At 65.3% G+C, this 57,671-nt stretch carries 47 protein-coding genes, 2 tRNA genes and 2 pseudogenes (2 of these 51 cut by a window edge); 26 read left to right on the plus strand and 25 right to left on the minus strand.

Annotated features, from left to right (window positions below; all coding sequences use genetic code 11):
• Positions 1–276: the end of a glycosyltransferase family 2 protein gene (locus tag ACNQPB_RS04125; RefSeq protein ID WP_498749347.1), read on the plus strand. 600 nt of this gene lie to the left of the window's left edge; the window shows 276 of its 876 coding nt (coding positions 601–876); its start codon lies off the left edge, out of view; it ends in the stop codon at positions 274–276.
• A 27-nt stretch (positions 277–303) separates the two neighbouring features.
• Here ACNQPB_RS04125 and ACNQPB_RS04130 read toward each other — a convergent pair whose 3' ends face one another.
• The 12 genes from ACNQPB_RS04130 to dnaA all read right to left on the minus strand — a co-directional run bounded on the left by ACNQPB_RS04130 (position 304) and on the right by dnaA (position 13,540).
• Positions 304–1,215 (minus strand): DMT family transporter, encoded by a 912-nt coding sequence (locus ACNQPB_RS04130; RefSeq protein ID WP_498749349.1) that lies wholly within the window; start codon positions 1,213–1,215, stop codon positions 304–306.
• Positions 1,216–1,328: 113 nt separating this feature from the next.
• Positions 1,329–1,404 (minus strand) — tRNA-Ala (locus ACNQPB_RS04135).
• Positions 1,405–1,473: 69 nt separating this feature from the next.
• Positions 1,474–1,590 (minus strand): DLW-39 family protein, encoded by a 117-nt coding sequence (locus tag ACNQPB_RS04140; protein WP_498749351.1) that lies wholly within the window; start codon positions 1,588–1,590, stop codon positions 1,474–1,476.
• Between the two features lie 53 nt (positions 1,591–1,643).
• Positions 1,644–1,717, minus strand: a tRNA-Ile gene (locus ACNQPB_RS04145).
• 112 nt (positions 1,718–1,829) lie between these two features.
• On the minus strand, positions 1,830–2,486 hold the full coding sequence (locus tag ACNQPB_RS04150; RefSeq protein WP_498749353.1) for a DUF3566 domain-containing protein: 657 nt from the start codon (positions 2,484–2,486) through the stop codon (positions 1,830–1,832).
• Positions 2,479–5,163, minus strand: coding sequence for a DNA gyrase subunit A (gene gyrA, locus ACNQPB_RS04155; protein ID WP_498749355.1), 2,685 nt, complete (start codon positions 5,161–5,163; stop codon positions 2,479–2,481). Before gyrA ends, ACNQPB_RS04150 begins: the two co-directional genes overlap by 8 nt.
• A gap of 62 nt (positions 5,164–5,225) precedes the next feature.
• Positions 5,226–7,301, minus strand: coding sequence for a DNA topoisomerase (ATP-hydrolyzing) subunit B (gene gyrB / locus ACNQPB_RS04160; RefSeq protein ID WP_498749357.1), 2,076 nt, complete (start codon positions 7,299–7,301; stop codon positions 5,226–5,228).
• A gap of 401 nt (positions 7,302–7,702) precedes the next feature.
• Positions 7,703–8,251, minus strand: coding sequence for a DciA family protein (locus ACNQPB_RS04165; RefSeq protein WP_498749359.1), 549 nt, complete (start codon positions 8,249–8,251; stop codon positions 7,703–7,705).
• Positions 8,238–9,431, minus strand: a complete 1,194-nt coding sequence (gene recF, locus ACNQPB_RS04170) for a DNA replication/repair protein RecF (protein WP_498749361.1) — start codon at positions 9,429–9,431, stop codon at positions 8,238–8,240. The genes ACNQPB_RS04165 and recF overlap by 14 nt, the downstream gene beginning before the upstream one ends.
• A gap of 23 nt (positions 9,432–9,454) precedes the next feature.
• Complete coding sequence (gene gnd / locus ACNQPB_RS04175) at positions 9,455–10,405, minus strand: phosphogluconate dehydrogenase (NAD(+)-dependent, decarboxylating) (protein ID WP_498749934.1); 951 nt, start codon at positions 10,403–10,405, stop codon at positions 9,455–9,457.
• Positions 10,406–10,447: 42 nt separating this feature from the next.
• Positions 10,448–11,572: a DNA polymerase III subunit beta gene (dnaN, locus tag ACNQPB_RS04180; RefSeq protein ID WP_498749363.1), complete on the minus strand. Its 1,125-nt coding sequence runs from the start codon at positions 11,570–11,572 to the stop codon at positions 10,448–10,450.
• Positions 11,573–12,118: 546 nt separating this feature from the next.
• Complete coding sequence (gene dnaA, locus ACNQPB_RS04185; RefSeq protein ID WP_498749365.1) at positions 12,119–13,540, minus strand: chromosomal replication initiator protein DnaA; 1,422 nt, start codon at positions 13,538–13,540, stop codon at positions 12,119–12,121.
• A gap of 454 nt (positions 13,541–13,994) precedes the next feature.
• On the opposite strand from dnaA, the gene rpmH reads away from it, so the two are divergent.
• The 10 genes and pseudogenes from rpmH to ACNQPB_RS04235 form a co-directional block, all read left to right on the plus strand.
• Positions 13,995–14,132, plus strand: a complete 138-nt coding sequence (gene rpmH, locus ACNQPB_RS04190) for a 50S ribosomal protein L34 (protein WP_011776797.1) — start codon at positions 13,995–13,997, stop codon at positions 14,130–14,132.
• Between the two features lie 41 nt (positions 14,133–14,173).
• Positions 14,174–14,584 (plus strand): ribonuclease P protein component, encoded by a 411-nt coding sequence (gene rnpA / locus ACNQPB_RS04195; RefSeq protein WP_498749367.1) that lies wholly within the window; start codon positions 14,174–14,176, stop codon positions 14,582–14,584.
• Positions 14,577–14,975, plus strand: coding sequence for a membrane protein insertion efficiency factor YidD (gene yidD / locus ACNQPB_RS04200; RefSeq protein WP_498749369.1), 399 nt, complete (start codon positions 14,577–14,579; stop codon positions 14,973–14,975). The genes rnpA and yidD overlap by 8 nt, the downstream gene beginning before the upstream one ends.
• A gap of 18 nt (positions 14,976–14,993) precedes the next feature.
• Positions 14,994–15,962: a membrane protein insertase YidC gene (gene yidC / locus ACNQPB_RS04205; RefSeq protein WP_498749370.1), complete on the plus strand. Its 969-nt coding sequence runs from the start codon at positions 14,994–14,996 to the stop codon at positions 15,960–15,962.
• Positions 15,962–16,540: a Jag family protein gene (locus ACNQPB_RS04210; protein ID WP_498749372.1), complete on the plus strand. Its 579-nt coding sequence runs from the start codon at positions 15,962–15,964 to the stop codon at positions 16,538–16,540. Before yidC ends, ACNQPB_RS04210 begins: the two co-directional genes overlap by 1 nt.
• Before the next feature lie 6 nt (positions 16,541–16,546).
• Complete coding sequence (gene rsmG, locus ACNQPB_RS04215) at positions 16,547–17,197, plus strand: 16S rRNA (guanine(527)-N(7))-methyltransferase RsmG (protein WP_498749374.1); 651 nt, start codon at positions 16,547–16,549, stop codon at positions 17,195–17,197.
• Positions 17,198–17,464: 267 nt separating this feature from the next.
• Positions 17,465–18,349: a ParA family protein gene (locus ACNQPB_RS04220; RefSeq protein WP_498749936.1), complete on the plus strand. Its 885-nt coding sequence runs from the start codon at positions 17,465–17,467 to the stop codon at positions 18,347–18,349.
• Positions 18,350–18,415: 66 nt separating this feature from the next.
• Positions 18,416–18,976: pseudogene (locus tag ACNQPB_RS04225) on the plus strand (ParB N-terminal domain-containing protein); the annotation flags it as partial.
• 12 nt (positions 18,977–18,988) lie between these two features.
• Positions 18,989–19,708 carry a transcriptional regulator LasR gene (lasR, locus tag ACNQPB_RS04230; protein WP_347032980.1) on the plus strand — a complete coding sequence of 240 codons (720 nt, stop codon included), beginning with the start codon at positions 18,989–18,991 and terminating at the stop codon, positions 19,706–19,708.
• Positions 19,709–20,341 (plus strand): annotated as a pseudogene (locus ACNQPB_RS04235) (ParB/RepB/Spo0J family partition protein); the annotation flags it as partial.
• Positions 20,342–26,537: 6,196 nt separating this feature from the next.
• Here ACNQPB_RS04235 and trxA read toward each other — a convergent pair.
• The 5 genes from trxA to ACNQPB_RS04260 form a co-directional block, all read right to left on the minus strand.
• The gene (gene trxA, locus ACNQPB_RS04240; protein ID WP_498749376.1) at positions 26,538–26,864 is read right to left on the minus strand and encodes a thioredoxin; all 327 of its coding nucleotides are present in this window, start codon (positions 26,862–26,864) and stop codon (positions 26,538–26,540) included.
• Between the two features lie 41 nt (positions 26,865–26,905).
• Complete coding sequence (gene trxB, locus ACNQPB_RS04245; RefSeq protein ID WP_498749377.1) at positions 26,906–27,862, minus strand: thioredoxin-disulfide reductase; 957 nt, start codon at positions 27,860–27,862, stop codon at positions 26,906–26,908.
• Positions 27,863–28,180: 318 nt separating this feature from the next.
• Positions 28,181–29,986, minus strand: coding sequence for an ABC transporter substrate-binding protein (locus ACNQPB_RS04250; protein WP_498749378.1), 1,806 nt, complete (start codon positions 29,984–29,986; stop codon positions 28,181–28,183).
• Positions 29,987–30,129: 143 nt separating this feature from the next.
• Positions 30,130–32,169 (minus strand): murein biosynthesis integral membrane protein MurJ, encoded by a 2,040-nt coding sequence (gene murJ, locus ACNQPB_RS04255; protein WP_498749379.1) that lies wholly within the window; start codon positions 32,167–32,169, stop codon positions 30,130–30,132.
• Positions 32,170–32,197: 28 nt separating this feature from the next.
• The gene (locus tag ACNQPB_RS04260; protein WP_498749938.1) at positions 32,198–32,698 is read right to left on the minus strand and encodes an NUDIX hydrolase; all 501 of its coding nucleotides are present in this window, start codon (positions 32,696–32,698) and stop codon (positions 32,198–32,200) included.
• Between the two features lie 195 nt (positions 32,699–32,893).
• On the opposite strand from ACNQPB_RS04260, the gene ACNQPB_RS04265 reads away from it, so the two are divergent.
• The 6 genes from ACNQPB_RS04265 (at position 32,894) to ACNQPB_RS04290 (ending at position 39,827) form a co-directional block, all read left to right on the plus strand.
• Positions 32,894–34,393, plus strand: a complete 1,500-nt coding sequence (locus ACNQPB_RS04265; protein WP_498749381.1) for a CCA tRNA nucleotidyltransferase — start codon at positions 32,894–32,896, stop codon at positions 34,391–34,393.
• 41 nt (positions 34,394–34,434) lie between these two features.
• Positions 34,435–34,977, plus strand: a complete 543-nt coding sequence (locus ACNQPB_RS04270) for a histidine phosphatase family protein (protein ID WP_498749940.1) — start codon at positions 34,435–34,437, stop codon at positions 34,975–34,977.
• 65 nt (positions 34,978–35,042) lie between these two features.
• Positions 35,043–35,936 (plus strand): SMP-30/gluconolactonase/LRE family protein, encoded by an 894-nt coding sequence (locus ACNQPB_RS04275; RefSeq protein ID WP_498749382.1) that lies wholly within the window; start codon positions 35,043–35,045, stop codon positions 35,934–35,936.
• A 687-nt stretch (positions 35,937–36,623) separates the two neighbouring features.
• Positions 36,624–36,758: a hypothetical protein gene (locus tag ACNQPB_RS04280; protein WP_498749384.1), complete on the plus strand. Its 135-nt coding sequence runs from the start codon at positions 36,624–36,626 to the stop codon at positions 36,756–36,758.
• 137 nt (positions 36,759–36,895) lie between these two features.
• Complete coding sequence (locus ACNQPB_RS04285) at positions 36,896–38,377, plus strand: glycosyltransferase family 87 protein (protein ID WP_498749385.1); 1,482 nt, start codon at positions 36,896–36,898, stop codon at positions 38,375–38,377.
• Complete coding sequence (locus tag ACNQPB_RS04290; RefSeq protein WP_498749387.1) at positions 38,370–39,827, plus strand: phytoene desaturase family protein; 1,458 nt, start codon at positions 38,370–38,372, stop codon at positions 39,825–39,827. Before ACNQPB_RS04285 ends, ACNQPB_RS04290 begins: the two co-directional genes overlap by 8 nt.
• Before the next feature lie 3 nt (positions 39,828–39,830).
• Here ACNQPB_RS04290 and ACNQPB_RS04295 read toward each other — a convergent pair whose 3' ends face one another.
• On the minus strand, positions 39,831–40,529 hold the full coding sequence (locus ACNQPB_RS04295; RefSeq protein ID WP_498749388.1) for a YceI family protein: 699 nt from the start codon (positions 40,527–40,529) through the stop codon (positions 39,831–39,833).
• A 94-nt stretch (positions 40,530–40,623) separates the two neighbouring features.
• On the minus strand, positions 40,624–41,229 hold the full coding sequence (locus tag ACNQPB_RS04300; RefSeq protein ID WP_498749389.1) for an NAD(P)-dependent oxidoreductase: 606 nt from the start codon (positions 41,227–41,229) through the stop codon (positions 40,624–40,626).
• An 82-nt stretch (positions 41,230–41,311) separates the two neighbouring features.
• Here ACNQPB_RS04300 and ACNQPB_RS04305 point away from each other — a divergent pair, with 82 nt between their 5' ends.
• Complete coding sequence (locus tag ACNQPB_RS04305) at positions 41,312–41,716, plus strand: winged helix-turn-helix transcriptional regulator (protein ID WP_498749391.1); 405 nt, start codon at positions 41,312–41,314, stop codon at positions 41,714–41,716.
• Here ACNQPB_RS04305 and ACNQPB_RS04310 read toward each other — a convergent pair.
• Positions 41,713–42,405 (minus strand): ABC transporter ATP-binding protein, encoded by a 693-nt coding sequence (locus ACNQPB_RS04310; RefSeq protein ID WP_498749392.1) that lies wholly within the window; start codon positions 42,403–42,405, stop codon positions 41,713–41,715. The genes ACNQPB_RS04305 and ACNQPB_RS04310 overlap by 4 nt on opposite strands.
• Positions 42,406–42,455: 50 nt before the next feature.
• Positions 42,456–43,577 (minus strand): ABC transporter permease, encoded by a 1,122-nt coding sequence (locus ACNQPB_RS04315; protein ID WP_498749394.1) that lies wholly within the window; start codon positions 43,575–43,577, stop codon positions 42,456–42,458.
• A 204-nt stretch (positions 43,578–43,781) separates the two neighbouring features.
• Here ACNQPB_RS04315 and ACNQPB_RS04320 point away from each other — a divergent pair, with 204 nt between their 5' ends.
• From ACNQPB_RS04320 to ACNQPB_RS04330, 3 genes are all read left to right on the plus strand, one after another.
• A complete protein-coding gene (locus ACNQPB_RS04320) occupies positions 43,782–45,110 on the plus strand; it encodes a sensor histidine kinase (protein ID WP_498749396.1) in 1,329 nt (442 codons plus the stop codon).
• Positions 45,103–45,759: a response regulator gene (locus tag ACNQPB_RS04325; RefSeq protein WP_498749398.1), complete on the plus strand. Its 657-nt coding sequence runs from the start codon at positions 45,103–45,105 to the stop codon at positions 45,757–45,759. The genes ACNQPB_RS04320 and ACNQPB_RS04325 overlap by 8 nt, the downstream gene beginning before the upstream one ends.
• A 205-nt stretch (positions 45,760–45,964) precedes the next feature.
• Positions 45,965–49,891: an NPCBM/NEW2 domain-containing protein gene (locus tag ACNQPB_RS04330; RefSeq protein ID WP_498749400.1), complete on the plus strand. Its 3,927-nt coding sequence runs from the start codon at positions 45,965–45,967 to the stop codon at positions 49,889–49,891.
• A gap of 83 nt (positions 49,892–49,974) precedes the next feature.
• On the opposite strand, the gene ACNQPB_RS04335 is transcribed toward ACNQPB_RS04330, so the two are convergent.
• Positions 49,975–50,526 (minus strand): cysteine hydrolase family protein, encoded by a 552-nt coding sequence (locus ACNQPB_RS04335; protein WP_498749402.1) that lies wholly within the window; start codon positions 50,524–50,526, stop codon positions 49,975–49,977.
• 114 nt (positions 50,527–50,640) lie between these two features.
• Between ACNQPB_RS04335 and ACNQPB_RS04340 the strand changes: the two genes are divergently transcribed.
• Positions 50,641–52,620 carry a penicillin-binding transpeptidase domain-containing protein gene (locus ACNQPB_RS04340; protein ID WP_498749404.1) on the plus strand — a complete coding sequence of 660 codons (1,980 nt, stop codon included), beginning with the start codon at positions 50,641–50,643 and terminating at the stop codon, positions 52,618–52,620.
• Between the two features lie 95 nt (positions 52,621–52,715).
• Positions 52,716–53,072, plus strand: coding sequence for a hypothetical protein (locus ACNQPB_RS04345; protein WP_498749406.1), 357 nt, complete (start codon positions 52,716–52,718; stop codon positions 53,070–53,072).
• Between the two features lie 23 nt (positions 53,073–53,095).
• Here the strand turns inward: ACNQPB_RS04345 and ACNQPB_RS04350 are convergent, their stop codons facing one another.
• Entirely contained in the window at positions 53,096–53,449 is a 354-nt protein-coding gene (locus ACNQPB_RS04350) for an ArsR/SmtB family transcription factor (RefSeq protein ID WP_498749407.1), read from the minus strand.
• Positions 53,450–53,474: 25 nt separating this feature from the next.
• Complete coding sequence (locus ACNQPB_RS04355; RefSeq protein ID WP_498749408.1) at positions 53,475–54,788, minus strand: MFS transporter; 1,314 nt, start codon at positions 54,786–54,788, stop codon at positions 53,475–53,477.
• A 96-nt stretch (positions 54,789–54,884) separates the two neighbouring features.
• On the opposite strand from ACNQPB_RS04355, the gene ACNQPB_RS04360 reads away from it, so the two are divergent.
• Genes ACNQPB_RS04360 through ACNQPB_RS04370 form a run of 3 tightly spaced genes read left to right on the plus strand, consistent with a single transcriptional unit; the run spans position 54,885 to position 56,195 of the window.
• Positions 54,885–55,211, plus strand: coding sequence for an ArsR/SmtB family transcription factor (locus tag ACNQPB_RS04360; RefSeq protein WP_498749409.1), 327 nt, complete (start codon positions 54,885–54,887; stop codon positions 55,209–55,211).
• Entirely contained in the window at positions 55,208–55,888 is a 681-nt protein-coding gene (locus ACNQPB_RS04365) for a cation efflux transmembrane domain-containing protein (RefSeq protein WP_498749411.1), read from the plus strand. Before ACNQPB_RS04360 ends, ACNQPB_RS04365 begins: the two co-directional genes overlap by 4 nt.
• Complete coding sequence (locus tag ACNQPB_RS04370) at positions 55,878–56,195, plus strand: hypothetical protein (protein WP_498749412.1); 318 nt, start codon at positions 55,878–55,880, stop codon at positions 56,193–56,195. Before ACNQPB_RS04365 ends, ACNQPB_RS04370 begins: the two co-directional genes overlap by 11 nt.
• A 3-nt stretch (positions 56,196–56,198) precedes the next feature.
• Here the strand turns inward: ACNQPB_RS04370 and ACNQPB_RS04375 are convergent, their stop codons facing one another.
• On the minus strand, positions 56,199–57,671 hold the 3' portion of the coding sequence (locus ACNQPB_RS04375) for an APC family permease (protein ID WP_498749413.1). The gene runs 504 nt beyond the window's last position; the window shows 1,473 of its 1,977 coding nt (coding positions 505–1,977); its start codon lies off the right edge, out of view — the gene reads right to left on this strand; its stop codon occupies positions 56,199–56,201.

The raw sequence follows: 57,671 nt of genomic DNA on the forward strand, positions 1-57,671 counted from the left end.
ATCGACCTCTCGCTGCATCTGGCCGAGCACGAGATGCGGGTTCAGTACTGGCCGCAGATGGTGTCCGGCATGTCGGCCCGGCGCCTCGAGGATTCACCGCGGGATTACCGCTACTACGTGACCCGCTTCGACCGGACCTACAAGGCGCACAACGTCAAGAAGATGGCCTTGAAGGCCCCGATGGTCGTCTTCTTCTCCGTGTACTTCCCGGCCAAGCTGCTGCGCGCCATCCACACCGCCAGCTCCAGCCAAAGCGTCCGCCGCGGCGGCCAGTAGCCGCCGGCGAACCATCCTGCGCGGCGCTTAGTCCGTGCCGAGCTCGGCAACCGGCTTTCCGCCGTCGACCTTTGTACCGCTCCGTTGCCCGCTGACGACGACGGCGAGCCCCGCCAGGATCAACCCGAGCCCCACATAGGTGCCGCCAGGCAAGGCCTCATGCAGGAACACCGCGGCCAGCAGGGCCGCTCCGGGGATTTCCAGCAGGATGATCATCGACACCAACAAGGGGCTCATGGTGGCCAGCAGGTGGTTGAACATAGTGTGGCCCACCAGCTGGGCAGACACGGTGATCGCGAGGATCCCGATCCAGCCTCCGGCGCCAAAGCCGGCAAGGGGCTGTCCTGTGGACAGCGCCAGCACCGCAATCAGGACGGCGCAGATTCCGTAGCACAGCGCAGTGTAGCTTCCGGTTCCCATCGTCTGCCGGGCACGTCCGCCGGCCATCGCATAGAGGGCCGCGAAGACACCGCCGGCCAGGGCAAGTAGGTCGCCCCACAGCGCCTCCGGTGAAGACCCCACGTCGAAGCCGGTGATGACCACCACGCCAACCAGCGCCACGCCAAGGCCGGACGGCACAGCCCAATGGTGCCGCGTGCCGCGAAAGGCTTCGAAGATGGCGATCCAGGCCGACTGCAGGCAAACGAGCGCGGTTGACGCCGCCACTGAGGTCAGTTGGAGGGAGGTGATGAAGCAGGCGAAATGCGCAGCCAGCGCGGCGGCGGCAATGCCCGTCCAGAGTGCCTCGCGGCGAGTGATGTCGCGGAATTTGCTCGGTTCGCGGAGCAGCACAGGGGAGGCCATCACGACGGCGGCAATCGCGTTGCGCCAGAATGCGATTGCCAGCGCGGTGGCGGTAGTCCCGGCCAAAGTTGCGGCGATCAGCGGCCCGGACGCCGCGACGCCGAGGACCCCCAGGGCAGCGAAGACGATGTTCATGGTCAACCCCCGGTAACTGCCGTGCCCGCGGATGCCGGAGGACAGCGTCTTTGGAAAAACGTCCTTGGGAAAACAAAAGAGTCCCGGTCATTTCTGACCGGGACTCTTTCCTATGGTGGAGGCACGGGGACTCGAACCCCGAACCCCCTGCTTGCAAAGCAGGTGCGCTACCAATTGCGCCATGCCCCCATAAGAAGCAACCCGTCCATCCTACCGCAAAACTTCCACCGGCTTTCACCAGCTTGGTTCCGGGACTGGCTAGTCAACCGTGTCGGTTGCCTGACTCCAGACTGTCTTCCGGGCTTCGGATTCCTGCACCTTCCGGTAGAGCAGGACGCCTGCGATCGCAGCTGCCACGAACAGCAACTTCTTCACATGCACCCCGTTCCGGTCCTCGCGGACCTTACCGTAGAACCGTGCAGGTTCCGTGGGCGTACCAGGACTTGAACCTGGGACCTCTTCGTTATCAGCGAAGCGCTCTAACCGCCTGAGCTATACGCCCCGATGCCTCATCGGGCCGAGATATGACTCTACAGCACATCCCGGCCCGATCTCAAATCGAGGCAGTTGCCCCCGGATTTCCGCCGTTTTTCCGCGGTTTTCCGGGGATTTTGCTAGTCGTCGGTGAGGGTGACGCCGATGCCGCCGACGAGCGTTGCCGAAATGTTATAGAGCACGGCGCTCAGCATGGACAGGGCAGTCAGCAGTACCACATTGACCACGGAAATGATGGTGGCGAAGGACAGCACCTGGCCCAGCGAAGCGACCTTCTTCAGTTCGAAGCCGCCGCCCTCGGAACCGGCCAGTGTGCCCAGGAGACTGTCCACCTGGTCGAAGATGCCCGTGAGGTCAAGGACCGTCCACAGCACCATGGCGGCCACGACCGTGACGATGCCCAATGCCACAGACAGCAGGAAGGCCATCTTGAGCACCGACCAGGGGTCGACCTTGCTCACCAGCAGGCGCGCGCGGCGGACCTTGGCCTTCGGGGCTGGCTTTACCAGTCCCGGACCCCCCGCTCGCTGGCCGGGGGCTGCCGAACGTGCCTGCTGCGCCGCCCGCACACCCGGAGCAGGAGGACGCTGGCCCTGCGCGGCGGGACGCTGCGCGGAAGCCGCGGGTCCGGCCGGGCGCTGCGCCGACGACGGTGCACCCGCGGGCACGGGGGGACGGGATCCGGCGGCCGGGGCTGCCTGCGGGGTGCCGGAAGGCTGACGAAGTCCGCCGGGGACCTCTGTGTTCGGCTTGGGATATGAGTCAGGATTACTCATTCGTTCCTCCGGTGTTGTCTTCGTTCAGCTCGGTGGCGGGATCCTGGCTGCTGTCCGCTGCGGCGGTCCCGCCATTTGCTGCGGCCGCCTGGGCGGCGCCGCCGTCTGCAGCCAAGGTTACGGTATCCGCGGCTCCGGGTTGCTGTTCTTCATCCGTCTCTTCACCTTCGAGGCCGCGTTCGCTGTTGCGCGCCACCTCGATGATGCGGTCGTTCTTGTCCGGCTTGGCAAAGATGACGCCCATAGTATCGCGGCCCTTCGCAGGGACGCCGGCGACGGCGGAACGGACAACCTTGCCGCCCTCCATCACCACCAGGACTTCGTCCTCGTCCTGGACAATCAGCGCTCCGACCAGGTCGCCCCGCTCTTCGGCCAGTTTGGCAACCTTGATGCCGAGGCCGCCTCGGCCCTGCAAACGGTATTCCTCGACGGCGGTCCGCTTGGCGTATCCGCCTTCGGTCACCACGAAAACGTAGGAACCGTCCTTGACCACGTCCGCGGCAAGCAGCTCGTCGTCCTCGCGGAACTTCATGCCGGTCACCCCGGAGGTGGCGCGGCCCATGGGGCGAAGTGCCTCGTCCGTCGCGGTGAAGCGGATGGACTGGCCCTTCCGGGACACCAGGAGGAGGTCGTCGGTTTCGGACACCAGCTGCGCCGAGACGAGTTCATCATCCTCGCGCAGGTTGATGGCGATGACGCCCGCTGCACGGTTCGTGTCGTAGTCCTCCAGGCGGGTCTTCTTGACGAGGCCGGCCTTGGTGGCGAGCACCAGGTATGGGGCCTGGGCGTAGTCGCGCAGGTCCAGGACCTGGGCAATGTGCTCGTCCGGCTGGAACGCCAGCAGGTTGGCCACGTGCTGGCCCTTGGCGTCCCGGCCGGCTTCGGCAAGCTCGTATGCCTTGGCCCGGTACACCCGGCCGAGGTTGGTGAAGAAGAGCAGCCAGTGGTGCGTAGTGGTGACGAAGAAGTGCTCCACGACGTCGTCTCCACGCAGCTGGGCACCCTTGACGCCCTTGCCGCCGCGCTGCTGGGAACGGTAGTTGTCGCTGCGGGTGCGCTTGACGTAGCCGCCCCGGGTGATGGTGACAACCACTTCTTCTTCGGGGATCAGGTCTTCCATCGACATATCGCCGTCGAAGCCCATGAGGATATGGGTCCGGCGGTCGTCGCCGTGCTTTGCCACGATCTCGGCAAGTTCGGCGCTGATGATTTCGCGCTGGCGCTGCTCAGAGGCGAGGATCGCGTTGTACTCGGCGATCAGGGCCTCGAGTTCGGCATGGCGGTCCTGGATCTTCTGGCGTTCCAGGGCTGCCAGGCGGCGGAGCTGCATGTCGAGGATGGCGCGGGCCTGCTGCTCATCGATATCCAGCAGCTGAATCAGGCCGTCGCGGGCGGCCTCGGTGGTGTTGGACGCGCGGATGAGGGCGATGACCTCGTCCAGCATGTCCAGTGCCTTCAGCAGTGCGCGCAGGATATGTGCTTCTTCTTCTGCCTTGCGCAGGCGGTACCGGGTGCGCCGTGCAATGACGTCCATCTGGTGGGCCACCCAATGCCGGATGAAGGCATCCAGCGTCAGGGTGCGGGGCACGCCGTCAACGATCGCAAGCATGTTCGCCGCGAAGTTGTCCTGCAGCTGCGTGTGCTTGTAGAGGTTGTTCAGGACCACTTTGGCCACGGCGTCGCGCTTGAGCACGATCACCAGGCGCTGGCCGGTGCGGCCCGAAGTTTCGTCGCGAAGGTCCGCGATGCCCTGGATCTTGCCGTCCTTGACCAGTTCGGCAATCTTGATGGCCAGGTTGTCCGGGTTCGCCTGGTAGGGCAGCTCGGTGACCACCAAGCAGGTACGGCCCTGGATTTCCTCGACGTTGACCACGGCGCGCATCGTGATGGAACCACGGCCCGTGCGGTACGCGTCCTCGATGCCCTTGTGTCCAAGGATGGTCGCGCCGGTGGGGAAATCCGGTCCCTTGATCCTCAGGAGCAGGGCTTCGAGCAGTTCTTCCCGCGTGGCGGTGGGGTTGTCAAGTGCCCACTGGACACCTTCGGCCACCTCGCGCAGGTTGTGCGGCGGAATGTTGGTGGCCATGCCGACGGCGATGCCGGAGGAGCCATTGACCAGCAGGTTCGGGAAACGCGCCGGCAGGATGGTGGGTTCCTGGTTCTTGCCGTCGTAGTTGTCCTGGAAGTCAACGGTTTCCTCGTCGATGTCCCGGACCATCTCCATCGCCAGCTGGGCCATCTTGGTTTCGGTGTAACGGGGGGCTGCCGCGCCGTCGTTGCCGGGTGAACCGAAGTTGCCCTGGCCGAGGGCCAGCGGGTACCGCATGGTCCAGTCCTGGATGAGGCGGACCAGGGCATCGTAAATCGCCATGTCGCCGTGCGGGTGGTAGGTACCCATGACGTCGCCGACCACGCGGGCGCACTTGTTGAAGGAACGGTCCGGCCGGTAGCCGCCGTCGAACATCGCGTACAGCACGCGGCGGTGGACGGGCTTCAGGCCGTCACGGACGTCGGGAAGGGCGCGGCCGACGATGACGGCCATCGCGTAATCCAGGTAGGAGCGCTGCATTTCGGTCTGCAGGTCCACCTGTTCGATGCGGTCAACCAGCACGTCGCCTTCAAGAACGGTGTCCGGGGTGTCCTGTTCCTCGGGTACCTCGGGGGTTTCGTCACTCATAGTTAGTATTCCGTTTCAGGTATATGTAAGTTCTGGAACATAAGCGGGGCTGGAGAGCCTCGTTAGATGTCCAGGAACCTGACGTCCTTGGCGTTCTGCTGGATGAAGTTCCTGCGCGACTCGACGTCCTCGCCCATCAGCACGGAGAAGATCTCATCCGCCGCGGCGGCGTTCTCCATGGTGACCTGCAGGAGCGTGCGGTGGTCCGGGTCCATCGTGGTGTCCCACAGCTCGGTGTAGTCCATCTCGCCGAGGCCCTTGTAGCGCTGGATGCCGTTGTCCTTGGGCAGGCGCTTGTTCATCGCGATGCCCTTACGGATGGTTTCATCGCGCTCACGGTCGCTGTAGACGTAGTCGTGGTGCGCGTTGGACCACTTGATGCGGTACAGCGGCGGCTGGGCCAGGTACACGTAGCCGTTCTCGATGAGCGGGCGCATATAGCGGAACAGCAGGGTCATCAGCAGGGTGGTGATGTGCTGGCCGTCAACATCGGCATCGGCCATCAGCACGATCTTGTGGTACCGCAGCTTGGAGATGTCGAAATCCTCGCCGATGCCGGTGCCGAAGGCGGTGATCATGGACTGGACTTCGTTGTTGCCCAGTGCCTTGTCCAGGCGGGCACGCTCCACGTTCAGGATCTTGCCGCGGAGCGGCAGGATGGCCTGGGTTTCCGGGTTCCGGCCGCGCTTGGCCGAACCGCCGGCGGAGTCACCTTCCACGATGTACACCTCGCAGCGCGACGGGTCCTTCGAGGAGCAGTCCGAGAGCTTGCCGGGCATGCCGAAGGACTCCAGCGGGCTCTTGCGGCGGGCGTTGTCGCGGGCCTTGCGTGCCGCCATGCGTGCCTGGGCGGCCTGGATGGCCTTGCGGATGACGTCGCGGGCGGGGCCGGGGTTGCGCTCGAGCCAGTCACCGAGCTGGTCGGTGACCACGCGCTGCACGAAACCCTTGACCTCCGAGTTGCCGAGCTTCGTCTTGGTCTGGCCCTCGAACTGGGGTTCGGACAGCTTGACGGAGATGACGGCGGTCAGCCCTTCACGGATGTCGTCGCCGGTGAGGTTGTCGTCCTTCTCCTTGATGATGGACTTTTCGCGCGCGTAGCGGTTGATGAGGGAGGTCATCGCCGCGCGGAAACCCTCTTCGTGGGTGCCGCCCTCATGGGTGTTGATGGTGTTCGCGTAGGTGTGGACGCTCTCGGAGTAGGCGGTGGTCCACTGCATGGCGACCTCGACGGCGATGTGCCGCTCGGTGTCCTCGGTCTCGAAGGCGATGACGTCCTCGTGGACGATATCCACCTTCTTGCTCGAGTTCAGGTGCTTGACGTAGTCCAGCAGGCCCTCGTCGTACTGGTACACAACGGTGCGGTGCTCGGCCGGGACTTCGCCCTCGGTGGAAACCGCGTCCAGGTCCAGGTCCTCGGCGTCGGCCTGCCTGGCCGGGCGCTCGTCCGTCAGGGTGATCCGCAGTCCCTTGTTGAGGAAGGCCATCTGCTGGAAGCGGGCACGGAGGGTCTCGAAATCGAACTCCGTGGTTTCGAAGATGCTGCCATCAGGGTAGAACGTCTGGGAAGTACCGGTCTCGTCCGTGGCTTCACCCATGACCAGTTCACCGTGGGGCTTGCCGCCGTCGGCGAAGGACATCCGCCAGACGTGGCCCTGGCGCCGGACTTCGGTGTCTACACGGCGCGAGAGCGCGTTCACCACCGAGATGCCGACGCCGTGCAGGCCGCCGGACACCGCGTAACCGCCGCCTCCGAACTTGCCGCCCGCGTGAAGGATGGTCATGACCACCTCGACGGTGGGCTTGCCCTCGGTGGGGTGCATGTCAACGGGGATGCCGCGGCCGTCGTCGACGACCTTGACGCCGCCGTCTGCCTGGAGCGTCACTTCGATGTGGCTGCAGTAGCCGGCCAGCGCCTCATCGACCGAGTTGTCCACCACTTCGTAGACCAGGTGGTGGAGGCCCCGCGGACCTGTGGATCCGATGTACATGCCCGGGCGCTTACGCACTGCCTCAAGACCTTCAAGGACGGTGATGTCACTGGCGCCGTATTCCCGGGCACCGGCGGACGCATCCGGAATGCTGGCAATGTCCTCCGCGGGATCAGCTGCCAAAATCTCTGCATTGTCGTTAGCCACTGGCGCTTTCGACTCCTCTGTGTTCGATGGTCGCCGGCCGTCACCGCACACAAATGAAGAAGTCCGGGAAGGACACTCCAGTAGGAATGCGGCGGCCGCCAACAGGGACGCCACTGATAACGCCGGCGACTCATTGACTGGCGGATCCGCTGCTCATGTGCTTCGCAGCAGGGCCAGTCAGCTGTTCGTCGGCGCCCAGTTGTCTATCCACGATTCTATCGTGTCCAAGGCCCCGAACCCGATTCGGCCCGGGGCGGTTCTCAATAAACGTGCCCCTGGCAGGCCGCTGGCCCCTCTGGAACCGCCCAAAACGGCACCACTTGGGGAGCTATACGGCCATAGTGCGTTTCCGGCCGCTGTGCGCCATTTGCGGGAAGTGTCCGCGGACAGCGGAAAATCGCTCAGCCGTAGGTGTCCCGCGGGCCGCGGCCGTTGACGCTGCGGCCGCCTTTGCGCCAGTTCGGTGCCGTCGGGGCAAGGACATGGATCGCGGTCACCACGCCTTCGCCGAGCTCCTTGCGGAACAGCTCCAGCAGGCTCGAATTCAGCAGTCGGAGCTGCGTGGCCCACGCCGTCGAATCGCAGCGCACGTGCAAAGTGGTGTCCGTGAAGCTCTCCGGAGTGCAATGGGCGGAAATCTCCGGCCCCACCAAGGCTTCCCATTCCGCCATGACAGAACCGACGGCCACGGGAGACGTCCATCCGCGCTCTGCCACCAGCCGGCCCACCACCTTGCCCAGGCCCAGCGGATCGCGGCCATTACCGTGGAACTGGCTGAAGCCGCGGGTGTCCCGCAGGCCCTTCCGCTTCGGCGCGGCCTTTCCTGGGGCGGCACGGCGCACCTCGCCGCGGGCGGCCGCGGCCTCGCGCATCCGGTTCAGGGCAGCCTGGGCGGCATCGATGCGGTCCGGGTCGCGCCCGGGCTGCAATCCGCCGTCATCCTTCGCCATCTATGCCTCCGGGGACAACCTTCACCCGCCGCCCGGCCAACTCTTCGGGGATGTCGGCGTCGACGGCGGCCGTCACCAGCACCTGTTCGGCGCCGGCGACTATTGCCGCAAGTTTACGCCGCCTTTGCACGTCGAGCTCTGCGAACACGTCGTCCAGGATGAGGATCGGCGCCGATCCTCCGGTCAGGGAGTCATCGAGCATCACATAGTAGGACGCAAGGCGGAGTGCCAGGCACATCGACCAGGTTTCGCCGTGCGAGGCATAGCCCTTCGCGGGAGCCTGGCCAAGCAGCAGCTCAAGCTCATCCCGGTGCGGACCGACCAGGGAAATGCCGCGTTCCAGCTCCTTGCGGCGCGCCGCCGCAAAAGCCTGGACGTACCGCTCGCTGAGCTGTTCGACGTTCAGCTGCCGCAGCTCCTCCACCCCGGCGTCGGGTGCGGCCGCCCCCTCCGCGGGGCCGCCGTCGTCGTCCAGTACTCCCTGGAGCGTTGCACGGTACAGCGCGTTCGCGTCCTTCGACCCGTCCGTGAGCTGGGCATATGCCCGCTGGAGATGCGGACGCAGCCGTTCCACCAGTTCAAGCCTGGCGTGCAGCAGCTCGGCACCGGCCCGGGCCATGTGCTGGTCCCAGACGTCGAGCGTTGCCTCGTGCCCGGCGGTGAAACGGCCGGCACGGGCGGACTTCAGCAGGGCATTCCGCTGCTTAAGCACCCGATCGTAATCGGCGCGGGTGGCGGCGTGGGCAGGGAGGAGGCTGACCAGCATTTCGTCGAGGAAACGGCGCCGGTTGGAAGGATCACCCTTCACCAGTGCCAGGTCCTCAGGTGCGAACAGCACGGTCTGGCAGATGCCCAGAATGTCCCGGGCCCGCACGGGGTTTCCGCGGTTGATGCGCCCGCGGTTTGCCCGCCCCGCGTTGATTTCGAGTTCGACGACGGTTGCCTGGCTGCCGCGCACGAGCCTCGCCCGGATCATGGCGCGTTCGCTTCCGAAGCGGATCAGCGGGGCGTCCGTGCTGACCCGGTGCGAACCGAGGGTGGCGAGGTAGCCGATGGCTTCCATCAGGTTGGTCTTGCCGATTCCGTTGGAGCCGACCAGCACGGTCACACCCGGGCCGAGCTTCAGGTCAACCTGGGCGTAGCTGCGGAAATCGCTCAGCGAAAGGTGTTCGAGGTACACGGGTGCTGCCGGCCCCCGGATGCCTAGCTGGACGGACGGGTTGCATGCCCGCCGAACTGGTGGCGCAGCGCGGACACCATCTTCATGGCCGGGGAATTTTCTTCCCGCGAAGCAAAACGGGCAAAAAGCGCCGCGGTGATGGCCGGGGCAGGAACGGCGTTGGCGATGGCTTCCTCCACCGTCCAGCGGCCCTCACCGGAATCCTCCACATAGTCATCGATCGAGGCCAGGCCCGGATCCTCGTCGAGGGCCTTCACCATGAGGTCCAGCAGCCAGGAGCGCACCACGGTGCCTTTCTGCCAGGCGCGGAAAGTGCCGGGCAGATCCGTGATGATGTCCTTGGCCGCAAGCAGTTCGTAGCCTTCGGCGTAAGCCTGCATCAGTCCATACTCGATGCCGTTGTGCACCATCTTTGCGTAGTGGCCCGCACCGACGCCGCCGACGTGCACGAAGCTGTCGGCACGGTCGCCTTCGGGGCGGAGTGCATCGAAGACCGGCATGGCAAGCTCGATGTCTTCGGCTGAACCGCCGGCCATGAGGCCGTAGCCGTTCTGCAGGCCCCAGACGCCGCCCGAGACACCGCAGTCAGCGAAGCGGATTCCCCGGGACGCGAGGAATTCCGCGTGCTTCTGGTCCTCGGTGAACCGGGAATTGCCGCCGTCGATCACCATGTCGCCGGTGCGTAGCTTCTCACCGAGTTCGGTTACTACCGCGTCAGTGATGTCCCCGGCAGGAACCATGACCCAGATGATCCGGGGGCTGGGAAGGGCGGCAATCAGCTCGTCGACCGATGCGGCATCAGTGACCTCGGGGTTGCGGTCGTAGCCGGTGACTTCGATTCCGCCGTTCCGCATGCGCTCCCGCATGTTGAAACCCATTTTTCCAAGGCCGATCAGTCCGATGTGCACGGTGTGAGCTCTTTTCTGCGCTAGTGGGAGGGTGGGTTGCCCAAATGCGTGGGCCCACGCCGCCAGGGTTCCCTGGCCGAGCTTGCGAGTCGAGGGTGGCGGTGGGGACTAGTTGGGCAGGCGGACCGGCATCACCAGGTAGCGGTAGTCATCCTGGTCGTCTCCGTCGGCCTCGGCCTGGGCCGTGATCATGGCCGGCTTGGGTGCACTGGTGAACGAGAAGCGCACGTACTTGCTCTCGATGACGCTCAATCCTTCGATCAGGTAGTGCGGGTTGAAGGCCACCGTGATCTCGTCGCCGGTGAGCTGGGCTTCGAGTTCTTCAGAGGCCTGGGCGTCCTCGCCGGTACCCGCATCCAGGTTCAGCTGGCCCGGGGTGAAGGCCAGGCGAACCGGGGTGTTGCGCTCGGCCACAAGGGAGACGCGGCGCACGGCCTCGATGAGTTCCTGGGTCTGCACTGTGGCGTGGATCGGTGTCGATTCCGGGAACAGGGAGCGGATCTTCGGGTAATCGCCGTCCACCAGCAGGGAGGTGGTGGTGCGGCCGCCACTCTCGAAGCCGATCAGCCGGCTGTCATCGTCGGCCAGTGCCAGGTTGATGTCGCCGCTGCCGCCGAGTGTCTTCGCAACCTCGTTCAGGGTCTTGGATTTCACCAGGGCGCTTGTGGAGATGCCGGGTGTGACAGGCTTCCACGGCACTTCGCGCATGGCAAGCCGGTACCGGTCCGTGGCCAGGAGGGTGATCAGCTCGTCTTCGATTTCCATCCGGACGCCGGTCAGGATCGGCAGTGTGTCGTCCTTGCTGGCCGCGATGATGACCTGGGACACAGCCTGGGCGAAAGCGTCGCCGGGCAGGGTGCCGCTGACGGCGGGCAGCGCCGGAAGCGGCGGGTACTCCGACTCGGGCATCGTTGCGAGATGGAAGCTGCTTCGGCGGCAGCTCAGGGTTACCTTGCTGCCGTCTGTTTCGACGTCGACCGGCGCCGAAGGCAGGCTGCGGCAGATGTCTGCCAGCAGGCGGCCGGAGACCAGGATGGTGCCTTCGGTGGTGATGTCCGCGGGAATTTCAAGCCGAGCGGAAGTTTCGTAGTCGAAGCTCGAGAGGCTGACCGTGCCGGCTTCCGCCTTGAGCAGGAGGCCGGAAAGGACAGGAACGGGCGGCCGCGGAGACAAGGATCGGGCTGTCCACGTGACGGCTTCTGCCAGGACATCCCGGTCGACTCTGAACTTCACGGAAGGGTGCCGCCTTTCATTGCTGTCGCATATGCGATTGCTGCTGCCAATGCTCTTGTGGAAGCTCCTGGGAACTGCCATGGCCCTTCGGACCGCTTCCCGTCCGGTGTATCCACCGTGAATGACAAGAAAACCGGGCCCGGAGGACACGATGCTGACAGCTTAGCCGGAAGTCCTGGCATTAACCCATCCCCCGAGGTCCTGGCCGGTGCGCAGCGCCGGCAGGAGCTGCGGGGCGGGTCGGTCGGAAAGAGATTGTTGTTTGAGGGATCTGGATTTTTTGGGATTAGTAGTGTTAATAACCCTTGTGGAAACTGTGGATAACCGCCCCTCGCCGCAGGGATCCGGGGTTAACGCTTGTTCACGGCGTGTGGGCAGACTGGGTTTTAAACAGGGTGTGGACGTGGACAACCCCCAGGGCCGTTTTTAACGATCCACAGGCGCCTTAAGGGTTTTAAGCCCATTAACTGCGGTTCTCCCCTTAACTGTCCACAGGCTTATCCACATGCACCTGTTAATAAGGTATGTAGTACCCGCTCAGCCGGATCAGGAATCGCGCTGTTGCTGCTTGATGCGGTTGGTCAGTTCTGTGACCTGGTTGTAGATGACCCGGCGCTCGGCCATGAGTTCACGGATCTTGCGGTCGGCGTGGATCACCGTGGTGTGGTCGCGGCCGCCGAGCTCCTGCCCGATCTTCGGCAGGGACATGTCCGTCAGCTCCCGGCACAGATACATGGCAATCTGCCGGGCAGTCACCAGGGTCCGGGTCCGGGACTTGCTGCAGAGTTCCTCCATGCTGAGCTTGAAGTAGTCCGCCGTCTGCTTCAGGATCTGCTCCGCTGTGATCTCCTGGGCGCCGTCGTCGGTGATCAGGTCCTTCAGGACCATTTCGGCCAGGGCCACGTCCACCGGCTGGCGGTTGAGGCTGGCAAAGGCCGTGACGCGGATCAGGGCGCCTTCGAGTTCGCGGATGTTGCTCGAAATCTTGGACGCGATGTACTCCAAGGCATCGTCCGGAGCCGACAGGCCTTCGCTCTGCGCCTTCTTCCGGAGGATCGCGATACGCGTTTCGAGTTCCGGCGGCTGGATGTCGGTGAGCAGGCCCCACTCGAAGCGGGACTTCATGCGGTCTTCGAAACCGGCCAGCTGCTTCGGCGGCAGGTCGGAGGTGATGACCACCTGCTTGTTGTTGTTGTGCAGCGCGTTGAAGGTGTGGAAGAACTCTTCGAGGGTCCGGTCCTTGCCGGCAAGGAACTGGATGTCGTCGATCAGCAGGACGTCCACGTTCCGGTAGGTGGTCTTGAAGCTGGCGCCTTCGTCGTCCCGGATGGAGTTGATGAAGTCGTTGGTGAACTCTTCGGAGTTGACGTAGCGGACCCGGATTCCGCCGTAGAGGCGGCGGGCGTAGTGGCCGATGGCGTGCAGCAGGTGCGTCTTGCCCAGCCCCGAGTCGCCGTAGATGAACAGCGGGTTGTACGCCTTCGCCGGCGCTTCGGCGACGGCCACCGCGGCCGCATGGGCGAAACGGTTGGACGAACCGATCACGAAGGTGTCGAAGACGTACTTCGGGTTGAGGCGGCCGAATTCGTGGGAGGTGCTCGGCGGGGTCGGCTGCGGCTTCAGTTCCACGGCGTCGTCTGCGCCGGCGGAAAGTTCGACGGCGGGGGCTGGCTCTTCGTGGACCGGCACCAGGTCGGTATCGACGTCGATCGCGCAGCGGACGTCGTCAGAGAAGACGCTCCGCAAGGCATCGTCCAGCGCGTCCTTGACCTGGGTCTGGAGGACCTCGCGGGTGAGTTCGTTGGGAACGGCCACCAGGAGGGTTGACCCGATGAGGCCCTGGGCCTGGGCAAGGATGACGAAACCGCGCTGCCGGGGGCTGACCCGCTCGTCCTGTTCGAGCAGGCTGAGGACCCGGCGCCAGGAACTTCCGACAGTATTGGCGTGGTTGGTCTCGTCTACCGTCATCAATTGGTTCCTCTGGTCCGTGTGTGCCTGAATTGCGGCAGCCGAAAAGTCCGAACCAAGGGTGGATTCCAACCGAATCCACAGGGTTATGCACAGTCCGTGGAAAATCGGCTACTGAGACACTCTAGGGGATGGATTCCCTAGAAGATAGCTGGGGAGTTGCTTGTGGATAATTACATCGATGTGGTTCTCGAAACCCCCTTGTGAGCCACTTCATCCACAGGCTGCAGGCCCGACTTTGCCACAGCTGGGGATAGTCCCGGGAGAGGCTCCCGGTTTGACCCGCAGTGTGTTTTTGCCCTAACGTTGTGAAGTCCTATGTGTCCGCTTTCGGCCACCTGTATCTTCGGCACTGTCCGACGTTAGGTGGGCGCGGATGCACAAAAAACTTAGCGTCGGCCAGTTCTTCCCCTTTTGATCGGGTGGGCGCACCTTTGATCCACTGGAGTAAAACGTGAGCAAGCGGACTTTTCAGCCGAATAACCGCCGTCGGGCCAAGAAGCACGGCTTCCGCCTTCGTATGCGCACCCGTGCCGGCCGCGCCATCCTGGCTGCCCGCCGCGGCAAGGGCCGCGTCGAGCTGTCGGCGTAAATAACTGACTCGTCGGTCGACCTCCCCAAGCGAGTCAAGCGGTGCTTGCCACCCCCAATCGTCTGCGGACTTCAACCGACTTTTCAACAACAGTACGTTCCGGCGTCCGCAATGGACGCCGGAACTTAGTGTTATATACGGCATCTATCGCCGCCGATGAACCGAGCCGGTTCGGCTTCATTGTTTCCAAAGCTGTCGGGAACGCTGTGACCAGGAACCTCGTTAAGAGGAGACTGAGGGAAGCAGCTGCCTTGGCGCTGAAAAACCAGGGAACCGGACTGGCCGTAGTTGTCCGGGCCCTGCCGGCGGCGGCTTCCGCGGATTGGAACCAGCTGCTGGGCGATTTCAACGCAGCCCTGGCAGCCAACAGGAAGCGGCTTGGCGGAACGGTTCCGCCGACGCTGCCGGACCGTACCGGCAGCACCACAACGGAAGGGACACCGCGTGCATGAGCTAGGCTCCGCCGTCGTCCGCTTCCTTGGCCCAACCTCAAGGAACATTGCTTCCTTCCTCTGGGACCTGCCCCGCAACATCCTCATCCTGCTGCTGAAGGCTTACCGGCGGATTATCTCGCCGCTGTACGGCCAGGTGTGCCGCTTCTTTCCTTCATGCTCCGCCTACGCGCTGGAAGCAGTGACTGTCCATGGTGCCGTCAAGGGCAGCTGGCTCGCTGCCAAGCGTCTTGCGCGCTGTCACCCCTGGAACGCCGGCGGCGTGGACCACGTCCCCGCCGGCCACCGCCACTGGCCCGAAGGCCAGACGCCCAAAATTGTTGTACTGAACAACCCGGACCTGTTCCTGGCTGCTCAGGCTGATGAAGACGGCCGCCGGGAAGCGGCTTGAGGAAATAGGGAAACGTAAATGGACATCTTTGGAACAATTCTGGCCCCGTTCAAGTGGCTTGTTTCGGCGATCATGCTGGGGTTCCACGACGGCTTTACCTTTATTGGGCTGCCACCGGAGAACGGTTGGACCTGGACGCTGTCCATCATCGGCTTGGTGCTGGTGATCCGTGCCGCCCTGATTCCTGTGTTCGTCAAGCAGATCAAGGCACAGCGTGGCATGCAGCTGCTGCAGCCGGACCTGAAGAAAATGCAGCAGAAGTACAAGGGCAAGACCGATCAGCTTTCGCGCCAGGCCATGGCCCAGGAGCAGATGGCGCTGTACAAAAAGCACGGCACCAACCCGTTCTCCGCGTGTTTGCCCATGCTGATCCAGATGCCGTTCTTCTTCGCGCTCTTCCAGGTTCTTTCCGGAATCACCCAGGCCCGCCAGAGTGGTGCGGGCATTGGTGCGCTGAGCCATGAGCAAGTGGTGCAGTTCGACGAGTCGAGCATCTTTGGTGCCCCGCTTTCGGCGTCACTGCTCCACGGTGGTGGTGGCGGCGATCAGACGGTTGTGTGGGTCCTGTCAATCGTGATGATCCTCGCCATGACAGCTTCGCAGTTCATCACCCAGAAGCAGATCATGGCGAAGAACATGTCCGAGGAAGCCATGGCCAGCCCGTTCATGCGCCAGCAGAAGATGATGCTGTACATCCTGCCGCTCGTGTTCGGTATCGGTGGTATCAACTTCCCGATCGGTGTGCTGATCTACTGGACCACCACCAACCTGTGGACCATGGGCCAGCAGTTCTTCGTCATCCGTCGTATGCCGACGCCGGGCTCCCCCGCCGCGAAGGCCCTTGCCGAGCGCCGTGCCGCCAAGGGCCTGCCGGCCCTGCCGATCCTGGGCGGGAAGAAGGCCGAGGAAACCGTTGTAGAGACCGAGCCCGAGAAGCCCACGGGTCAGCGCATCCAGCCACAACGCAAGAACAGGAAGAAGAAGTAATGTCGGTTGATAGCACTGAAGAGACGAAGGCTGAAAGCGTGAACGAAGAGCTGGCCACCGAGTCCCAGGCATCCCAGGCGGAAGAGAAGCCCGCCGGCAAGGGCAGCACCGCGAGCCGCCTCGAAGAAGAGGGCGACGTCGCCGCGGACTACCTCGAGGAGCTCCTGGACATCGCGGACATCGACGGCGATATCGACATCGAGGTGCGCAATGGCCGCACCTACATCTCGATTGCCGCTGAGGATAACTCCGAAGCGCTCGAGAGCTTGGTCGGCCGTGATGGTGAAGTCCTCGAAGCGCTCCAGGAACTTGCCCGTCTCTCCGTGCTTTCCGCCACCGAAACCCGTTCGCGCCTGGTGCTCGACATCAACGGCTACCGCAAGGAGCGCACTGGCGAGCTGCAGCAGATCGCCGAGGACGCCGTCGCGAAGGTCAAGGAAAGCGGCTCCGCCGTCGCCCTTGAACCGATGAGCGCGTACGAGCGCAAGATCGTCCACGACGCCGTCGCCGACCTCGGCTTCGTCTCGGAGTCCGAGGGCGAAGGCGCCAACCGCCACATCGTGGTTTCGGCCGACTAGAGGATCATGGCGGACATCACTGCAGCGGACCTGTCGGCCGCGGAGAAAATTTTCGGCGACCGCCTGGATCTGGCCCGCCGGTACGTGGAGCACCTCGAGACGTCGGGGATCGAACGCGGACTCATCGGCCCGCGGGAGATCCCCCGCCTGTGGGGACGCCATGTGCTCAACTGCGCGGTCATCGAATCGGAGATCGCCCACGGCAGCCATGTGGCCGACGTCGGATCCGGCGCCGGACTGCCCGGACTGTGCCTGGCGATTGCCCGCCCGGACCTGGAACTGACGCTGATTGAGCCGCTGGAACGGCGGGTCATCTGGCTGCAGGAAGTAGTGGACGATCTCGGACTTACGAACGTGACCGTGATGCGTTCCCGTGCCGAACTTGCGGTGGGCCTGGTGAAGGCCGATGTTGTCACGGCCCGTGCCGTGTCCGCGCTGAGCAAGCTCGCTGGCCTGACCATCCCGCTGCTGGACGGCAAGGGTGAACTTGTCGCCATCAAGGGCCGCAGTGCGGAAGAGGAAATCGAAAAGGCTGCCAAGGTCATCCGGAAGCTTGGCGGAGTCAAAACCAGCGTTGTGCTGTGCGGCGAAAATCTGCTTGAGGAACCCACCACCGTGGTGAAGATCCTCGTCGACAAAACCCGGAAGTCCGCCTAGTTTCCACAGGCCTTTCCGCGCTGTGTCCGGCGTGTCCGATGCGGAGCCGTTAGGCTAGAGAACGGCAGCCTGAGCCGAATGAGAGTGAGTGTCACAGTGGCTAGTAGCGAAACCCCCACGCAGCGGATCCCCCCGTTCATGTCCTTGGGGTCCGCACGTGCAGCCTCTGCGGCTTCCCCCTTGGGTTCCCTGGCTCAAATGAGCACTAACTTGGTTGATAATTCGATAGTTTCACGTGAAACAGCCGCCGGCGGTGGAGGGAATGTGATGGATTTGATCGACGACTCCAGCCCCATCGCCCGCCAGCTTGCCAATGAAAACCGCCGCAGGGAACGGCTGATGGGCAGGGAGCTGCCCAAACCGGAAAAGACCCGTGTATTCACGGTTTCGAACCAGAAGGGCGGCGTCGGCAAAACCACGACGACGGTCAACATCGCCGCTGCGCTGGCTTCTGCCGGTCTGAACGTCATGGTGATCGACATCGACCCCCAGGGCAATGCTTCCACGGCCCTTGGCATTGAGCATCATGCCGACGTCGACAGCATCTACGATGTCCTGATCAACGACCTGCCCTTGGGCGAAGTGGTTGCACCGTGCCCGGACGTACCGAACCTCATTTGCGCACCGGCCACGATTCATCTCGCCGGCGCGGAAATCGAGTTGGTCTCCCTGGTAGCCCGCGAGCAGCGCCTGCGCCGCGCAATCGATGTCTATGCGAAGGAACGCGCCAAGAACGGCGAAGCCCGGCTCGATTACATCTTCATTGACTGCCCACCGAGCCTTGGCCTGCTGACCGTCAATGCTTTCTGCGCCGCCAGTGAAGTGCTGATCCCGATCCAGTGCGAATATTATGCGCTGGAGGGCCTCAGCCAGCTCCTCAAGAACATTGAGATGATCCAGAAGCACCTGAACGGCGATCTGGTGGTTTCAACCATCCTGCTCACGATGTACGACGGCCGCACCAACCTGGCGGCACAGGTGGCTACTGAAGTGCGCGAACACTTCCCGGAGCAGGTGCTCAGCGCCGTGGTTCCGCGCTCGGTTCGCATTTCCGAGGCTCCGAGCTACCAGCAGACGGTGATGACTTACGATTCTTCATCGAGCGGCGCGTTGTCCTATATGGAAGCCGCAGCAGAAATCGCTGAACGCTAGACTTCTCTAAACACTGCAACAAGCCTTGGCGGGTCTTCCCTGCCGTTCCTTTGGAGGGATAAACACATGAGCGAAAAGCGTCGGGGATTGGGCAGGGGCCTTGGTGCCCTCATTCCCAGCTCCGCTTCGGCTGGTGTTGCAGGCAACGGCGCCGGTACATCCCGTCCGGTGGATCTTTTCTTCCCGGAAGCGAAGAAGGCCGCCTCTGCGCCTTCCGATTCCGAAGCGGTTCCGACGACGCCGGATGCACCGGCAGCTCCTCCCGCCAGGCCCGCGTCGCGGACCACTTCCAAGCCGGCTTCGGACGGAGCCGGTTCGGCTCGTGCGTCCGAGGCAAAGGCCGGAACCGCTTCCAAGGATGGAGCAAAGGCGCCTGCGGCGGGCAAGCCCGCCCGAAGCTCTGCGTCGAAAACCGCTGCGGCTCCTGAGGTTCCTGAAGTCGAGCTTGTCGAGGTTCCTGGCGCACGTTTCGCTGAAATTCCGGTGCAGGACATTCATCCCAACCGGAAACAGCCCCGCAGCGTCTTCGATGAAGACGACATGGCGGAGCTTATTCACTCCGTGAAAGAAATCGGCGTCCTCCAGCCAATTGTTGTACGTACTTCAACCGAAAATGGTGGAGAACCGTATGAATTGGTCATGGCCTTGGTTGACGGTTTTCTTGAGCTGGAACGCTCAAGTGGAAAATTGGAGTGGAGCGCCATCCTGCAGAAGATGGCGAGCGACCTTGGATTCTCGAAGATCCTGTTCGGCCTGTTGCCTAAGGACAGCCAGGACTACGAGAACGCCTTCATCGTCGGCAACTACCCGGCCGCCTGGCGCGAGCATTACGACCGGGCTGGCTACGCGCGGGTCGACCCGACGGTCAGTCACTGTACCCAGAGCGTACTGCCGATTTTCTGGGAACCGTCCATCTACCAGACGCGAAAGCAGCACGAGTTCTTCGAGGAAGCCTCGGCCGCCGGCCTGGTGTATGGGCTGACCATGCCGCTGCATGGTGCTCGCGGCGAACTCGGCGCGCTGAGCCTCAGCGTGGAAGCGGAAAACCGGGCCGAGGCCAACCGTTTCATAGAGTCGGTCCTGCCGACCCTGTGGATGCTCAAGGACTACGCACTGCAGAGCGGTGCCGGACTGGCCTTCGAACATCCGGTCAGCAAACCGGTGGTTCTGACCAGCCGGGAGAAGGAAGTGTTGCAGTGGTGCGCCATCGGCAAGACCAGTTGGGAGATATCGGTTATCTGCAACTGCTCGGAAGCCAATGTGAACTTCCATATGGGAAATATTCGGCGGAAGTTCGGTGTGACCTCCCGCCGCGTAGCGGCCATTATGGCCGTTAATTTGGGTCTTATTACTCTCTGAATGGGTGAACGCCGCTGGCGCGCAGTCCAAGCCGCCGGACTGGAAACCATCCCCGCAATCGTGCGCGACACGAACGATGATGACCTTCTCCGCGATGCACTCCTTGAGAACCTCCACCGCAGCCAGCTGAACCCACTTGAAGAAGCGGCCGCGTACCAGCAGCTTCTGGAAGACTTCGGCACCACCCACGAGGAGCTTGCTGATCGCATCGGTCGTTCGCGTCCCCAGGTCTCGAACACCCTGCGGCTCCTCAAGCTTCCTCCGCTGGTTCAGCGCAGGGTCGCTGCCAGTGTGCTCTCCGCCGGCCACGCGCGTGCGCTGCTTGCCCTTCCAGACGCTGCCGCCATGGAACGCTTGGCACAGAAGATCGTTGCCGAGGGCATGTCCGTCCGTGCCACTGAGGAAGCCGTTGCACTTTACCAGGAGCCTGCGGCACCAGCGAAGAACAACATCCCACGGCCCAATGCGCGCCATGAGCGCCTCGACTACTTGGCGTCTTCACTCTCCGATCGCTTGGACACGAACGTGAAGATCACCCTTGGTGCGCGCAAGGGCCGCGTGAGCATCGAGTTTGCAAGCGTTGAGGATCTGAACCGGATCATGGACGTTCTGTCCCCGGGTTCTGACGCTTAGGATCAACCAACTCCCCAGGGGCGCTTTTCCATTGGAGAGGCGCCCCTTTGCTTTTTCCTCCGTGGGTGAGGACGCCCTGGATCAGGAGATTGGGCCTGGTTCGGGTTTCATGTTTCACGGGAAACGCCGGAGCTCCAGGTTTGCTTGGGCATGCTGCAGTTGGTTGGGGCTGTGGGTTTCGGAGTGTGGCGCGGAAACCTGTAGTTGTGCGGGGCCAGTGCCGCCATATCGTGAAGTGCCTTTTTAGCTGCCTCCCAGTGAGGTGCATGAGCGATGACGGCTGCACATCCATGGTGCAGGATCTGTAATTTCCGTCCACCTCGCCGCCCCTGGCTGTCGGCTGGCGGTCCCTGCGTCGCGAAGAGCGTGGTCGCCTACGGGAGGTGGATTCGCTTGTAGGTCGCGTATTTCCCTCAAATTGAGATGTCCGCCGTGCTCGGTTGCGCTTGGAACGTTGCGCGGATCCCTGCGTGAGCTCTTGGGGGCTGGTTAGCGTCCGCAGTCTTGTGCTAAGTGCAGAGTTGCTGCGCTGCTTGCAGATGGTGGGTTTGCTCCTATTCGTTGCTGTCTGGTCCTGCACAGTTGTCACCCTTGTCCCGTGGACCCGCACAGATTCGTCCTGTTTCTGTTGCCACGGACACTGACCGCAGCCTGGGAGCCTGCTCTGCGGTGACTCCCAAGCATGAGAGGCGCTGGCTGGCGCTCTAGAGGCCTCGATTCAAGGCTCGCGGACCGAGTCGCCACAGCGGCGGGCGGGGCGCTGGAGGGTTGCTATGGCCCTCGCTGACGTCGTTGTCGACTGGGTGAGCAACGAAGTGGCACTGCACCCTTGGTGTCTGCGCTTTTGGTGTCGGGGCTCGCGATTTGTTCGGTCGTTTAGCTGCCAGACGCTCGGAGATTGGAACTTCGCGGCCGAAATCGATCGGAAGCCGCGGTCCGGGCCCCGGGGCGACCCATTCAGGGCGGTGTTTGCAGTTCAGCGCTTGGGGCTCCCTGGCCGCCCTAGCTTCTGCTGCGTTGTTTCACGTGAAACCTGGTGGGCGTTGGTGCCGACTCACTTGCCCCGTAGTCAATGTTGGTGGTGCTCTCCCCGATTGGCGTGGCGAAACCGGAGTAGTGGGTCCGATATTTGCGCGATCCACAGCATCTTTCGCTAGGCGTTGTCGCGCGAAGCCGCATGGCGGATGAGCAATCGTAAAGACAATGGCCTCGATGCCTCCTACATGGGTTGGCGCTTCAGGGTTCATGCGGGCATGGGCCGCTGTTGGATTTCACCTGATGTTTCTTCTGCGGCCGGAGGGCGCGAAGCTACTGATGTTGTTCCCGGTCTGCTCTTCGGATTGCCTCACTGTTCCGGGGAAGGTTGCTGGCCCTCTCCGCGGCAGGCAATTGTTTCACGTGAAACATGGGCACTTCTGGGTTCGGTCGGCTTGCTTGATGCGAGCTGTGGATACCGCTTACGGGCCGTTCGCCTGGCAGGTTCGATCAGTCCTGTAGGGGAAGAACGTGCCGAGGCTAGGCTGTGCACGGAGTCCGTTACGTTCGGTGCGCTCGTGTTTCCCGTACCGGAACCTGGCTACCTGCTGCGGGTAGTCCTTCGCGGAGATGGTGTCCAGGAAGACGAAGACAATTCCGCCGCCTACTGGCGCCCCATCAGGTCCTTCAGTGCCAGGCATCGAGCTCCAGCCAACCCAACTCGGTGTTGGGCGGATTAGCCACTCCCCCAAGCGGGGTCATCATGATGCGCACGGACGTGCAGGAGATGGCTGAGCTGCAGTGAAATGGGCGCGCTGGAATGTGCGAATCATCTTCGGCACATCCCGCCGCTGAGCCGGTCGGAAGCGGCGCGACGCGGCGTCGAGGGTGACCTTGCCGGGCCAGCCAGCCAGCGTGGGATGTCGGAGCGCATTGCCTTGAACTGCTGGACCTAGCTGTTTCCAGTCCTGGGGAAACGTGCCGTCCCTACGTCGACGGCGCTGCCCCGCTGCGTTTGTCACCAGCTACCGCGCCCGAAGCCAGCCAATGCATGGGAGGCGCTGCGGAGCAGCATGACGACGCCGGTTCGGTACCTTGCCGGATCCTGGGTGCACACGGACCAGCCAGCGACCGGCCGCGGGAGAACGTGGCAGTGTGGCGGTCCGGGTGTGAGTGGAAGGACCATCCCTATGCCCTTATGGGGACAGACGTTCCTATCCCCTAGCCCGCCTGCCTTGCGCGCGCACTGAACCTCTAGTTGTGATCCAGTCGAAGTCTGGGCTCGCCTTATGTTCCGGTCACGCTGGGCTTTGGAATCCCTGCTCTCGTCGCCCACGGTTTGGCTCGAAATAGCCCGCGCCGAACCAGCATCTTTCCCAACCGTCGGCGCGAACAGGAGCTCCTGGATCGGGGGGAAGCGTGGTCACTGGACAGACCTCTCGGGGTATTGGGTGTGCACACCCGGCTGTTGAAAACAGGTCAACGGTCGGTGGATATTGCTGTGGATAACTTTGTGGATGAAGCTGGGCAGTCTTTGATGCTGAGATGGCCTCGCTGGGTAAGAGTGCGCGGGCGGTGCGCCTGCGTCCCTAAGGCAGTCCTGTGAGGACGTGGCTGTTTCACGTGAAACAATCTCTGGGCCCGTGATATCCGTGAAAATGGTCCAATTTAGGCGGATTCTCGCCGGTTTCGCGACTGGATTCGGCCCACGAACGCGGGAAGGTCAGGCGGACCCTCTTGGTAGCGGAAGGGGCACGCGGTGGACGTCGCGGCACGGAAAGCCAGGCTGCTGGATCCGAGGTATCTGACCCTGTGGAATTTGCTGTGGATAACATTGTGCATAAGTTTGGGTCGGCTGGTGGATAACCCTTGTGTGGTCTGGATCATTCCGGGCGAGGACTCGTCGACTTCCTGTCCTTGATCAGATGTCTGACGTACAGCGCGGCAGTCGACCGGGAACTCCGCGGGGGGTCCTATGGCAATTCCTGGGCCCGGGCAACTTGCATGCTGCCGCTGATGCGTGCGAAACGATAAAGCGAGATCGGCCTGAAGTTGATCGGACTGGCTGGCGAAGGCCTGCGTTGGCGAACGTTGGAGGTGCTCGCGTCGATGAGCCCGCACATGTGGCGAGCTCGGCATGGCCTCCGGGGACGACCTTGCGCGAGTTCGGATGCATGGCTTCGGGCTGGGCGACGCCCACAAACCACTAGGCTGTTACGCCGCACCGTAGAGGGTGGGTTGACTTGGCGGAGCCGGCGGTGGTGGGTTGGCTTGGCCGAGCCGGAGTGCCCGGCTGGGCCGCTGCTCGTCCGGGTATTGCGCGCGTTCGAAGAGCGGACCGCGCGGACTCGCCCAAACTGAAGCGCAGCCCCGCAAGCTTCGGTGGACACTGAGTGGACCCCACCGCAGTGTGCTTACCCACGCCCCCACGCCACACACCTTCGGTGACCCGGCGCGGACCAAGCGGTCTTCCGGGGCCAGCGGGGGATGGACCTGGCCCGCAGCCGGCTCGCCCGGCGGTATTGATCTGGTTGGACCGGGGTTAGTAGCGCAAGACCCGCAGTTCGGCCGGGTGGAAGGGTGTTGCCTGAATTGTCCGCGTGTTGGCCTCCCTCATGCGATTGGCCGGGACGGCTGGTGGGATTGGCGGGGACAGCCGACGGGATGTGGCCGGGACGGCTGGTGGGATTGGCGGGGACAGCCGACGGGATGTGGCTAGGACAGCCGTTGGGATCGGCCGGGACCGCCGACGGGATTTCGTCACGTCATCCGATGCACGGGCATTTGCGATTTGCATCGTGGTGCGCGATGGCTGTGGCATCGGTAATGGAGTCTTCCACCGGAAACTGGCAGGGTGGGCTCTCGGGGTGTGGTGCTCTCTGCTGCGATCCCGGTGGGGCCCTGCACCAGGAGGTCTCATGGCGGCCGCTTGGTTTCACGTGAAACATGTCCGCCTCGCGTGGTCGTCGGCCATCGCCGAGCGTCCACCTACGCCCGGAGCTCAGCTTCGGAGGGAGCTGACGGGTTCCTCTACTCAGGTTCGGAGCAGAACGGCCGCCCTACTTTTCTGCTCGGGCATTTCCTTGGGCAGCGCTGGCATCCTTTTCGGTATTGGCAGCAACAGTACACACACTGCAGAGCGGTGCGCTCATGCGCCCCGGATCGCGTTGGTATCTCGGACGGCAGCCACCAAATTTCCTACCTCAGGGGAGGACCCGACACTTCCAACGACATGCCAGTGGGGTATTTGTGGGCGTCGCTCTGTGAAGGATCCTGACGAAACTGCCAATTCTCGGGCCAGCCCCCCTGACCCGTGCAAGTACGGAACGTTGTTCCTCTTGATACCGCACCAGGTGAAGCATCCTCGTGGATGAGCCTTGTTGGTTTCGGTCCCAAACTTTAGAGTTGCGACTGGCCACGACGTTTCACGTGAAACAGGACGGCCTGCCCTCCAAACAGACTGGCACGTCTCGCCGGTGAATCCTTGCGACGCTTAGAGCCGCTTTCGAACTGGGGTGGTTTCTTCGGCGTACTAGGGCACAGAAAGCCCACACGCGCCCTTCTGATCTCCTTGCCGGCCCCTCGGCGTGGAGATACGTGTGTTGTTCCCAGCTTGGGCTTCATTAGTTGAGCGAGCTGCTGGGCGTGCATTGTTGGGCGCTCTGGACCAAGGGGTACTGACGGGGCGCGACCAACTGGGTTCGCGTAGTGTGCGTCGCCAATATGTGCGCGTAAGGGGTTTGTACCTGCGTATCACGGCAGTTCAGCCGTGCTGGACGCCCGAAAATCCCTCGCAGCAGGCCCGGAGATGCCCGCACAGCTCTCCATACCCGCATGAATACCCCGAAAGGGGCTCGTGGGTTCGGACAAGGGGCACTCACCCAAAGGACACCCCCAAGAGAATTGGAGGGCAATGCAAGGGCAGGCCTGGCCCCGGGGGCGATCGGTGTCGCTCCGGGAGAATAGCTTTGGCAGTTAGGCAGAGCAATTGAATCGGCAAACGCCCCAAGGCGCGGACGACAAATTGGCCTCGGGAAGGGCCCGAGACCAGGAGCCGTCGCGAAATGGCGCGGAATTGGACTGAAACGGGACTTTCTGTGCAGGTAGCGATTCCCGCAGTGGGGTTTGGGTGGCTCAATCGGAAGGTGTGTGAGAGCCTTCCCTGGCCTTGCGAGTCAACCCACAACACTGCCCGCTCTGCCGGGTGAACCCCTGCTGATGCAGCGGCGGAGCCGGTCTCCTTGCTGGAACTTTGGCCCTGCACTTCAGAGCGGCTAATGGTGATGGCAGCCTCGATGGAGGCGCCACGTGGTGACATGGTGGGTGGGATCAATGCGATTGGGCTTCATGGACAGGAATCCGTCCTCGCATTCTGGATAATCTCCGCAGATGACCCTGCATCGGTTGGCGCGCCAGGCTTACACATGAACCCGGGCGAGGGATTTCAGGGGATCCCGACGTCCTGAGGGTGTGCGTGCAACGAGCAGCCTGGCCGTAATGATTCCTGTGTTTCCGTGAACGGTAGGCGCTGAGTCCGGTCCGGGCGACAAAGCTCCGCTGCTCGCACGGCTCAGTTGTGCGCGTGCCTGACCGTGCCCTGGTTTCGACTAGGTTGGTCGCGTGGAATGCGGGCGCTCCGCGACAGATGGGAAAGTACCAGCGCTCTTCCTGTGCGCGGGATTAGCACAGAGAGCCCGCAAGGAAATCTCGAGCGTTCCGCCCGGCCTTGAACGGAGTGGAGTCCCCCATTCAGCCCACATGAGGCAAGCTGGCGTGACTGGTGCAGCCGGCGTGGTGAGCGGCAGGACTGTTTCACGTGAAACCTTGCGGAACCTTGCCCAGGCGTCAGGCCCTGACCGGCCGACGGCGCCAGACCTTACCCGGGCGTCGGTCCCGGCGTGGGCAGCGGACCTTGCCCCGCGTCGATTTGTCCAGGCGACCATACCGTCAACGGCGCGAAAAGGGCTCCCCCGTCCGGTTCCCATAAGGCACCATCCCCGTTTCAACTGAGGGGCTCCCTGGGAAATCTGAGCCACGGAAGTAACGGAACATGGTTTATCCCACGAAGCGGAGCGGGCAGATACCGCTCCCGGTAAGGACGTACGAACAAAAAACCGGCGGCCATTGCCCAATGATCCAAGTCAATGAGCAACGGCCGCCGGCTTCAGCGAACGTCAGAGGGATTCGGCGTTACCGCCGGTCTCCCTCGTGAGCGGATCCCCTAGGAGAGGACTGCTTCGAATTCCTTCTCGAAGAATTGCTTCGGCTTCGCGCCGATGACAGTGTTCTTCACTTCTCCCCCACTGAAGAGGTACACGGCGGGGATGGAGGTGATGCCGTACTCGGCGGCGATGGCCGGGTTGTCGTCAACGTTGACCTTGACGACGTCAACCTTGTCACCGTATTCGACGGAGATCTCGTCGAGGATCGGGCCGAGCTTGCGGCACGGGCCGCACCACTCTGCCCAGAAGTCCACGATGACCGGCTTTTCAGCACTCAGGACATCCGTGCCAAAGCTTGCATCAGTAACGTCTTTTGCGTTGCTCATTCTTTCGTTCCCTTCGTTTGGGCTGTTGCCGGCTGCTCAGCTCAGCCGTGCAGTTCTGCGAGGTAGTGTTCGACGTCGAGTGCGGCCACACAGCCGGAGCCGGCCGCGGTGATGGCCTGGCGGTAGCTCGGATCGATGACGTCGCCGGCCGCGAAGACGCCCTTGATGCTGGTCTTGGAGCTGCGGCCCTGGACGGCGATGGTGCCCTCAGGAGTCAGCTCGAGCTTGTCCTTGACGAGTTCGGTGCGCGGGTCGTTGCCGATCGCCATGAAGACGCCCGTGACGGCCAGTTCGGAAACGGAACCATCCACAAGGTTCTTCAGTTTCAAGCCGGTGACTTTGTCACCGCCAACGACGTCTTCGACGGCGGTGTTCCAGAGGAAGTTGATCTTCTCGTGGGCCTGAGCACGGTCGCCCATGATCTTGGAAGCCTTGAGGCTATCGCGGCGGTGGACCACTGTGACCGACTTGGCGAACTTCGTGAGGAAGAGGGCTTCCTCCATGGCGGAGTCGCCGCCGCCGATCACGGCGATGTCCTGGTCCTTGAAGAAGAAACCGTCACAGGTTGCGCACCAGCTAACACCGTGGCCGGACAGGCGTTTTTCGTTCTCCAGGCCAAGTTCGCGGTACGCCGAACCGGTGGAAAGGATGATGGAACGGGCCTGGAAGGTCTCCCCCGTGGCAATGGTGACAGTCTTGATGTCGCCGTCGAGTCCGAGTGCGGTGACGTCCTCGTACTGGATCTCGGTGCCGAACCGGGCGGCCTGCTTCTCGAAGTTCTCCATCAGGTCCGGGCCCATGATGCCCTCCGGGAATCCCGGGTAGTTTTCGACATCGGTGGTGTTCATCAGTTCTCCACCGGCCGTGACTGAACCGGCAATGAGCAGCGGCTTCAGGTTGGCACGGGCCGTGTAGACAGCCGCCGTGTAACCGGCCGGACCGGAGCCTACGATGATGACATCACGTACTTGGGACGCGGTGTTTTCTGCGTTGCTCACTGTTGGGTGAACCTCTTCCTTAGTCGATGCACCGGTGTTTCGAACCGGCCACATGGCACAACCCTGTGGCGTCGTTGAATATTCCGGTGGTTCCGGGGACCCTAATATCCACCATATTCAGGGTACCGTCTGGCGTTGCCGCCCCAGGCCGCTGCCCGCGCGGGCCGTAATACGACCGCCACTGTCCAGGTAAAGCTGCCCGACGGCGCCGGGCAAGTGATCCCCGACGGCGGACGGATGGCGGGCGGACAGCAAGTCCTTAACGCGTCAGCGCCGGGACCCGCATTGCGGGCGCCGGCGCTGACAGAGCGTTCAGACTTACTGGACCTTGATCTCCGCGAGCCGGAGGCCAAAGCCGAACTGGGTCTTCGGAGCGGCGAGCTTGGGCAGGGTCTTGATGTTGATGATCACGTACTGTGCCGTAGTCGGAGCGCTGAGCGGCATGGTCAGTTCGGGCGAGGTGAAGCTGTTCGTCCCTACCAGCTTGGCTCCGTCCATGGCCGGGCGGTCGTTGGTGTAGACGCTGATGCTTCCGCCGGAAGCGCCCAGCTGGCTAAGGGTGATGGACTTGACCTCTGCAGGTTCCTTGAGCTTCACGACCAGCGGGACGCCGTCGGGAGCAAGCCCGCCCCAGTTGGCGGTGGCGAATTCCATGTTGGACCAGAAGCTGGCTGTGTTGCCGTCGAAGGTCTTGGCGAGGTCCTTGTCATAGGTACCTGCGAAATCGAAGTCGCCCTGGCGGGTGACCCCCTCGATGGAAGGAGGTGCCGCTGCAGGCGGAGCACTGGAATTGGTGCCGGACGTGCCCGTGCCGCCGCTGCCCGCGGTGGTGGGTGCGGTGCTCTGCTTGGCGGCCGGCGGGTTGTTGTTGCCCAGCAGACCGCCGAGGGTGTTGACGGCGAGGATCAGGCCCACGACCAGGACGGCCGCGAGAATGCCGCCTACCAGCCAACGCATGGAGCGGGGCTCCCGCACCGGCTCTTCGTCCTCGTAGTAGTCGTCTTCTTCGTAGTCGGCAGACTGGGTGCGTGCCGAGGCCGGGAAGTTGCTGGCACCGCGGTCGTAAGGGGCGTCGGCCTCTGCGGCACCTGCGGCACCTGCGGCACCTGCGCCCGCTCCAGCCCCGGCGAGGTCGTCATCGGACCACAGGGAAACCTTGGGGGTTCCGCTCTGCTCCGCTGCGGGAGTCCGGCGGGGCGGCGCCGGGGCCGTGGCGGGAGCGGAGGGCACAGCCTGTGTGGCGGGAACTGCCTGCGTGGCTGGAGGCTGCGCATTCTCTGCCGGCGCGATCGGCGTGGCGGCCGTCGGCGCAGGCGCCGCGGTCCCCTGGGAAGCGGCAGACCCCTGCGAAGCGGCGTGCTTGTGCGAGGCGGTCGGCACCTGGGAGGCGGCCGACGTCGTGGGTTCAGCATCGCCTGGACCGGCAGGAACCGGGCTGCCGGCGTCGTCATGGGCGGTCTGGCTGCCGTCCGCGGTGTCGGGACCGGCCTTGCCGGCAGCACTCTTCACCGCGGAGGCAGCCGCAGCGGCGGCGGCCCCCGCACCGGCTGCCGCGGCGGCGAGGCGCGACCCGAGGCCACCGGCGGACGCGGGCTTCGACGCGGGCATGGGCGGAACGGTCGGTCCTGCGGCGGCCGGCCCGGAGCGGTCCGCGGGAGCCGCGACGTAGTTCCCGGGATCGTCGTAGTTGATGTACGCGGCGTCGTGTTCCTCGTCGTCGTACAGTCCGTCATAGGTTTCAGGCTCGTGCGAACGGGCCTGCCCGAAGATCTCGCTGCCGAGGGTGTCCGTGAAGAACGGCTCCACGTAGGGAGGATTGGTGGCGACCACAAGGTCCAGGAGGTCCGGAGCGGTGCTGTGGTTGGCGATCAGGTAGGTGGTGCTTTCACTGACGCCGAGGTCCAGGATCTGCACATTGCCGGGGCGCTCACCGGTTGCCACCTCGCGGGCGCTCTGGGCAAGTTGCTCGGCGTTCCCGGGGCCGGCCACCAGGATGCTGACCGGCCGGTTAAGGACCTGGTCGACGCCGTCGAGTACCAGATCGTGGTCGTGCGAGGTCAACACGGTGGCGGTGACCTTGTAGCGGCCGCCAAGTACTGATCCGACGTCGATCGGTTGGGACACGGGCTCCTCCTAGGCTGTCCGGCAGCTGCGTTGCCCTTTCCCCGGGGCTCCCGGTCAGCCGGTCGACCCGTGGCCTGCAACTACCTCTCAGCTTCTGATCCTAGCCGATTGAGCTGCCCTACCCCTGTGTTGGTGCGGCCAAGTCACTCCCGGCGGCCGTGCTTGCGCCCTCGACGGGTAGGTCCGCCGGCCGGGTCCTGGCGGGTCCGCCGGCCGGGCAGCGGAGCGTCGCGGCGGAGCTGTGAACCGCCGAAGAAGGAACCGCGTCCGCCTGCCGGCTGGTCCTCTTCGGGGAGATAGCTCCGGGCCGGTCGGGTCCACCCGGAGTGCTCGTCCTCCGGTTCCTGCCCGCCGCCGGGACCGAAGGAGGAAAGGTCGGGACCGGCACGGAAGGATGCGGCGTCGAACTCGCCCGAGATGCGCGGAATCAGGCCGGTGTCATCGGAGACGGTGGCGCGCGGCGCCGTCGGGGTTTCCGGAGCAGCGGCGGACGCACCGCCGCGGCCCAGGCGACCCAGCAGCGGACGGAGGAGGTCGCGCAGTTCGGTGACGCGGAAGACGCGCAGCAAGAACAGGTACGCGAGGAGCATGACGGGCCCGACGACGGCGATCGTCACCAGGGCGGCGGGGCGGCTGCTCCAGGCGAAACCGTCGGCCCGGTAGCTGCCGAGCAACCACAGGCAGAGGGTGCCGGCAAGGGCCGAACCGAGCGCCGCGTAGCCCATCCTGATGTACGAGTTGGCGATCCGCGGCCCGTCTACGTGGCCAAGCAGGCGGCGCAGGAATCCGACGCTGATGACTACGGAGAGGATGTTTCCGAGCGTGTACAGCACGGCGATCGCGAAGATGATCCGGTCCACAGGCAGGAACTGGATGACGAAGGCCCCCACGAGGTTCACCGCGGCCAGGATGACCTGGATGAAGAACGGGGTACGGGCGTCCTCGTTGGCGTAGAACACGCGCGACATCATGAAGTTGGCGCTCATGAACGGCGTGCTCAGGGCCAGGATGGTCAGGGTCTGGGCGAGCATCACGCCGTCCTGCGGTTTGCCGCCGGAGAAGAACATGCCCAGCGGACCGGCCAGGGCGAACAGGGCCAGGGCGCCGAAGACCGTGGCGACCGCCATGGTCCGCAGGCCGTGCGAAAGGGCGTCGCGGAGTTCGGCCCGGTTGCCGGCCTGCGAGGCATGGGTCATCCGGTTGAAGAGCACGGTGGCCAGGGAAAGGGCGATGATCGAGTGCGGCAGCAGGTACAGCTGGCTGGCAACCTCCAGCACGGCATTGCCGGGCAGGGTGGCTGCGGTCTTGAGGTCGCCGGCATGCTCCAGGCGGAGCCGTTCGGCGCCTGGGATGGTGGCGATCTTCATGACGTACAGGAACGCGAGTTGCCCGACGGCGGCGGTCAGCAGTGTCCAGACGCTCAGCTTTGCGGCCCGCCCCAGTCCTACGCCCCGCCAGCCGAAGCGCGGCCGCAGGCCGAGCCGCAGGCGCAGCACCGGAATGAGCAGCACGGCAGTTTGGGCGACGACGCCGATGGTCGAGAAGCCGGCCACGAGGAAGGTCTGGAAAGGACCCCAGTTATCCAGCGTGTGCGGGTGATCGATGTTGGCGCCGAGGATCCAGATGAACATGCCCAGCCCGGCGACGGCCAGCACATTGTTCACGATGGGCGCCCACATGGCGGGCCCGAAAGCGCCGTTGGCGTTGAGGACCTGGGTCAGCAGGGCGTAGAGGCCGTAGAAGAAGATCTGCGGCAGGCAGTAGAACGCGAAGGTGACCGCCAGGGCCTTCTGTTGCGGCGAGTAACCCTGGGTGGTGAGATCGATGACCACGGGCGCCGCCAGTGTGACCAGCAGGGTCAGCCCGAGCAGCACCAGCACCGCGAGGGTCAGGAGCCGGCTGATGTAATCCGCTCCCCTGTCCGGACCTCTGCTGGCCTTGATGATCTGCGGCACCAGCACGGCGTTGAAGACGCCGCCGGCCACCAGCAGGAAGATCAGGTTGGGCAGGTTGTTGGCGTTGATGAACGTGTCATTGACCGTTGAACCCAGGCCAAGGGCGACTGCCAGCATCCAGGTCTTGGCGAAGCCGAGGAAACGGGAAACGATGGTCCCGGCGGCCATGATGGCGCTCGAACGGGCTTCTCCGGACTGGACGGACTGGGTGTTCTTCGCGGCAGACATTGCCCTAATCGTCCCATGAGCCATGTGGTCAGAGGTGTTCCGGCAGGACTTCCTTGGCCAGATCAGCGATCCGGCGCTCGTTGGGGAAGGAGAGCTTCCGTGCCAGTTCGTGCAGGGGCACCCAGGCGGCGTCGATGGCTTCCTGGTCGGGATCGTTTTCGATTGTCAGCTCGCCGCCTGTGGCCCGGAGCAGGAAGTGGTGCACGGTTTTGTGGACCCGGTGGCCGCTGACGGTGAACCAGTAGTCGATGCTGCCAAGCGGGGCCAGGACGTCGCCCTCGATGCCGGTTTCCTCCGCGATTTCGCGGACTGCGGCCTCTTCGCTGTTTTCCTTGCCCTCCGGGTGTCCCTTGGGCAGGCACCACTCGAGGCGGCCACCCCTGTTAAGGCGGGCGATGATCGCAACCCGGAGTTCGCCGTCGGACGTGTCCACAACGACGCCGCCGGCAGACACTTCCTCCACAGTGGGAAGCGAGGCCTGGGCCGGGTGCTGGGCGGGCGCGACGTGCGCACCGATTGCCGACGGCAACGGTGCGTTGGTCCTCCTGCCAGGAGCACTCGGGATCGGGTTGGCCATGAAGTCCACTCTAACGACTCTTGCCCGGTCTTGATGACCGGGACATGGACTCGCGGTTGCCCGCCGGTGACGCGCCGCCGCATTCGCCGGTCCGATGCCCGGACCGGGTGTGATGGGGCCGGGAAAATCTGACAAGCTTAAGGGACTATGGCGCAGGTATTGGACAGTTCTTCAGTCAACTTCAAGCTCGACCCGGTGGTGCTGGACCTCGGGCAGCGCTTCGTTGACGCCGGATTCGAACTGTCCCTGGTGGGCGGACCGGTGCGCGACCTCTTCCTGGGCCGGACCTCGCCGGACCTGGATTTCACCACCGACGCCACACCTGAGCAGACCCTTTCAGTCATCAGGAAATGGGCGGACAACTTCTGGGACATCGGCCGCGCATTCGGCACGATCGGCATGAAGAAGGCCGGCTTCCAGATCGAGATCACCACCTACCGGGCCGAGGCTTACGACCCCGATTCCCGCAAGCCGATGGTGGCCTTCGGTTCCTCGCTCGAGGACGACCTGCTGCGCCGTGACTTCACCATCAACGCCATGGCGCTGCGCCTGCCCTCCCTGGAACTCGTGGACCCCTTCGGCGGCGTGCGCGACCTGCACACCGGCGAGCTGGCCACCCCCGGTGCCCCGGAGGCGTCATTTTCCGATGATCCCCTCCGCATGATGCGCGCCGCCCGCTTTGCGTCCCAGCTGGGGGTCACCGTGCACGACGACGTCCGCCTGGCCATGTCCGAAATGGCGGACCGCATCAAGATCATCTCCGCCGAGCGGGTCCGCGAGGAGCTCGTGAAGACGATCAACGGGGCCCACCCGCGGGTTGGCATCGATCTGCTGGTGGACACCGGGCTCGCCGAATACGTGCTCCCCGAGGTTTCGGCCCTGCGCCTGGAATCCGACGAGCACCACCGGCACAAGGACGTGTACCAGCACTCCCTGCAGGTGCTCGAGCAGGCCGCCGCACTGGAAACCGGTCCGGACGGCCCCGTGCCTGGCCCGGACTTCGTGCTGCGCTTCGCCGCGTTGATGCACGACGTCGGGAAACCGGCGACACGCCGGTTCGAACCGGGCGGTGCGGTGAGCTTCCGCCACCACGACGTGGTGGGTGCCAAGCTGACCGCCAAGCGCATGAAGGCGCTGCGTTTCGACAACGACAGCATCAAGGCCGTGGCGCGCCTGGTGGAGCTGCACATGCGTTTCTATGGCTACGGCGACGCCGGCTGGACCGACTCGGCAGTGCGCCGCTATGTGGCCGACGCCGGCCCCCTGCTGGAGCGCCTGCACCGCCTGACCCGTTCGGATGTCACCACGCGGAACCAGCGCAAGGCTGACCGGCTGTCCTTCGCCTACGACGACCTGGAACAGCGGATCGCCGTCCTTGCCGAGCAGGAGTCCCTCAACGCCATCCGCCCCGACCTGGACGGCGGGCAGATCATGGGGTTGCTGGGCCTGGCGCCGGGACCGGTCGTCGGCCGCGCCTACAAGTTCCTCCTTGATCAGCGGATGGAATACGGCCCGCTGGAGTACGACGACGCTGTGGCGAAACTCAAGGCCTGGTGGGCTGAGCAGCCCGAAGCTGCCGTCGAAGTTTCCGCCGTCGAAGTTTCCAGTGCAGACCCTTCGAATGACACGCCCGCAGAGGAGTCCTAGTGATTGACCCGGCAAAGATTTCCCGTCCACAGCTGTGGATCATGCGCCACGGCGAGACCGAATGGTCCAAGAGCGGACAGTACACCGGACTGACCGACCTGCCCCTGACCGTCGAAGGCGAGCAGCAGGCTGTGGAGGCCCGCAAGGTCCTGGAAGGGATCGAGTTCGACCTGGTGCTCACCTCGCCGCTGCGCCGCGCCCGCCGCACCGCTGAGCTTGCCGGGTTCCCGGACGCCGTCCACGAACCGCTGGCCGTCGAATGGGACTACGGCGATTACGAGGGCATCAGCTCGGACCTGATCCGGAAGGACAACCCGGACTACCTGATCTGGACCGACGGCGTCCCCAACGGCGAAACCTTGGATTCGGTGGCGGCCCGTGCGGACAAGATCATCGCTCGCGTCCTGGAGTCCGGGATGGACAACGTGCTGGTGGTGGCGCACGGCCACTTCTCCCGTATCCTCACCGCCCGCTGGCTCGAATTGGACGCCAGGGAGGGCCGGCATTTCCTTCTCGGAACCGCGAAGGTGTGCACCCTCGGCTGGGACAAAAAGACGCCCGCGATTATCCGCTGGGGACTCTAGGCACGTTTCTGAAGTACATGGGCGCCGCCATGCCGAACGCCGCCATGCCGAACTGAGGAGTTGCGATGCAGGAAGGGCTGGTAACCGGGCGGCTGGAGCGGCTGTTCACTGGTTGCGCGTGGGCCGAGGGACCGGTTTGGGTGCCTTCTTCACAGACGCTGCGCTGGAGCGACATCCCGAACAACCGGATTCTGGAGTTCGATCCGGCAACGGCTCAGACCCGCGCATACGCGACGCATGTGGAATTCACCAACGGCCGCACTCTCGACGCCGACGGCAGCGTGGTGCAGTGCAGCCACGGTCGGCGCCGGATCGAGCGCGACAGTGACGGCACGGTGATCGGCCTGGTGGATTCCTTTGGTGGTCGGCGGCTGAACTCACCCAACGACGTCGTGATTGCGCGGGACTCGGGGGTTTGGTTCACTGATCCGCCCTACGGAATCCTGCCAGGCACGAAGGAGGGCCATGAGGGCGATCAGGAGTACGGGGGCTGCTACGTCTTCCGGTATCAGCCGGCGTCCGAGGCCTTGGTTCCAGTGATCACGGACCTGGTGCACCCGAACGGCCTCGCCTTTTCCGCCGATGAGTCGGTCCTCTACGTCGCCGACACTGCCGGACCGAGCCACGGCGAGACCTACCGGATCGCAGCGTATGACGTGCGCGACGGCGGCTGCCATAACGGCCGCACTTTCATCAGCTTCGACGACGATCATCCCTCGGACGGGTTCCGTGTGGATGTCGAAGACCGGATCTGGACATCCGCAGGACCCTCCGTTCGGGTCTACTCCTCGGGTGCCGAGTTGTTGGCCACCCTCGAAGTGCCGGAAAAGGTAGCCAATCTGTGCTTTGGGGGGCCGGACGGCCACGACCTATACATCACGGCGACCACGAGCCTCTACCGGATCCGAACAAACACCCGGGACGCCGTCCGCAGGGCCGCCCCGGCGTCAACGATTTGAACCGGAAAATCCGGCAATTCATCACTGGCCGGCACGACCCCGGTAAATTATTTTTGGAATTACCCGTGAATTAGCTGGCCAATCCCCGGATTCATGGTGTAGCTTTATTTTTGTTCCCAGAGCGACCCGCCGGGAACAAGGTGCGCGTTGTGCCGGCCAGTCAGCCGGCGCGGTGTCCGAGGCGAAAAGGAGGTTGGGAAAATGATTACTTTGACTAGCGGATGGAAGATGACCGTCTCTGCTGCTGCCCCGACCTTCGCTGCCCGGCGCCCACATTCCGGAATGCGCGCGGGAATCCGCCACATCGGGTTCCGTATTTCGGCCTGACGTATTTCGCGGCCTGCCTCGACACTTGAACCGCCTTCCCGGGATGGAAGGCTGATTTTCAGGGGTAGAAGTACGCCACGAACCGCACAGCCCGGCGCTTAAAGCGGAGCTTCCTCAGCGGAACCATGCGATCGCCGTGGTGAGCAGAGTCCTCATAGTTCGGAACCAGCTTCTTGTTGGAGACGTCTGCCCATTTCCCCCGGAATCCCAGGATTCCGTCGGTCTTCCTTAATTCCGCTGACTTACCCGCATTTTGCCTGGCATTCATTTGCCATAAGGTCCGCCGTTTTCACCGAATTCATGGGCCTTATTTGTCATGCCCAATTCCAGGCAATTCGAACCAAGGAAAGGAGGTGAAACGTGGTCAAGCGCCTCAAAGAGGTCTTCATCGCCAAGCTTGCAGCCAAGGACAAGCCGGTCTTCAACGGCCAACTCCTGGACCAGCGCCGCGAAGACGTCTATGTCGTCCTGCACCAGATGGGCGTCATCCGTTAGTGCCCTTCATGAACCCCAACAGTCAGTAGTCAGGAGGGACTGATGACACACATCGGACCGTTCGCCCCGGAAGCCCGCGCGGCTACGCGCGGGCTTCCGCCTTTTAAGGCCTCATGCCCGGCGGTATGCTCGAAGCCATGCAGGAGACCAAACCGCACCGCAGGCAGAAGCGTGCGCGCTTTGTGATTCCCAGCAGCAACGATTCCTTCCTCGCGAAGTTCACTGAGGTAGCCGGCGGGCCGCTCGGAAGCCACAGTGCGCCGGGTGCGGTTTCCCCCGGCTTCTTCACCGTTGAACGCGTGCTGGTCATCTTCACCGTCCTCGCCGCATTGCTGGGGATTCTCCTCAAGGGCTACTGCCGGGTCAATGGCTGGGAAACCCCCACACACTTCTACGCCACGTGCTACTCGGACTTCCCCGAACTGTTCCGCAGCCGCGGGCTGGGTGAAGGTGTGATCCCTTTCTTCGACCAGCAGAGCCTGTTCGAATACCCCGTGATCATGGGACTGATCGCCGGGGCCACCGCACTGCTGGTTCCCGGCTCGGGCGTGGACCTGGAACGGACCCGGGGCTACTTTGACCTCAATGCAAGCCTGGTGGTTGCCGTGTGGATCGTCACGGTCCTCGCGACGGCACGGATCAACCGCCGCAGGCCCTGGGACGCGGCCATGGTGGCACTGGCACCGGGGATCGTCCTCTCCGGATTCATCAACTGGGACATGTGGGCCGTGGCCATGCTCGCGGTGGGCATGTTCTTCTTCGCGCGGAAGAGGCCGGCCCTGGCCGGGGTGTTCATCGGCCTGGGGACCGCCACCAAGCTCTACCCTGTGCTCGCCCTGGGCGCGGTGCTGGTGCTGGCCATCCGCAGCGGCAAATTCCGCGCTTTCTTTGTGACTGCAGGGGCCGCGGCGGCCGGCTGGCTGGTGGTCAACCTGCCCATCGCGATCATGAACCCGGCGGGCTGGCGCTACTTCTTCGAGTTCACCCAGGACAGGCCGGCAGGCTTCAGCTCGTTGTGGTTTGCCTACAACCTGGTGGCTGAGCGGCTGCACTGGATGCAGCTGGGGGCTGCCACCATCAATTCGCTCGCGCTGTACCTGTTCGTGGGGGCATGTGCGTTCATCGCCCTGCTTGGCCTGGCCGCCCCGCGGCGGCCCCGTTTGGCGCAGCTGGTGTTCCTGATCGTGGCGGCATTCATCCTCACGAACAAGGTGTACTCCCCGCAGTTCGTGTTGTGGCTGGTGCCGCTGCTCGCCCTTGCCCGGCCACGCTGGCGGGACTTCCTGCTGTGGCAGGCCGCCGAGGCGCTGCACTGGGGTGCTGTGTGGATGTTCCTCGGGCAGTACACCAGCGGCGGCCTGCCGCAGCACAACCTGGACATGCCCTACTACGTGCTTGCCGTACTGCTGCATATGGCCGCAACGGCATATTTGATGGTGAGGGTCGTCCTGGACATCTGGGACCCCTGGCAGGACCCGATCCGCCTGAAGCGGATCGATGATCCGCACGGTGGCGTTTTTGACGGCGCCCGGGACTGGCTGCGGCTGGATCTTGCGCGCCCGACCGCCTCACTGCTTCCGTGGCGGCGCACCATGACGAAAGCCGGGCGCGATGGCTGAGGTCGCCGTCGTCGGCTCCGGACCGAACGGCCTCGCCGCCGCGGTGGTGATGGCCCGCGCCGGGCTGGCCGTCCGCGTGTACGAGGCGGCGGAAGCGCTCGGCGGCGGCGCCCGGACGGCGGAACTGCTGGAGCCGGGGCACGTCTACGACGTGTGCTCGGCCGTGCACCCGATGGCCCTGGCTTCCCGCTTCTTCCGCGACTTCGGCTTGGAACAGCGCGTGGAGTTGCGGCTGCCGAAAGTCCAGTACGGCACGCCGCTCGACGGCGGACGGGCGGCCCTCGCGTACCGCTCGCTGCAGCAGACCATGGACAACCTCGGGGCGGACGGGCTCGCGTACGGCCGGCTGATGCGGCCGCTCGTGGAGCACGTGGAGGGCATGCTGGACGTGTCCCAGAACCAGCTCCTTCGGATTCCCGCGGATCCCCTGGCGGCTGTGCGCCTGGGCCTGGCCACGCTGTCCCAGGGCGGACCGTGGTGGAACCGGCGCTTTCTAGAGGACGCGGCACCGGCACTGCTGACGGGCGTGGCGGCGCATGCGGTCGGCCCCTTGCCGTCGCTGGTTCCGGCCGGCGCCGGGCTCATGCTGAGCACCCTGGCCCACGTCGGCGGTTGGCCCGTGCCTGTGGGCGGTTCCGGGGCGATCGTCGATGCGATGGTGCACGATATCGAGGCCCACGGCGGAATCTTCGAACAGGGCGTGCGGGTGCGCTCCCTCGAGGAGCTCCGGCCCGCCCGGGCGGTGCTGCTGGACGTGGCACCGCCTGAGCTGCTGGGCATCGCCGGCGACGCACTGGCGGGGGCACCGGGCGCACGGTACCGGCGCGCCCTGGAAACATTCCGCTTCGGGAATGCTGCCTGCAAGGTGGACTTCATCCTGTCCGGCCCGGTGCCGTGGGCGGCGCGTGAACTGCGCGACGCCGGGACCGTCCACGTGGGCGGGACGCGTGCCGAGATGGCCGCGGCCGAGAACGAAGTGGCCGCAGGCCGCCACCCCTCTGCGCCATACGTGTTGGTGGCCCAGCCTTCCGTGGTGGACCCGGGCCGCGCCCCGGACGGGCGGCAGATCCTGTGGAGCTACTGCCATGTGCCCAAGGGTTCCACGGTGGACATGTCCGCCGCCGTGATGGAGCGGATCGAAAACTTCGCGCCCGGATTCCGCGATCTGGTGGTCGGCTGGAAGACGACGACGGCGGCCGGGCTCGCCGCGTACAACCCGAACTATGTGGGCGGTGACTTCGGGGCCGGCCTGATGGACGTGCGCGGGCTGCTGCGGCGCCCCGTGCTGTCCACGGTGCCATGGCGGACGCCGTTGCGCGGGGTGTACCTGTGTTCGTCCTCGACTCCGCCCGGGCCGGGCGTCACCGGCATGCCCGGATACCACGCGGCCCGGCATGCGCTGAAGGACGTCTTCGGACTGCCGGTGCCGGAGCTGGGCTTTGCTGGCTAGGGTCTAGGCGGCCTTCTCCAGATTCACCAGGAACTCCACGCTGCCGGTGTTCTCCACCTTCACGAAGCCCAGGTCGGGCGGAGTGATGCCGAAGTCCGCCGGGACAAGGTCGATCGTGCCGGAGACCGACACCTTCGCACCGTCGCGGACCACCTGCAGCTTGGCGGTGGCATCGCGCTTCTGGCCGGCAAGCTCAAGGGTTCCCTTCGCCTCGACGGCGGCAGGGGCCGAGCTGAGTGCCGGGATGGTCACGGGCGAAGTGAGCGTGAAGGCCGCCGTCGGGAAGGTATCTGCCTTCATGACGGTGCCGCGGAAGTAGTTGTCGCGGTTGCCGCTGTCCGTGGCGATGCTGGCGACGTCGACGTCGATCCTTGCCTTGGTCAGTCGGGTGCCGGAAACGGTGGCGGAACCCGTGACCTTTTCGGTCCGCCCGACGACGGTGACGTTGGCGCCGTTGAGGACCTCTTTGATTCGGTAACCGGCCTGGGAGGCGGAGGCGACGTTCCACGTGCCGTCCTCGGTGGCGTTAGGACTGGACGCTGCGCCGGAAGGCGCGGAGGAGGTGCTGGCCACGGAAAGGGGCGCGGGTGCCGGGCCCTGGGACTGCGCGTAGAGCTGCGGGCCGAAGATGGCAGCGAGGGCTGCAAGGACCGCGACCGCGGCTACGGCAAGCAGGATCCAGGTTCGTTTCTTTCCGGCCAAGGGTCGTCCTCCCGATGTACTTGAATGTTCACGTAAACCACGACGCCGCGGCCCGGAAAGTTCCCGGACCGCGGCGATGTGAGCTAGATGGGAGCTAGTTGGCAGCCGTGAAGCGTGCCCGGCGGTGCGCCGGCGTCTCGATCTCGTCCAACATCGCCACTGCGTAATCCTGGGTGGAGATGCTGGTGCCCGCCGGGGAATCCTTGGCGGTGGAGTACTGGCCGGTGCGTTCACCCGGCTGGATCAGGGGCGCCGGGGCCAGGACGGTCCAGTCCACGGTGTCCGGGGTCTGCCGGACCAGCTCGAGTGCCTTGGCGGCAGTGGTGGCTTCCGCCTTGTAGGCCTCGGGGAATTCGGGGGAATCGAGCAGGCGCACGCCGTCGATCGTCAGCGTGCCGGCGCCGCCGACGATCATCAGGCGGGAGCCTTCCGTGTTGCTGAAGGCGGTGGCCATGGCGTCCAGCCATTCTCCGTGGTCGCCGCCGGTGCGGCTGGGACCCGTCGCCAGCACGACGACGTCGTGGTCCTTCGCGACGGCGGCGAAGGCTTGGGCGTCTGCCTGGTCCGCCGCGAGGGAGCGGGCGCCTTCGACATCGGCGCCCTTGCGCGAGATGGCCGTGACCTCGTGGCCGCGGCTGAGGGATTCGTTGACGATCTGGCTGCCGACCATGCCGCTGGCGCCATATACTGCGATTTTCATGTCTCTCCTCGGGTTGCTAATCTTGCAATGGAAAGACAGTATCTATTTGATACTGATAGCTTCAAAGGAACTGAGTTACCCTGTGGATACCATTGCAAGCGGCAGCAGCGGCCTGCCCGCCAACGTCCTGGACCCCGACTGCCCTTCGCGGGTGATCTTCCAGCGGATCGGCGACAAGTGGGCGTCGCTGGTGGTCCAGGTGCTGGAGGACGGCCCGGTGCGCTTTTCCGAGCTGCGCAAGATGGTCAGCGTGATCACCCCGAAGGTCCTCACCCAGACCCTGCGCTCCCTCGAACGCGACGGCCTGGTGACCCGCACCATCCACGCGCAGGTGCCCCCGCGCGTGGACTACGAGCTGACGGATTTGGGCCGCTCCCTCCTGGAGCCCCTGGCGCAGCTGCGGAACTGGGCGGAGGGCAACGTACCCGCCATCCTCGCCGCGCGGGACGCCTACGACGACGCGCAGGACGAAGCGCTGCTGGGTTAAGCGGCGTTCCGCACCGGCGCCCCCAGCCGGCCGTCCCGCATGCTGAGCACGGAATCCGTGAGCGGCAGGAACTCGGTATCGTGCGTGACCATGAGGGTCGCCGTCGAGAATTCATCGGTGACCCGCCGCAGCAGCCGCACAATCGCCTCGCTGCGCTCCATGTCCAGGGCTGCTGTCGGCTCATCCACCAGAAGTACCCGTGGGCTCCCCATGAGCGCCCGGGCGATGTTCACCCGCTGGCGCTGCCCGCCGGAAAGCTGGTGCGGCCGCTTGTTGAGCTCGCCGGCCAGCCCGACGACGTCGAGCAGTTCCGCGGCCCGCCCACGCGCCGCGCGCAGCGGCCTGCCGCGCAGGTGCTCACCGACGAGGAGCTGTTCGACGGCGGTCAGTGACGGCAGCAGGTTCGGCTGCTGGAAGATGATGCCCACCGTGTCGCGGCGCAGGGCGGTGCGCTCCTTGGCGCCGAGTGCGGTGGCGTCCTGCCCGTCGATCAGCACCAGGCCGGACGTCGGGGTGACGAGGGTTGCCGCAACGGCCAGCAGCGAAGATTTGCCCGAGCCGGAGGGGCCCACGAGGGAGAGGAATTCGCCGGCGGCGGCCGTGAGGTTGACGGCGTCGAGGGCTTTGATGGTGGAGCCGCCGTCCGGGTAGTCGAGGGTGACGTTTACGAGGCTGAGCGGAGTGGTCACGTTATATGCCTTTCAGGGAATGTTTGCGGGATGGCTGGAACAGGGCCGGCCTAGTTGCCGCCGAGGGCGAGGAGCGGATCCACCTTGGTGACGCCGCGGACGGCAACAACGGCCCCCGCCAGCCCCAAGACCACGACACCCGCAACGGGCAGGATGCTGGTCATCGGCGTGATCAGGAACGGGGCCGCCTGGGCCGCGAAGAAACCACCGACTACGCCGATGATTCCGCCTGCCGCCGCGCCGGCCAGGAGCACGATTCCGGCCTGCACCAGGGCATCGCGCAGGACGTATCCGGTAGAACCGCCGAGGGCCCTGAGCACCGCGATGTCCCGGGTGCGCTGCACGGTCCAGACCGTCAGGAAGGCCACGATGACCAGCGCGGAAATGCCGTAGAGGAATGCCTGCATCAGCATGAGCGAGCCGTTCTCGCTCTTGTAGGAGCCCAGGGCCTGGAAGGATCCGCCGGGTGTGGCGCTGACAGTGCCGGCCGCGGCGTCGGCAGCATCGGTGTCCACGGAGGCTCCGGCGTCGAACGTCACCGCCAGGACGGTGGCCTCACCGGGGCCCGCATGCGCAATTTTGCGCCAGGTTTCCAGGGTGGTCCAGACGACGCCGGTGTGCGAGTACCACTGATCCGGCACCACGGCGGAGACCGTCAGCTTGTTGCCCGCGACGGCCACGCTGCTGCCGGCAGCCAGCCCGAGCTCCTTGGCCAGGGTTTCGCCGATGACCACGGTGCCGTCCGTGACGTCGGTGCCGTCCGTGACGTCCGCCGGAGCGGCGGTTTCTCCTGCCAGGACCGTGCCGTCGCTGCCGAATACGGCCACGTTCGAGGTGCCGCGGGCAGCGCCGTCGTCGCCTAGGGACTGGAAGCGGCTCTGGCTGATCCCGAGCGCCCCGGCCGAAGAGACGCCCGGCTGCGCGCGCCAGCTGCTGAGCTGCTCCGGGGTGACTTCGGATTCCGTGTAGGAGGCCTTGGCTTCGCCGCCGGGCGGGGCGCCGAAGACGATCCGGTCTGCGGGAAGTGCCGCGATGGCCGAGGTGGACTGGTTGCCAAGGCCGGCGGTCAGGCCGGACAGCATGACCAGCAGGAGGGTGATCAGGGCAACCACGCTGCCCATGAGGGCAAAGCGGCCCTTGGCAAAGCGGAGATCACGGAGCGCGAGGAACATCGGAATCCTTCGTTCATGCCCCGGATCGCGGGGCGGTTTGTTTCTGCTTCCACTCTGTCCGCGGCGGGGCCGGGAAACATCGCGCACGCGGTTGATCCGGCGGAACCATGGGGTTGAGGGGCGGATCAACCGATTGGTTGATTCGGCCGCTCCGGCGCGGGAATCGGCGCCTTTCCGTCGGTGCCGGTGGCTAGTCTGGAAGGCATGGAGGAACAGCAGGAGCCCCGGGGCCCGCAAGGCGGGAGGGGGCAGAACCCGGGCGGCACGGCGCTGGTCCTGCGCGTCCTCCGGGTGAGCCTGCATGTGGGCTTCGCCGTGCTGTTGTTGGTGGCGGTGGTCCGGCTGGTGGCCGGCCCGGCCTCGCCCGTGGCCTTGGGTGCGGGCCTGGTGCTTTCCTTGGTGCTCGCGGCCGTGTACCTTGCCGGCACCATCCTTGAAAAACGCCACTCGGCCGATCCCGCCCGCTTCGACCCGAATCCCTTCGCGCTGCGCTGGCTGGGCGCAGTGACCCTGTTGTGGCTGCTCCTGCTGATAGTCAGTTCCGACTTCGCCTGGGTGGCCTTCCCCCTGTTCTTCCTGCAGCTGCACCTGCTTCCCTTGCGCTGGGCCCTGCCCGCCATCGGCGCCAGCACGGCCCTGCTGGTGGGCGCATTGTGGTTCCACAGCCGCGGCACTGGAAATGGAGACGGCGACGGCGGCATGCAGCTCGCGATGGTCCTGGGGCCTGTGTTCGGTGCGGCCTTCGCCGTGGTCACCGGGCTCGCTTATCGGGCGCTCTACGCCGAAGCCGAGAACCAGCGGCGCGCTGCCGAGGAACTGCGCCGCACCCGTGCCGAACTCGCCAGGAGCCAGCACGACGCCGGGGTCCTGGCCGAGCGGGAACGGCTTGCCCGCGAAATCCACGACACCCTGGCCCAGGGCTTCTCCAGCATCGTCCTCATGGGCCGCTCGGCGGCGAAGGCGCTCGACGCAGGGGACCAGGAGACCGTGCGCAGCCGCCTGCAGACCGTGCAGGAGACCGCCGCCGCCAACCTCGATGAGGCCCGCAACTTCGTCCGCGGACTCAGGCCGCCCGCCCTTGAGCAGTCGACGCTGGTGGAGACCCTGCGGCGGCTGTGCGCCAAGACCGAAAGCGAGGCCGCAGCCCGGGGTACCCCGCTGCATTGCCGCTTCGAACTCGACGGCACGGCCAGCGAGCTGCCCAATGCGTACCAGGCCACCCTGCTCCGGGCGGCGCAGTCTTCCCTTGCGAACGTCTGGGCACATGCCAAGGCGCGGACCGCCGTCGTCACCTTGTCCTTCCTGGACGCCGAGGTCACCATGGACGTCTACGACGACGGCATGGGTTTCGATCCCGCCACCGTGTTGCCCGCCGCTGCCGCGCGGGCCGACGGCAGCGGGGTGGGGCTCAGTAGCCTGCGCGAGCGGCTGCATGCCCTGGGCGGAACCCTGGATGTCGAATCGGCGCCGGGCGAAGGAACCGTGGTGGCCATCCGGCTGCCGCTTACTGAAGGGGGCCGGCCGGGTGCCTGACATCCGCGTGCTGCTGGTGGACGACCACCCCGTGGTCCGTGCCGGGCTCCGTGCCATGCTGGCCGACTTCGACGGGGTCACTGTGGTGTCAGAGGCGGCCGACGGCGGTGCCGCCCTGGCGGAGCTCTCGCGGCTGAACGCGCTCGGCGAGCCGGTGGACCTCGTCCTGATGGACCTGCAGATGGGCAGCGGGATGGACGGTGCCACCGCCACAGGAAGGATCAAGGCCGGCGACGCCGGAACTCCCCCGCCGCCCGTGCTGATCCTGACAACCTACGACACCGACGCCGACATCCTGGCCGCCGTCGAAGCCGGCGCCGCCGGGTACATGCTCAAGGACGCCCCGCCCGAGCAGATCCGCCAGGCCGTGCTTTCCGCGGCGGCCGGCCAGACTGCCTTGGCACCGGGCGTGGCAGCCCGGCTCATGGGCCACATCCGGAATCCGGAGACGGCCCTGAGCCCGCGTGAGCTGCAGATCCTCGAGCTCCTGGCCACGGGGCTGGGAAACCGGGCCATCGCGCGGCAGCTCTTCATTTCCGAGGCCACGGTGAAGACACATCTGGTGCACATCTACGGCAAGCTCGGTGTGGACAACCGCACCGCCGCTATTGCCGTGGCCCGTCAACGGCGGATCATCCGCGACGCCTGAGGCCCGCCTAAGGTCCAGCTGTCCTGAGACCCACCTGTCCTGAGGCCCCGGGCGCCGGAAAACGCCGGAATAACCCGTGCGTTCCCTTCCGGAATGGCAGTGCAATTTTGGTGAAACGCTTGACCTGGCCCCGTTTCGCCGTGACGATTAGTGAACGTTTCACTGTGAGTTAGATCATAAAAAGTCATCCTCGAAAGTGAGTCCCATGTCGTCGTCACCCTCATCGGGCCTGCCCGGAAAATCCCCGTCCGGACATTCGCAGCCCGGCACCCTGACCAAAGCCCCGGCCCGCACACCCAAGCGAACTCCGGGCTGCCTCAGGAAAAAGACCACCGCGCTTGCGCTGGCGTCCCTCCTCGCCGCGTCGGGCATTCCGGCGCTCAGCTTCGCCGGAGCCGCCGCTGCCGCCCCTGGAGCCGCCCCAGGAGCCGTAGCTGCTGCGCCCGGAGACCCCGCCGCCGTCAAGGCGGTCACCCCCGAGGTCCCGGTGGACGCCGCAGGTGTGCCCCTGGGCGGGATCACCGGCTTCACGCAGAAGAACAACGTGGTTGACCTCGCGGCGGAAAGCGGCGCCCTGCGCGTGACCTTCCTGGACGAGAGCAACTTCCGCGTCGAAGCCGACCCCTCCGGAAACTTCACCGACCCCGCCAACACGGACCAGGGCGATCCCGCACGGACCGCGAACATCGTGGTGGGCAAGGACAAGTTCGCCGGGGCAACACCCACGGTGACGGACGGCGAGTGGCTGTCCATCAAGACCCCCAAGGTGACCCTCGAAATCAACAAGGCCACCACCCAGCTCAAGGTCAGCCGCGCGGACGGTTCCCTGGTCTTCGCCGAATCCGCCCCCATCACCTTCGGCGCCAAGTCCGCCACCCAGCACCTGCAGCCCCAACAGGGCGAGCAGTTCATCGGCGGCGGCATGCAGAACGGCCGCTCCGTGCACACCGGCGCCCTGATCAACATCGCCCGGAACTTCGACTGGGACGACGACGGCTACCCCAACGCCGTGCCCTACTACATGTCCTCCAAGGGCTACGGGGTGCTGCGCAACACCTTCGCCCGCGGCTCCTACGATTTCGGCGGCCAGCCGAGCACCACCCACGAGGAGAGGCGCTTCGACGCCTACTATTTCGTGGGCGACTACAAGCAGTCCCTCGGCGCGTACACCACGCTGACCGGCAAGCCGATGATGCCGCCGGTCTATGCCCTCGAATACGGAGACGCCGACTGCTACAACCGCTCCAACCCGGGGTACTCCTCCTCGGGCTACGGCGACCCCGACGGCGCCAAGCAGCGCACCCCGGACGCCATCAAAACAGCCCGCAAGTTCGTGGAGAACGACATGCCCGCCGGCTGGATGCTGGTCAACGACGGCTACGGCTGCGAATACCAGCAACTGCCGGAAACCGTGGCCAACATCGAACGGGAAACCGACCTCAAGGTAGGCCTCTGGACCCAGCGTTCCCTGACCAACCAGGCCTACGAGGTGGGCGAAGCCGGCGTGCGGCTGCGCAAGCTCGACGTCGCCTGGGTGGGACAGGGCTACCGGCAGGCCCTCACCGGTTGCGAAGCCGCGCATGACGGCATCGAGCAGTACTCCGATGCCCGCGGCACCGCGCTCATGGTCGAAGGCTGGGCCGGCGCCCAGCGTTGTGGCATGCAGTGGACCGGCGACCACTCCGGAAACCTCGACGCCGTCCGCTGGCAGGTCTCGGCCCTCACCGGAGCCGGCAACTCGGGGCTGGCGTTCACCACCGGCGACGTGGACGGCATCTTCGGCGGCTCCCCCGAGTCGTACGTCCGCGACCTGCAGTGGAAGGCCTTCGCGCCCGCGCTCTACTCGATGTCCGGCTGGGCGGCCACGGACAAGCGGCCCTGGCTCTACGGCGAGCAGGCCACCGTCATCAACCGCAAATACCTGCAGCTGCGCCAGCAGCTCATGCCCTTCATCTACACCCTGGCCCAGGAATCCGCATCCACGGGCGTGTCCATGATGCGCTCCATGGCCCTGGAATTCCCGGAACAGCAGTGGTCCTACGGGGACGAGGCCAATAAGCAGTTCATGCTCGGCAAGGACTTCCTGGTGGCACCCGTCTTCACCCAGACCGACGTGCGGAACGGCATCTTCCTGCCCGCCGGCCAGCAGTGGGTGGACTACTGGACCGGCAAGCTCTACCAGGGCGGCCAGATCCTCAACGGCTACAACGCCCCGCTGGACAGGCTCCCCGTCTTCGTCCGGGCCGGCGCCGTGGTGCCGCAAGGCATCGTGGCCCGCAACGCTTCCCTGGTTCCCGAGGATTCGCCCATCACCCTGGACGTCTACGCCAAGGGCAAGAGCAGCTTCACCTTGTACGAGGACGACAAGGTGACCCGCGAATACAAGGACGGCAAGGGCTCCCGCCAGCGCTTCGACGTCGAGGCCCCGGACTACGGCCCCGGCACGGTGTCCGTGACCATCGGCGCCCGGACCGGCGCTTACACGGGCAAAGCCGCTGCCCGGCCATACGGGCTCACGGTCCACGCCGGCTCCGCTCCGGCCGAGGTCCGGGTGGGAGCCACACTCCTGCCCAAGCTCGCCGGGAAGGAAGCCTTCGACTCCGCAAGCACCGGCTGGTACTTTGACCCCGCCAACAACGGCACCATCCACGTCAAGGCCGGCGTGATCGCCTCGGACAAGTCCGCCAGCGTACTCCTCAAGCAGGCGGGGCCACTGGGTGGCGCCAGCCAGGAAGCCAGCGCAGCCGAGCTCCGCGTCACCACCGGCAAGCAGGTCTTCCAGGACCAGGACACCACCGTGACGGCCGAATTCGTCAACACCGGCAAGAGTACTAAGTCCAACGTCAGGATCACCCCGTCCCTGCCCGAGGGCTGGACCGTCAAGAGCGCCAGCGCAGACACCGCGGGTGCCGTTCCGGGCGGCGCCTCGGCAACAGCGACTTTCGTGGTCTCACCCGGCTCCGGCGCGAAGGCGGGCCCGCAGACCGTCCGCTTCTCGGCGTCGTACACCGCCGCGGACGGCACCGCGCAGACGATCGCCGGAGCGAACCAGATCTACGTCGCCTACGGCTCCCTCGCCGCGGCGTATAACAACATCTCCGTCACCACCGTGGCCAACAAGGCTCTGGGAAACTTCGACGGCGGCGGGGCCACCTTCGCAGCCGAACAGCTAGCCACGGCGCCCGTTCCGGCGGGCGGGGTGCGGCCGGGCGGCACGGTGACCGTGAACGCCGGGACCCCGAAGCAGGTGGACTACACCTGGCCGGCGGCAGGTCCTGACGTCCCCAACGCCGTCGCACTTTCCGGGCAGACCATCGCGCTGAACGGCAAGGGAACGCACCTGGCCGTGCTCGGCTCGGCGGCGGTGGGCGGCGGCACCAGCCCCGTGCTGACCCTGACATACACGGACGGATCCAGTGAGAAGCAGTCCATCTTCTTCCCCAACTGGCTTCAGCCAAGCGCGCTGAACGGAGCAGTCGTTGCGGTCTCCGAGATGGGCCGCAATAACGCGAACGGGCCGTCCCCGGAATACACGCAGTACAAGTACCAGGCCTTCTCCAACACGGTGCGCCTTAACCCCACCAAGGAACTGGCCTCCGTCACCCTGCCCACCGATACGCGGGTGAAATTCTTCGACTGGAAGGTCACCACCCAGCCCCTCCCGGAGGCGCCGCGAGGCACTGTCTATGCTTCGGAGACCCCGTGGGTGGACGCCGTGAACGGGTACGGCGTGATCGGCATCAACGTGGCCAACAAGGATTCGGCAACGTCCCCGGACAAGCCGCTCGCCATCAACTACACCGATCCCGCCACGGGCCAGCAGCCCCGCTACAGCAAGGGCCTGGGCGTGCACGCGCTGTCCCGGATCACCTACTACCTGGACGGCAAGTGCTCCTCCTTCACCTCGCAGGTGGGGCTGGAGAGCGGTTTCGGCGGCAACATCATCTTCAAGGTCAACGCCGACGGCGTGAACAAGTACCAGTCCCGCACCTACACTCCGGGCTTCGCCCCGGAAGCTGTCACCGTGGACCTTCGCGGTGCGGCATATGTGGAACTGGTGGTCGAGCCGTCGGGGTCGATCAACGGAGCCCACGGAGTGTGGGGCGACGCGAAGTTCACCTGCGCGCCCTAAGGCTCGCCGGCTGAGTCCCCGCTGCTTAGGTACGACGGCGGGTGGTTGCCCTCCGGGAAACCCCTGGAGGCGACCACCCGCACTCAGTGCTGCTTCGCGGTGATGTCCGCGCCGGAAACCACGCGGGCAAAACCGTCGCCGAGCGCGGCGATGAAGGCCGCATGAACGGCCTCGCCGGGCACCTGCACGCCGCCGAATTCGAGGTCCGGGGCGGCACAGGCGTCGTGGACGAGCACAACGTCGTATCCCAGTTCCGCTGCCGCCCGCACGCTCGAATCAACACACATGCTGGTCATCATGCCGGCCACCACCAGTTCATCGGTGCCCAGCGCCTGCAGCAGTCCGGCCAGCTCCGTGCCGAGGAAGGCGTTGGGCTCGCGCTTGGTAATGACCGTCTCGCCGGGCAGCGGACGCACCGACTGGTGGATCTCGACGCCGGGCGTCCCGGGTCGCATGAAGCTCGCCTCGGGAGCGTCCCACTCATGCCGGACGTGCACCACTGCCTCTCCGCTGTGCCGGAAGCCTTCGAGCAGGGACGCCGCCGCGGCGGCCGCGGCCTCGGGGCCGACGAGCGGGTGCGCGCCACCCGGAAAGTAGTCGTTCTGGATGTCAATGATGAGCAAGGTCCGGCTCACGGTTCCCCGATTCGTTGGTTCGTTCGTGTGTGGCTGGGGCTTATGCGGCCATCGTAGCGGGAGCGGCGCGCGGCTTTCCTCACACCTCAATAGCTGTCACAGGGACACGGCATAATGGCGCGAGTGGGGAATACAACAAAGATTCTGGTAACTGGACTTGCGGCCCTGATGCTGGCCGGATCGCTGGCTGCGTGTGACGACGGCCGCGCCGGGGCGGAGGGCGCCGCGAAGCAGCTCGCGTCCTCGCTGGCCGGCCTCGACCTCGGCTCCGTGGCCCTTGAAGGCACGGATACGGCAGCGGCGAACGAGCGGCTCAAGGCCGTGTTCGCGGACCTCGGCGGCATCAAGCCGGCCGTGGAGGCCGGTGAGGTGAAGCTCGACGGGAGCAAGGCCACGGTGCCGCTGAACTACAGCTGGAAGCTGGGCTCCGCCGAATGGAAGTACAGCTCCCAGGCGGAGCTGGCGAAGTCCGGCGACAAGTGGACCGTGAAGTGGAACGCTGCCCTGCTCGCGCCGGAGCTCAAGGATGGCGAGGTCCTGGACGTGACCACGGCCAAGGCGAAGCGCGGCGGCATCCTGGGCGCCGGAGACACCCCGATCGTTCAGGACCGCAAGGTGATCCGTGTGGGCCTGGACAAAACCAAGGTGGACGCCGCCAAGGTCGATTCTTCCGCGCGGGCACTGGCCGGGCTGGTGGGCCTGGACACTGCGGAGTATGCCAAGCAGACCGCGGCCGCCGGTGCGCAGGCCTTCGTGGAAGCGATCGTGCTGCGCGGTTTCACCACGGACATCACCGAGGTAAAGCTGAAGGCGATCCCGGGGGCGGTGGCTCTGCCGGACACTCTGTCCCTGGCGCCCACCCGCACCTTCGCCCGTCCCATCCTTGGGGCCGTGGGCCAGGCCAGCGCCGAGCAGATTGAAAAGTCCAAGGGCGCCCTCAAAGCCGGGGACGTCGTGGGCACCGGCGGCCTGCAGGAAAAGTACGACTCCCTGCTCCGCGGCAAGGACGGCCTGGTGGTGGCGGCGGTACCCGCGCCCGGGCAGGACGCCCCGGCCGGGGGGACCACGGCGGCGCCCCGCACCCTGTTTGAAGTTGCGGCCACCGATGGCACCACGCTGAAGACCACGCTGGACTTAAGGTTGCAGCAGCTCGCGGAGACCACCCTGGCGGACATTGGCCCGGCTTCGGCCATTGTGGCGATCCGGCCGTCTACCGGGGCTGTGCTCGCCGCCGCGTCCGGTCCCGGCAGCAACGGCTACAACACCGCCATGCTGGGCCAGTACGCCCCCGGATCCACGTTCAAGATCGTCGATTCGCTGGCGATGTTCCGCGACGGCATGACCCCCGACTCCAAGGTCGAGTGCACGCCCACCCTCACCGTAGACGGCCGCACCTTCAAGAACGCCGAGGGCTACCCCGCATCCTCCCTGGGTTCGGTTCCACTCCGTGAAGCCTTCGCGCACTCGTGCAACACGGCCTTCATCTCGGCCCGGAACAAGGTCAGCCAGCAGCAGCTCGAATCCGCCGCCACCTCCCTCGGCGTGGCCGTGGAAGCACCCAACTTGGGCGCCGACGCTTTCCTCGGCTCCGTTCCCGGCAGCGCGGAAGGCACCGAACACGCCGCCTCCATGATCGGCCAGGGCAAGGTGCTTCTCTCGCCGCTCGCCGCGGCAGTGATGGCTGCCTCCGTCGGTCACGGCGCTCCCGTGTCACCGCAGCTCGTCCTCAACCCCGACGGCGGTGCCTCTCCCGCGGGGGGCGCCTCGCCGTCGTCGCCGGCTTCCTCCCTTGCCTCACCGTCCGCCCCGGCGATCGCGAAGCCGCTGACGAAAGCCGAAGCGGCTGAACTCAGCGACATGATGCGCGCCGTGGTGACCTCCGGCCACGCCGGCTTCCTCGCGCAGGTGCCCGGTGCCCCGGTGGGCGCCAAGACCGGCACCGCCGAGTTCGGCAAGGAAAACCCGCCCAAGACCCACGCCTGGATCGTGGCTGTGCACGGCGATCTTGCGGTGGCCGTGTTCGTCGAGGACGGCGGCCTTGGAGCCACCACCAGCGGTCCGCTGCTGAAGGAGTTCCTCACCGCCGCGGGATAGCGCTGGTGCCCGGCTGCGGCTTGGACGTATCCTCAGGCTGTCACGCGGAACCTTCCCGGAAGGCCACGCAACGGAACAGCATCGAGGGGGAACGCATGACCACGCCGCCGCCGGACCTTCAGCCCGGATACCCGCAGTCCGACCAGACTCCTGTCACCCAGGGCCAGCTGCGCTGGTACCTCGAAGGCATGAGGCACGCCCGCCTGGCCGCCGTGTTCGGGGTGCTCGGGATCGTGTCCCTGGGCGTCGTCTTCGGCCCGCTGGCGCTCATGCAGTCCAAGAAAGCCGAGGCCTACGGGGTTCCCGCACAGGACGGAAGGATCCTGGGCTGGGTGGGGATCGGCCTGTTCATCGCCTGGTGCCTGTTCTTCATTGCCTACTTCATCCTCATTGTGAGCTTCATTACTCAGCTGCCGCACATCATGAGGTCGCCCCTGCCGAACCGGTACTGACGGGGCTCGCCAGCCCGGCCGAATCAGTCGTGGAACGGTTCGCCGGTGAGCTGGTGGTCGGCGTGGTTCAGGGTTTCGCGAATGAGCCGCACCAGGTGGCCGTCGTGCAGGGAGTAGATGACGTGCCGGCCGTCCTTGCGGGTGTCCACCAGGCCGCTGAGCCGCAGTTTCGCCAGATGCTGGCTGACAACGGTGCGCGGTACGTCGGCCATTTCCGTGAGTTCTGTGACCGACTTTGGCCCCGAGGTCAGCTGCCAGAGCAGGTGCAGCCGGGTGGGTTCGGCGAGCATCCGCAGGGTTCCGGCCGCGGTGTCGAGCAGCCCGGCGTCCGGAGTGACCTCGTGGACGAGGGACGGCTCGGGGACTTGCCGTTTCATGTTGGCCATGCTCAAAGGCCTGCTCCTATTGCTTGAGTTCCGCGGCTTCCCGGCCGTCCGGGCTGGTGTCCGTACGCGGCCGCACGGACCTGCGCGGCCACGAAAGGAAAGCACCCGTACCGCCTATCATCGCAACAAATGTCAGCGCGAGGGCAGCCGGGCCAAGCCCCGCCGCGGCGCCGAGCCAGCCCGCCAGCGGATATGTGAGGATGTAGCAGGCGTGGGACAGCGAGAACTGCGCCGTGAAAACGTACGGCCGTGTCTCCTCATCGGAGGCTTCGCGCAGCAGCCGTGCCGACGGCGTCAGGACCGTTGAGTTACCGGCGCCCAGCAGGAACCACAGACCAAGCAGCCACCACCAGGCGGTGCCTGAACCGTTGCCCTGTCCGTGGCCCGCTTCCGCCAGGAACGTCACTGCCGTGGCGCCGGCCATGACCGCGGGGATTACTGCCGCACCGGTGAGCATGACCTGACGGTCCCCGAAGCGCTCCAGCAGGCGGGGCGCACCAAGCGCCACGGCCATGGAACCCACCCCGAAGCAGGCCAAGGCCAGGGCAAGGTCCGTCTCCGGCCGGTGCAGTACCTCCCGGACGTAGACCACGGTGTTCACCAGGACCAGGGCCGTGGGTGCGGCAACCACCAGGTTCAGCGCCAGCAGCGAACGCAGTTTGGGGGTGCGCCAGAAGATCCTCGCGCCGAGGGTAGTTCGGTGCCACAACGACGCCGGAGCCTCCTTTGATCCGCCGCCCGGTGTTGATCCGCTGACCGCTGTTGCGGGCAGCGCGGTGCGGACCACCAGGAGCGCCGAGAGCAGGAAGCCCGCGACCGTTCCGAGGAACAGCTTGTTGTAGCTGAGAACGGTCAGCAGCAGGGCCGCGATCGCCGGGCTGGCCAGCGCTTCCAGGTCGTAGGCCAGCCGGGAAAGGGATAGCGCCCGGGTGTAGTCCCGCTCTGCCGGGAGGACCGTCGGAATCAATGACTGGAATGCCGGGGTGAACGTTGCCGAGGCGGACTGCAACAGGAAAATCACCACGTAAATCTGCCACGCCTCGGTGATGAAGGGCAGGCACAGGGCCATCGCCGCCCGCAGCAGGTCGGCCGTGATGAGCACCGGCTTCTTCGGAACGTTGGCTACCAGGGCGTTGATCACCGGGGCGAAGCCCACGTAGGCGGCCATCTTGATGGTCAGTGCCGTGCCGAGGACGGCCCCGGCGTCCTTTCCGGCCAGGTCAAAGGCCAGCAGGCCCAGCGCCACAGTGAGCAGCCCTGTGCCCAGGAGGGCCACGACCTGGGCGGAGAACAGCCGCCGGTACGTTCCATTCTGCAGTAGTGGCAACATCAGCTTTCCCGCTTTGAGTGCATATGTGCATTGTAGTGCACTCATTTGCGGTGGTACATCATTGCGTGAATACACTGATCGATGTACTTTGATTTCATGGAAACGCTCACGCATGCGCCCGTGCTTGCCCGCTTCGGATACGCGGTCTCGGATCCCACCAGGGCCCGCATTCTCCTCGCCCTGGCTTCCGTACCCGCGTACCCCTCGGAGCTTGCGGATTCCCTGGCGGTCTCGCGGCAGAGCATGTCCAACCACCTGGCGTGCCTGCGCGGCTGCGGACTGGTGCTGGCTGTTCCGGACGGACGGCGCACGCGCTATGAGCTGGCCGACGCCCGCCTGGGCCACGCCATCAAGGACCTCATTGGTGTTGTGCTGGCAGTAGATCCTGCCTGCTGTGCCCCGGACGGGGAGTGCCTGGTATGAGCACCCTTGAACTCGCCCTTTCCCCTGCCCGGCGGGCCGTGCTGAGCCGCCGGATCCGTCTCTTCGCCGCCGCCACCATCAGCTACAACCTCGTGGAGGCAGTGGTGGCCTTGTGGGCGGGAGGCGTGGCGGACTCTTCCGCTTTGATCGGGTTCGGGCTCGATTCTGTAATCGAGGTGGGGTCCGCCGTCGCGCTGTCATGGCAGTTCTCGTCCACGGATCCTGAGCGGCGCGAGCATGTGACCCTGCGGATCATCGCGATCTCCTTCTTTGCCCTCGCGGCCTTCGTGACGGCGGACGCGCTCCGTTCCGTGGCTGGCGGCGGCGAAGCGCAGCACTCCGTACCGGGACTGGTGATCGCCGCCCTGAGCCTGGCAATGATGCCCGTCCTGTCCTGGGCGCAGCGCCGGGCCGGCCGCGAACTGGGCTCCAGGACGGCCGTTGCCGACTCGAAGCAGACTCTGCTGTGCACCTACCTTTCGGCGGTGCTGTTGCTTGGCCTGCTGCTGAACAGCACCCTGGGCTGGTGGTGGGCCGACGCCGGAGCCGCCCTGGTCATCGCGGCGATCGCCGTGCGCGAAGGCGTCAACGCGTGGCGCGGCGACGTCTGCTGCGACGGCTGCGGGAGTGGCCCAGGAGCTGGCGAGGCACCGGAAAGGAGCACCCATGACCTTTGAACTGAGGGTCATCGAAGGATGTCCGAACAGCGGCCCCGCCCTTGAAATCTTCCACCGCGCCTTGGCCGAGGAGGGACTGCCGGACGAACACGTGGTGGTCAGGACGCTCGCCAGCGATCGCGAGGCTGCGGCGCTTGGTTTCCACGGTTCGCCGTCGTTCATTGCCTCCGGCAAGGATCTGTTCCCGGCAAACTCGCAACCGGCATTGAGCTGCCGCGTCTACCGGACCCCGCGCGGCCTGGCGGGACTGCCCGAGCTGGAATCGGTCCGCGCCGCGCTGCGGGATTCCGCGCAGGTTCCGCGCTAGGACCTATCCGACGTGGACCCAGGGGCGCCGGGTGACTTCGGGCTCGGCTTCCCGGAGGACTTCGCGGGTGACGGGAGCTATTTCCCCTTCCCCGAGGAACAGGAACTTCAACAGGTTGGTTACGGGGTTTCCTTCGGTCCAGCGGAAATAGATATGCGGCATCAGTCCGGTGATGTCGCGGATGTGCAGGAGTACCGAGGCAATGGTGTTCGGTACCACGGGTCCGTGGACCTCCAGGATCCGGAAGCCGTGCCGGGTGACGCCCCGGACTTCGAGCTCGGTTTCGAAATCCGAGGAGTCATCCACGATGACTTCCAGGAACAGTGCTTCGCTTCCCAGAGGCAGGTGGCTGACTTCGATCGCGGACGTCAGCTTCTCGCGATAGGCGCTGGCGGTCAGTCGCTCGGGCTGATGGGCGATCAGGGAGATCGGCCCCGCAAGATCCGAGGACATGAATTCCAAGGCTGTCCGGTCGAGCCGGACATGGGTGGCATGGAGTTCGAAGGAGCGCCTGATGCGGGAAAGGAGCGAGATGACGATGATGCCGAGAATGAAAAGGCCGGCGATCCGGATGCCTTCCGGCCGTTCGATGATGTTGGCGATGGTGGTGTAGACGAAGACCACGGAAATGGCCCCGAAACCGAGCGTCTGGCTGGCCTGCTTCTTGCGCCGGGCCGAGAGGGTCACGGCGATGGCGGCCGAGGTCATCAACACCAGGACGCCGGTGGCGTAGGCACCGCCCTGGGCGTCGACGTCGGCGTTGAAAAGGAAGGTGATGAGGAACCCGATCAGGGTGAAGACCAGGACCAGGGGCCGCACGGCGCGCGCCCATCCGGGCGCCATGCCGTACCGGGGCAGGTACCGGGGCACGAGGTTGAGCAACCCGGCCATGGCCGAGGCGCCGGCAAACCACAGGATCGCGATGGTGCTGATGTCGTACACGGTGCCGAATCCGTTGCCCAGGTATTGGTGGGCAAGGAATGCCAAGGCGCGCCCGTTGGCTTGTCCGCCCGCTTCGAATTCCTGCTCGGGGATCAGGACGACGGTGATGAAGCTGGTCGTCAGGAGGAATCCGCTCATGATCACGGCCGCTGTGGTCAGCAGCGAGCGGGCGCCGTGGATGCGCCCCGCTGGGTTTTCTTCGGTGTCGGAGGGGCGGCCCTTGATCTGGGGCATGACCGCGACGCCGGTTTCGAACCCGGACAGGCCCAGTGCAAGTTTGGGGAAGACGATCAACGCGATGGCGATCACCATGAGCGGATCGCCGTGGGAGGTGGTGAGCGCATGCCACCAGTCACCCACCATCACCGGGTGCTCAAAGACCCCTGCCATGGTCACCACAACCACCACCGCGTTCAGGCCCAGGTACAGCACCACCAGGGCGACCGCGACGCCGATGGCCTCCTTGAATCCCCGCAGGAATACCGCGGCCAGAAGGGCCAGGAGGAAGAGCGTGACCAGTACGTTCTGCCCTTG

It is taken from the genome of Curtobacterium sp. LFS079, assembly GCF_047977865.1.
GTDB lineage: Bacteria > Actinomycetota > Actinomycetes > Actinomycetales > Micrococcaceae > Arthrobacter.

Coding starts and splice junctions, on each gene's coding strand:
- ACNQPB_RS04350 (WP_498749407.1), bottom strand. CDS start 53,449: ATGAAACGGCAAGTCCCCGAGCCGTCCCTCGTCCACGAGGTCACTCCG.
- ACNQPB_RS04370 (WP_498749412.1), top strand. CDS start 55,878: ATGACCTTTGAACTGAGGGTCATCGAAGGATGTCCGAACAGCGGCCCC.
- ACNQPB_RS04270 (WP_498749940.1), top strand. CDS start 34,435: ATGCGCCACGGCGAGACCGAATGGTCCAAGAGCGGACAGTACACCGGA.
- ACNQPB_RS04130 (WP_498749349.1), bottom strand. CDS start 1,215: ATGAACATCGTCTTCGCTGCCCTGGGGGTCCTCGGCGTCGCGGCGTCC.
- ACNQPB_RS04275 (WP_498749382.1), top strand. CDS start 35,043: ATGCAGGAAGGGCTGGTAACCGGGCGGCTGGAGCGGCTGTTCACTGGT.
- ACNQPB_RS04320 (WP_498749396.1), top strand. CDS start 43,782: ATGGAGGAACAGCAGGAGCCCCGGGGCCCGCAAGGCGGGAGGGGGCAG.
- ACNQPB_RS04165 (WP_498749359.1), bottom strand. CDS start 8,251: ATGGCGAAGGATGACGGCGGATTGCAGCCCGGGCGCGACCCGGACCGC.
- murJ (WP_498749379.1), bottom strand. CDS start 32,169: ATGTCTGCCGCGAAGAACACCCAGTCCGTCCAGTCCGGAGAAGCCCGT.
- ACNQPB_RS04330 (WP_498749400.1), top strand. CDS start 45,965: ATGTCGTCGTCACCCTCATCGGGCCTGCCCGGAAAATCCCCGTCCGGA.
- trxA (WP_498749376.1), bottom strand. CDS start 26,864: ATGAGCAACGCAAAAGACGTTACTGATGCAAGCTTTGGCACGGATGTC.
- lasR (WP_347032980.1), top strand. CDS start 18,989: ATGGCCTTGGTTGACGGTTTTCTTGAGCTGGAACGCTCAAGTGGAAAA.
- ACNQPB_RS04285 (WP_498749385.1), top strand. CDS start 36,896: ATGCAGGAGACCAAACCGCACCGCAGGCAGAAGCGTGCGCGCTTTGTG.
- yidC (WP_498749370.1), top strand. CDS start 14,994: ATGGACATCTTTGGAACAATTCTGGCCCCGTTCAAGTGGCTTGTTTCG.
- gyrA (WP_498749355.1), bottom strand. CDS start 5,163: ATGAGTGACGAAACCCCCGAGGTACCCGAGGAACAGGACACCCCGGAC.
- ACNQPB_RS04265 (WP_498749381.1), top strand. CDS start 32,894: ATGGCGCAGGTATTGGACAGTTCTTCAGTCAACTTCAAGCTCGACCCG.
- ACNQPB_RS04300 (WP_498749389.1), bottom strand. CDS start 41,229: ATGAAAATCGCAGTATATGGCGCCAGCGGCATGGTCGGCAGCCAGATC.
- ACNQPB_RS04345 (WP_498749406.1), top strand. CDS start 52,716: ATGACCACGCCGCCGCCGGACCTTCAGCCCGGATACCCGCAGTCCGAC.
- ACNQPB_RS04150 (WP_498749353.1), bottom strand. CDS start 2,486: ATGAGTAATCCTGACTCATATCCCAAGCCGAACACAGAGGTCCCCGGC.
- ACNQPB_RS04340 (WP_498749404.1), top strand. CDS start 50,641: ATGGCGCGAGTGGGGAATACAACAAAGATTCTGGTAACTGGACTTGCG.
- ACNQPB_RS04220 (WP_498749936.1), top strand. CDS start 17,465: ATGGATTTGATCGACGACTCCAGCCCCATCGCCCGCCAGCTTGCCAAT.
- rsmG (WP_498749374.1), top strand. CDS start 16,547: ATGGCGGACATCACTGCAGCGGACCTGTCGGCCGCGGAGAAAATTTTC.
- ACNQPB_RS04290 (WP_498749387.1), top strand. CDS start 38,370: ATGGCTGAGGTCGCCGTCGTCGGCTCCGGACCGAACGGCCTCGCCGCC.
- dnaA (WP_498749365.1), bottom strand. CDS start 13,540: ATGACGGTAGACGAGACCAACCACGCCAATACTGTCGGAAGTTCCTGG.
- ACNQPB_RS04315 (WP_498749394.1), bottom strand. CDS start 43,577: ATGTTCCTCGCGCTCCGTGATCTCCGCTTTGCCAAGGGCCGCTTTGCC.
- ACNQPB_RS04210 (WP_498749372.1), top strand. CDS start 15,962: ATGTCGGTTGATAGCACTGAAGAGACGAAGGCTGAAAGCGTGAACGAA.
- ACNQPB_RS04360 (WP_498749409.1), top strand. CDS start 54,885: ATGGAAACGCTCACGCATGCGCCCGTGCTTGCCCGCTTCGGATACGCG.
- ACNQPB_RS04365 (WP_498749411.1), top strand. CDS start 55,208: ATGAGCACCCTTGAACTCGCCCTTTCCCCTGCCCGGCGGGCCGTGCTG.
- ACNQPB_RS04355 (WP_498749408.1), bottom strand. CDS start 54,788: ATGTTGCCACTACTGCAGAATGGAACGTACCGGCGGCTGTTCTCCGCC.